This is a genomic window from Lysinibacillus sphaericus (genome assembly GCF_006864135.1).
In the GTDB taxonomy this organism is placed as follows: domain Bacteria; phylum Bacillota; class Bacilli; order Bacillales_A; family Planococcaceae; genus Lysinibacillus.
On record NZ_SADV01000001.1, the window covers coordinates 1 to 57,671 of the forward strand.

Below are 57,671 nucleotides of genomic sequence, written 5' to 3' on the forward strand. Positions count from 1 at the left end.
GCACGAAGCGAAGCGTAGGAGGAGGCTCGGCGCTCGCCCGCGGAAAGCGAGCGGAATGCTTCGGAAAACAACAGTAGAGTCACAGTGCCAAATGAAAAAAGCGAGCTATTCAACAATTTAATCGTTGAATAGCTCGCAATGTGAAAAGATATAGACTTTTTCAGTGCCCTCCACAAGCGCTGCCTCTTTTTTCACTGAAAATCCCAATTATTTATTTTGGACCGATATGGAAACGACTAAACGGATATATTGTTAATTTAGCTTCACCATAGATGGCATCTTTAGAAATTAAGCCATAGTGGCGGCTATCAGAACTTTTCAAACGGTTGTCCCCCAGCACAAAATACATACCCTCAGGAACCTTTTTTTCATTTAATAATTGCTCTAATGTGAAATTCTCTGTAATACGTAATTGATTAGGATCATCTGTTTGACGATTCACATAATCTTCTTTATAAGCTTTGCCATTTACATACAAAACATCGTCTTTCATTTCAACTGTATCACCTGGCAGGCCAATTACTCGTTTAATATAGAGTTCATCTTCTGTTGGTGATTGAAAAACAATTTGATCAAAGCGTTCAATTTTGCTCATTTTACTTACCATAATAATATCTTTATCATGATAAGTTGGGTACATAGAAGCCCCTTGCACTTTAATCGGTGCAAATAAGAATTGCTTACAGCCTAAAACAACTATAGCTGTAATCACTATAATTTTAAGATAAGATATTAATTCTTTTTTGAAACTTGATTTCTCTTCTTGCATGCTCATTCCCCGATACTGTTTTTTTATAGTATAACATTTTTCACAGTATATTGACGAATTAATCACATAAATTGTTCCAAGTTCACCAAAATGACTCATCACAAAACATGCGGTTGATTTTCTGTTCCGACTAGAGGCTTTCCAGGGGCATCGCTTCTCTTGAGAGCTCCAGGGTCTCATCTATGACGCTGCAATCTATGTAAAAAGGAAACGCTTAGGTCAAATAGAAAACTAATCAACCTAAAATCTGCATAGGTCCAAAAAAACAAATCCAGTCGGTCCTAAATACGCTCCTTTGTTTTAAAAATGCCATCCCTAAATTGATTATGAGCCACAAAAATAGACAAAGTTACTTATAACTTTGCCTAGATGCATCCTATTCTTTTGTTTTCCGAGTATGAATGGTTACTTTGTGTAGTAGAGTGATGCTGCTATTAATTAAGTTGACGACTAAACCAATACCTGCACGTACTGCAACTACTAATAAAATTGTGCCTATAATCAACACAATCACTCCCTCAACCATTTCTAAAAAAATTATACAGCAATTTCCTGATTTTTCAAACACCTAATTCAAAACACTTATGCCGCGGCATAATGCGCTCTAAATCGGCTATGTGCTTTGGCCTACATGAGGGCATACACGATGTCGATTATTTCGGTAATGCCACAGGACGTGGCGTTCTTAGACTGAGTTCCTCTATTTCAGCGTGTTTGGATACCTGCTGAAAAAAAATAAAAAAACCATTCAACTAGGCATGCACCCTACCTGAATGGTTTTTTTTATTTTTTACATAAAAATTTTCAAACACCATAGTTGTAAATGTCGCATGGCTGAACTGACTCGACTTTTTTGAACCTTACGCTTAGGCACATAGCTTTGCATGCAATTGTTTAGAGCTGTATACCTAAGCACCTGGGTCCTCCCATTCATTGATCTCCCTCCCTTCATTGTCAATAGATTTACAGCTATCATACTCAAATTGTCACACCTAAGTTTTTATTGCAAACTGGCTTTTAATTCCGATTTTATTTTTTCTAGCTCTGTCTCTTCAGGCATGAAATACCATATATTATCAATCCTTTTACCATTTCCCTCTTTAAATGATAACTGATCAATATTACCATCCATTTTTTTATAAATACTTTGTAACTGGATTAAGTCCTTCATCGTAAAATTCATACGGACATTGTCTCCTACTACATCAAGCATATCTGTAGCCTTTAATAAAATAGAAGATGTCGAAGAGGCTTTTTTCAGAACTGCTTCAATAATTTGACGTTGTCGAATTTGACGACCAAAATCACCACGGGGATCTTCATAACGAATACGTGAAAAAATCAGTGCCTTATCACCGTCTAAAGTGATCTCACCCTTCGGATAATGGTAGGCGTTATAAGTTAAATTCATGTCGTTATCAATTGTTACCCCACCAATCGTGTCGATAATTTGCAGGAAGCCTTCCATATTAATAAATACATAATAATCAATTGGTATATCTAAAAAGTGCTCCACCGTATTCACCGCCATTGGAACGCCTCCAAATGCATAGGCATGGTTAATTTTATCGACGGAATTATGTCCAATAATTTCTGTACGAGTATCTCGAGGTATACTGAGCATCTTCATCGTATGTTTTTCAGGATTCACGGTAATGACTATCATCGTGTCAGAACGGCCACTATCATTTTTACGTTCATCCACTCCAAGCATTAACACAGAAAACGGATCTTTTTTCGTAACTATTTTTTGTTCTTTATTTTCATCACCTGTCGTTTCAAGTAATGGTGTATTTATTTTATTCATCGTTTTTTGGATTGTATAATAAGCAGTACCTATAAAAATTAAAAAAATTGTTAATAAACTACCTACTATCCATAGCCAAATTTTCTTCTTGCTCTTTTTTCCCTTAGAGCGTTTCATATTTTTTTCCATACATAAGTCCTCTCTTGCAAAAAAATTTACCCCTCTTTTTGACGTTTTAAGTTGGAAAAAAGTTAATATAGTCTAATTATATGCATATTGGACGAAAAAAAGACGTACACTAGTATTTACTAAATGCACGACATCTTAATCTTTTTATTTATAAATACCCCCTCATTTATTTAGTGTCAGCTAACTTTATGACTAAAAACTTTATTTGATTCCACTATGTTTTATTTTTTCTATCTAACTGATGATCACCGAGGTTTTGCATTATATTAAGAATTGTTCCATCTAGGCTTCTTAGGAATGCCCTTTCCATCAGACTTGGGAATTGATTGGGGTATTACTTCAGTATCTACCAGCATCACTTTTCCAAATTATAGCTTTAATCATAAATAAAAGCTGAACTAATACAAAAATTAGTTCAGCTTAAAAATAGCTTTTTGTTTTCTAGTATAGCTTTTTTCATCACTAAAGTGAATTAACGAGATTTTTACTTTTATCGTCTTTGCACATGCTCATTAAGCTTACATTTCATTAGCAATCTGTTTAACAATTTCATCAATAGTTGGGATGGCTGAAGTTTTATTCGCCTGTGTCAAAATACTAAAGATATACCACTTGCCACTTTTTCCTTTTACATAACCACTCAAAGAATATGTTCCAGAAATATAGCCTGTTTTAGCAGATACACTATAGCCCTTCATACGATTTTCTAAAGTCGCACCAACAAGGCTGCCCTTTCTTCCTGCATGCGGTAATGCATCTAAATATGAGTTATACCAGGATTTACTTCGAACTTTATATAATAATAGACTTTCTTGCATACTATTAACTCGATTTTGATGGCTTAAACCTGAACCGTCTTCAAAATACCACTGATCCATAGTAAGCTCATTATCACTACCATATGTACGAATTGCTTGGATGCCAGCCGACCAGCTTCCTTCCCCCAGTAACTCTCGTCCAAGTTGTTTTGTCAACATATCACCCATGCCATTAATGCTTAACTTTAAATATTTAAAGTTAATATCAGTTAATGGCTTTGAATACGAAATACCCACTTGCTGTGCATTTTCAGGTACCTTCCCAGTTTCAAGAGGCATTGTTTGGATACCTTTTGCTACTAATTTTTCCCGAAATACATCGAGTGTATATAGAGTTGGATTAAAGACCGTTACATATGTACTTTTCTGTGAACCTGCTGGTAAGTTACCCGTTACAATAATTCGATCTGTACCATATTCTCTTGTAATTTTCACAGTACTTTTCTCGCCCTTTTTAACAATTTTCGTTATGTTAACAACCGGGATACTACTTGCAAACGGAACGAGCTGAACATTAGCTGTAGTACCAACCTTTGAGCCTGTCACTTTCACCTGCACATTTGCTATATCATATTGATCATTTGGCGAAATCGTTAATGCTGAAATACGTGAAGCATAAGGTTGATTCTCTTCTTGAGGTACAATACCCTTCGGTAAGCGATCTGCATCAAACCAAGTATCATCCCCTATTAAAGAACCCGTAATTTTAGAGATACCCATTTTTTTCAGGCCATTGGCGAATGACTCTAAATGACTAGGTAGAAGCGTTGGATCTCCCCCGCCCTGTAAATAAATATTACCGTAAAGTACACCATTTTCAATTGATCCATCGATATACGTCTTCGTCGCAAAGCGATAATCTGGTCCTAATAAATCCAATGCAGCGGCACTAACTAAAAGCTTATGCGTAGAGGCAGGACGTATCATTTTTTCACCATTATTATTGTAGAGCACATTACCTGTTTCTATATCTCGTACGGTAATGCTGTACTCGTTGTTCTTCCAACTCTTCGCAATAATACTATTCACTTTTGTTGTCATCATTTGCTCACTAGCACCTGCCTTTTCAACAAAGATGATGGTCGAGTAACAGACCAATAAAATCATTATTAAAAAATTAATTTTCTTTTTCATAGACCCTCCAATTGGCAAATTTCTACTTTTCATGCTTTTATTCTACGGAAAAAATTAGCATTATACAATAAAACACTTTTTTATTTTACAAAATGTCATCTTTTTTATTCGACAAGAATAAACTGTAATAGCTAGCTAAATCATTTCGGGAAAGGAGTTGTTTATTAAATATGGGTGCTAAATGGATAAAGATTTCAGTTTTATATTTAGTGATTGTTATGGCCTTTGGACTGTTTATGCATTATACAAATCAACTCGACTGGAAGACGACACATGCACATATTGGTGTTGTAGGTTGGCTAACAACTGGTTTAATCGGCATAATTTATTCTGTATATAAAGATGCCGCTGAGACAGGTTTAGCCAAAGCACAATTTTGGTTTTACAATATCGGATTACCGTTCCTTTTAGTCGGTATGATGATGGTTTATATAGATGTACCAAACTGGTTATTTGAACTCTTTGTATCTGGTGGCGGTATCGCAGTGGCAATTTCAGTGCTATTCTTTGTTGTCAATGTCTTTAAAAATGTAAGATCTTAAATAGAAAGCCCCACTTTATTTTTCATAGAGTGGGGCTTCATGTATTCCATAAATTATTGCAATGAATTCGCCTGCATTTGATACATTTTTTCGTAAATGCCGCCCTGCGCTAATAATTCATCATGTGTACCACGCTCAACAATCTTACCTCGATCTAAGACAAGAATACGATCTGCATTTTTAATAGTAGAAAGTCGGTGAGCGATAATGAATGTTGTACGTCCTTTTTTTAGCACATCCATCGCATGCTGAATAATCTCCTCTGTTTCCGTATCTATATTAGAAGTAGCCTCATCTAAAATTAAAATAGCTGGGTCAAAGGCAAGCGCACGCGCAAAGGATATTAACTGACGCTGTCCAGATGACAGTGTGCTCCCCTTCTCAATAACAGGCTCATCATAGCCATTTGGCAAGTTCGCTAAAACACGCTCACCACCAACAGCTTTTAATGACGTTTCTATTTTTTCACGTGAAATTTTAGGATTATTCAGGCTAACGTTCGAAGCAATAGTGCCTGTAAATAAATATGGATCCTGTAGAACAATGCCCATATGTTCACGCATTGTTTGGCGAGGAACCGAAGTGATATCAATGCCATCAATCGTAATTTTCCCTTTAGAAGGGTCATAGAAACGGAACAATAAGTTCATAATAGAACTTTTACCAGATCCTGTATGACCTACTAAGGCAATGGTTTCACCTTGGTGTGCTTCAAATGACAGGTTTTTCAATACGTATTCATCATTTTTATAAGCAAAGGAAACATCTTCGAACACCACATTCCCTTTATATCTAGGTAAACTTTTTTCAGATACTGGTTCCCCGTTAATATCCAACACCTCAAAGACACGCTTCCCTGCAACAAGTGAGCGTTCAAGCTGAGAAAATTGATTGACAATATTCGTTATCGGATTAAATAATCGCGTTAAATAATCGACAAAAGCATATAATGTCCCCGCAGAAATAACTTCCGTTGCTGTAAATGACTGTGTACCAAAGTAAAAAATAAAGATCGTAAACATAAGAAGTCTTAATGTATTAACAAGGTTGAAGGAAGTTGCAGAATCGAGGAAAAGCAGCTTACGCTCATATGCATAATGCTCATTATTCATGTCATCAAATTCCTTCGTCATTTGCTGCTCACGACGGAATGCTTGAATAATCGTCATCCCTTGAATTGACTCATTAATCATTGCGTTAATATCGGCGATTTTCGTTCTAATAACATCATTATATTTCGAAGCAACTTTACGGTATAAAATCATCCATAAATAAACGACTGGTACCATAGCCAGTGCTAGGAATGCCATTTTCCAATTTAAAATGAAGAGTGCGATATAAACACCCACAATAGAAATTAAACTTGTAACGAAGTTTGAAAGTACTTGAACGTATAAATTACGAACAGCCTCCGTATCATTCGTGACACGGGCTACAATTTTCCCTGCTGGTAAATTATCGAAGTATTGAATTGGCAATGTTTGAATATGCTCAAATACATCTTTACGTAATTTTTGTACAACACGGTTAGCACCCATTTGTAAATAGATATACATAAAATAGCGTAAAACAGCTGTAGCTATTGCTAAAAGTAAATAGACAACTAATAGCCAAGTAATTGGTTTAAATTCAATGCGGCCAATTGTCATGTAATTATCAATGATATGCTTCGCAATAAACGGCCCAACAAGCTCCGTAAAAACGGCGATTGTTAAGAAAAATAATCCAAGTAGTATCGGTTTTTTAAAATACATTGCATAGCGTGTTAAACGTTGACCCGTACTCATGAGGCACCTCCTTCTAGCTGCTGACGGTCAAATTGCTCTTTATACCATCCTTGTAGTGAAAGAAGCTGCTCATGTGTTCCCTGCTCTACAATTTGGCCTTCATCTAGCACGATGATTAAATCGGCATGCTGAATTCCTGATAAACGATGTGTTGTAATAATCGTCGTTTTGTCTTGTCGTTCTCGCTGTATATTCTCAATAATTCTTGCCTCTGTTTTGGCGTCTACAGCAGAAAGCGAGTCATCAAGCATTAAAATTTCAGGGTCTTTAATAAGAGCACGTGCAATTGAAACACGTTGCTTTTGACCACCTGAAAGAGATACACCCTTTTCACCAACAAGTGTCTCTAAGCCCATTGGTAAATTTTTTAAATCCTTTTCAAAGTATGCTGCACGAACCGCCTGCTGCAATTCAGACTGTGTAGCATCCTCTTTCCCAAATAAAATATTTTCACGAATAGTACGTGAGAATAGAACATGATCCTGTGGAACATAACCAATCCAGTCGAGTAACTGCTCCTTCGTTTGTGCAGTAATATCGACTCCATCAATCGATAGCTGTCCTTCACCGATTGGATACTCGCGTAATAATTGTCGTAGGAAGGTCGTTTTACCCGCTCCTGTTTTACCGACAATCCCAAGTGTTTGCCCCTTTTTCAACGACAGCGAAATTTGCTGGAGATTTTTCACCTGACTCATTGGATATTGGAATGTTAAATCATCAAAGCCAATCGCACTTGGTGTTGAAATCATTTGCGGATTTGCAATATTTCGAACATCCATCTCGTAGTTTAGCGTTTCCTGTACACGATCAAGTGAAGCGTTACCTTGCTGCATCACATTGATAAGTTCCCCAATTGCAAATATTGGCCAAACTGCTAGCCCCAAGTAAACATTGAACGTTACAAGCTGCCCAACTGTCATAGCCTCAATCGCTACTAAATGAGCACCATAGCCAAGCGCTACAACATAACTAATCCCAGTACCGACCTTTGTAATCGGTCCAAATAAGGCGTTAATTTTTGCAGTATGCATATTTTTTTCATACACAATCTCGCTCATCTCTGCAAAATTTGTTTCGTCCTTTTTTTCTTGTACGTATGCCCGTACAACCCTCACTCCTGCAACCGACTCTAGAACACTATCATTCAGCTCTCCAAAAACATCCTGCGCCTTCATATAGCGTTCATGCACAATCTTCCCTAAATATTGAATAAGGATGGCCATGATTGGTACTGGCAGCATTGCAAAAAAAGTAAGCTTCCACGAAATCATAAAACCCATGGCAAAAATAATAAAGCCCATGTAAATTGTGGAATCAATCAATGTCATAATCCCGAACCCAGCAGTCAGCGACACAGCGTTTAAATCATTCGTCGCACGGGCCATTAAATCCCCAGTACGATTTTTTTCATAAAAAGTTGGTGTCATACGCAAAAAATGCTGCATAAGGTTGCGGCGTAAAATTTTCTCTAAGTTAATAGCCCCTTCAAATAATCTGAATTGCCACACAAAATTAAGGGCATAACCCCCAATCATGATACATACGAAAATCAAAATATACTTCGTTAAAAGAGCTGGTGTCATTTCACCAGCAGTCAATATATCAATAATTGACCCTAGTAAATACGGTGGAACAACTTCTAAGCCACTCGCAATCATTAAGAGCGTAACGGCTATTGTATATTGCTTCCAGTATTTCTTGAAAAACCAGCTTAATTTACTTAAAACATCAAACATACGTTATAACCTTCTTTCTCAAGTGCTGTTAAAACTTTGCTACCCACTCTCCATAAATTTCTTGATGAAAATCATTTTTTGTACTTTGTTTCGCATACACATGCACTCCTTTTTTATGATCACTACAACACTTTTTTGCAACAAAAAAGACACATACTCCCCAAAAAAAGAGCATGTGTCTCTTCAAAAAAGGCAAGGAGTTACCCATGCCATTTATTTGCAACGCAAAAAAAAATGTTAGAAGACATGGACAATGTATGCAGTTGTACTTTGATATGATACTGGTAAAATTAACATCGTCATGCCCTCCTTTACTTAAGATTGTTATAGTGTTATTGAAGATTATCATACTTTAGAAATATTTGTCAACTAACTCACTGTTATTTTTTCTGTTTCCCAGGAAAAAATTAACGCTTTAAAGCGATGAATTGCTAAAATCCTAAAATTTAAAATAAAAAATCTATAACTTTTTGTATTGACTTTAACACTGCGTAAACCTTTATGGTTAGTTTGTATTAACCAAAAGGAGTAAATAGACATGAATGAATTTTATCAAATGCCCTTATTTGTAAAGCTAAAAGTAAGAGATATTGAAAAGTCAAAAGAATGGTATGGGAATGTACTAAATTTCAATTCAGTATTTGATTTTTCAGATGCTAACGGAACAACTTCAATGATACATTTAAGAGGCGCAAAGTACCAAGATTTGATGTTATTACAGGATGAAGAAGTCAACACTTGTGACTCAGTCATTATTAATTTATTTTCTAGTGATATTCATAGTATTTATCAAGCTGCACTGGAAAATGAAACGAATATCATCCAAAAACCGACAGTTCAACCATGGAATGCAAAAGAATTAACTTTAGAAGATCCAGATGGATATGTTTTTACAATAACGGAAAGTGTCGATTCCAATAAAGACTTTGATACTGTCATTGACAATGTTAAAGGTCAATTATAGTAATAATAAATTATGACATGTTTGCAACAGCAAAAACACGTTACCTGTTACACTACTTGTGTTAAGTAGCTGGCAGAGTAGTAAAAAAGAATCAAGTTCAAAAAACGGTAAGTAGTATCCTTGATTTCTCACAATTTGACAATCGATTACTGTGTTAAATACAAATTTTTCAATTCTAGTAGACCCTAAACGAACAAATCTAGTTCGAAAGGGGCTTCCAGCAATTGATCGGAACAATTTTTAGATTTATCACCCTAATTTTGAAATTTATCACCTAACTTTTTAAATTTATCACCCAACATTTTTAACTTATCTCCTAACTTTTTAAATTTATCACCTAACGTTAATTTATCGCCCATCCTCCCAATAAAATTAAAGAATAGTAAACACGGAGACTGTCCCCTGCTTTCCATTAAGGGTGTAAAATGCCATCCATCTTTGCTACGCGAGCATCCATCGGTGAAAGTTGAATAGAAGAGACACGAACGCCAAAATGAAACATCGTTTATTGTTTTGAACTTTACTGTGCGCTTTTCAAGGCATCAGCTCTATTGTTATTATTATTTTTGTATTATTATTTTTTCTGTTAGCGGGTTTTCCGTCAACGGATTAACCGTTATCGGATTTCAATTGAACGATGTAATAGTGTTTGAAATACTAAAGAGTTTCTTATTTAGAACTAAAATTTTGATATGATATATGGACAATAACTACGAAGTATTTTGGAAGGAAATATAATATATCGTAAAACAGTGGTATTTCCTATATAACTATAGAAATATATCTAAAATGGTGTTCACATGATACACTTTTTAATATAGACATTTTAGTAAGGAGTCTTTACTTTGAAATCATTTTTAGCTGTTGGAATTGGCGGATTTTTGGGTGCCATCTGTCGATATAGCCTTGGTCTAGCACTTTCAAATTACGGTGGTTTTCCATTTGCGACACTTTGTATAAACTTAATTGGCTGCTTTTGTTTAGCGTGGCTATTTACTACGTTTACAAAGCGAACGCCTGTTATTATAGGAATTGGTACAGGCTTTTTTGGTGCCTTTACAACCTTTTCGACATTTTCTTTAGAAACACTATTACTTTTGCAGAATAGTAAATGGCTCCAAGCCGTTCTTTATATTTTAGTAAGTGTTTTTGGCGGTTTAGCTTGTGCATGGCTAGGATTTAAACTAGCAAAGGGGCGCATCGTATGATAATTATTGGCATCGGTGGATTTTTAGGTGCACTAACACGATTTTATCTAGGAAAATTGATTGTCCATACATACCCATGGGCAACATTTTTTATTAATATAACGGGTTCTTTTATGCTTGGCTTTTTATTTGCGCTACATCCAAGTGATTGGATTTGGCATTTTATAGGGATTGGTTTTTTAGGTGCCTATACGACTTTTTCGACATTCGGTTTTGAATGTTTGACGCTCTTAGAGCAGCAAAAATGGAGACAAGCGATTGTTTATATAAGCACTACCGTTTTATTCGGTTTACTTTTCGCTGCTCTTGGCTTTTACCTTGTGTAGCCGCATTTTTAAAAACTAGAGGTGATTTTTTGACACAGCCATCCATTGAACAATTACAAGCACTCGAAGCTGACATTGAACTAACACTATATAGTTTAATCGACCTAGAACTAGAAGAAAACTTTCCAGAAATGAATACACGCTTTGCACAATTACTTGCAAAGGTACAGGCGGTACAATTAATTGATTATAAGCTTGACGTCCTAGTTGACCCTCAAGCATTTGCAACAGAAACATGTACTCTACTACAAAGTTTAATAGAGGCAAAGGCTAGACCACAAAAAAGACAACGCCTCCTAACACATCGTATGATTTTAAAAATATGGCTACGTAAAAATCAACGCTTTATGACGGAATTTTTACCACAAATGTTTTAGGCGCCCCTACTTCTAAGGGCGCCTTCTTTTTCCCTTTTTAGTTGTTAAATCAAATTGTGCTGCGTTAGACTATTAAAGCCTTCAATAGCGGCACCAAAAATTCACACTTTCCTATCCTCTTACTTGTTCAATCTCCTTAATTAATATAGCTTTTAATCAAGCTTGATTAAAAATATGTTGCAAATATCGACTTTTTATTATAATATTTATTATTGTGAAAAAAAATAATATATTTGCTTCTTATCAAGAGAGATGGAGGGACTGGCCCGATGAAATCTCGGCAGCGGAACTTATGATTTAAGTTACTGTGCCAAATCCAGCAGGCAAAGGCTTGATAGATAAGAGGAGTGTTTTATAGATATAAGGCCTCTTCTTGTTGATACAAGAAGAGGCCTTTTTTCGTAAAAAGAATGGACAAAAGACGTGTCCAATTTTATTTTTGGAGGTAGACATGAAGAAAGAGAATCCATGGGCGCTGATCCCATTTGTTGTTTTTTTGATTTTATTTATTGGTTCAGGGGTTATTACAGGTGATTTTTACGCCTTCCCTGTCATTGTAGCCATTTCAATTTCAGGCGCGGTCGCTTTAGCGATGAATCGAAAAGAATCGTTTGCGCAAAAGGTTGATATTTTTTGCAAAGGCGCAGGAAATTTAAATGTCATGCTGATGGTTGTTATTTTTCTTTTGGCTGGGGCCTTTTCAGAAGTAGCAAAAGGCATGGGGGCAGTGGATTCCACTGTAAACTTTGCTTTATCGGTCGTTCCGCCAAATCTGCTTGTCGTAGGCTTATTCATCATTGCCTGCTTTATTTCCCTATCAATGGGTACATCGGTGGGGACGATTGTTGCGCTAGCGCCAATTGGAGTTGGCATAAGCGAGCATATCGAACTTTCCATGGCTTTAGTAATGGCAGCGATTGTTGGCGGTTCAATGTTTGGCGATAATTTATCTTTTATTTCAGATACAACCATTACTGCCGTTCGTTCACAAGGTGCACAAATGAAGGATAAATTTAAGGTGAATTTTTGGATTGTGTTGCCGGCAGCTATTGTAACGAGCTTTATTTTAGGGTTCATTACAATGGGTGAAACTGCACAAGTGGAGCATTTAAGCTATAGTTGGGTAAAAATTGTTCCCTATGTTTTGGTCATTATTTTAGCGTTAGCTGGAATGAATGTTTTCCTTGTTTTGGCATCTGGGATTGTTCTCGCCGGAGCTGTTGGCTTAGCGGATGGCAGCTATCATTTAATGAGCCTTTTTCAAAAGATCGGCGAAGGAATGTCAGGCATGTATGAAATGGCATTCCTTGCGATATTAATAGCTGGAATGGTGGAGGTTATAAAGTTTAACGGAGGGATTGATTTTCTACTTCACCTTGCAACAAAAAGAATTAAATCGAAAAAAGGTGCTGAATTTGGTATTGCCGGTCTTGTGGGCCTAACTAATTTATCGACGGCCAATAATACGATTGCTATTTTAATTGCTGGTCCGCTTGCAAAAAATATTGCTGAACAGTATGAGATTGAGCCAAGAAAGTCCGCAAGTATATTAGATATTTTCTCCTGTACGATTCAAGGCCTTCTACCATACGGAGCCCAATTCTTGGCAGCCGCAAGTGTAGCCGGAATTTCACCAGTGAGCATGTTGCAATACTCTTTCTATCCAGCCCTTATAGGTATTTGCGGAACCATCGCTATCCTCATCGGATACCCGAAAGGAAAGAAAGCCTAAGCTTCATACTTAAAAAATATTGTTTTACCACTAAATTATTCCAATTGTTTTGCAAGAAATAATCAAAACAATTGGATTTTTTATTTTGATAAAGATAATACTTAAAAATTACAAATTACACTTTCTCATTAGTTATTTCGTAACGTCTATATTTGACCATAAATCCAATTCCAAGAATAGGTCCAATCGCTAATATTGTAAAGACCCACTCCCAACCAATGATCCTCTGTATAATCGGGATTAGGTTTATTGAAAATATAGTAAGTAAGAAACCAATACACATTTGAAAAGTAAGGGCTGTACCTACATAATCAACATCGGCTATTTCTGAAACTGCAGCAGAAAATTGGGCGGAATCAGATATGATAGACATCCCCCAAATCATGGAGATTATTAACGTTAACCAAATATACTGCCCAAATGTAAAACCTATTACTAGCGAACAGATAGCACTAATAAACATAGAAATAATCGTTAAATTGGCTCTTCCGATTTTATCCGAGATTAGTCCTCCTATCACACAACCAATTCCTCCAGCAATTCCTATTGAAATAAAGGAGGATAATGCAATAAACCAATGAGGAATTTCTGGTGAATAAGTTAAGAAACTAGCTGTCAAAAAAGCTGGAAGCCATGTCCACATCGCATACAATTCCCACATATGCCCGAAATAACCGTAGTTCGCAAGCATTACCGGTTTATTCAAAACAACTTTTTTTATTAATTTTAAAGAGAAAGGCGATTTATTGGGTACAATCGGAGCATCTTCTAAAATATAAGTAACTATTATAGCCGATAATAAAGCCATTCCTGAAGTACTAATTATCACGAGTTTCCAATTTAACGAAGAGAAAAACATAACTACAAAATGTGGTAATGATGATCCTAATGTTAATGCAGCTATTAAGACTCCGATTGCAAACCCACGTTTTTGTGGAAACCATTGTGATAAAATTTTCACTGCTATTGGATAGACACCGGCAAGAGTTATTCCAGTTAAAATTCTAAGTAGAATACCTAAAAAAGCGTAATGGACTATAATTAGTAAGACATTTAATATTGCGCCTAGAAAAACTGAAATTGCAAAAATCTTTCGGGAATTAAATCGGTCCGCTACCCCAAAATAGGAACTAAACAATGATCCTATTACAAAGCCAATAGGAATAGCAGCTGAAAGCCAAGCTTCTGAATTGGAGCTAAGGTTCCAAATTTCAATTAATTCGGGTGCAATCACTGATGCACTAAACCACAAGCTTAATGCAAATAATTCTGATAATCCAATCCATACCAATGCTCTCCAAGAACCTTGAATCATAATATCCCCCCAAAAATAAATCCGAATAGTATGCTTTTACAAATTATTTAGAATAATAATCTCCAGCGAGTTCATATAAAGTAACTGTTTCAATCAGTCACGAGCGAAGTTAAGTATCAGGGTAAGTTCTGATATACGCAAAGCGAAAATGGAAGAGTTAACCTTCTCAAAACAAAATCATTCTTTGATCTATAAGAAAAGGGTAGATTGTCATTTACACAAAATTACTATCCCTTGAATAAATAATACCAAATACAGGATAAAATTCCTTCATAAATCTTATTATCGATAAAAGAAAAATAATCTACTATTATCTCATATTGAAATAATAGTAGATTCTCATATTTTATACTATTAGTTATATGAAGCCTGCACCTCTACTGTTTTGATGTTTATAACCACCACTCACTTAATTGTCATGTTTACTTCCACCATCCATGGCATTATCAAATGGTGTATACGTCATAGTAGGTACTTTCTTTTTCACAAAAACGCGATATATTGCCCGAATCAAAATGCTTGAAAAAATCAGACTTACAATAAGTGCTATGCTATTCCCAATATTCATTCCATCATCCTATCCTTTCTCAACGAGTAGTAAGTTATGGTTTTTCTACTTTGTAAGTGTATTACCAATTAATGTAGGCAACTGTACTATTATATTGTCATCAAATATTGGACATGCCTAGTTTGTAAATATAATGATCTTAAATTTTAAAAGCAATTAGCTATCTATATTCTAATGTTCTACATATATTACTTCAACATTAAGTAAATTTCCCCTGTGATTTAGTGTTCGTAGCACTACGATCTCGCACATAAAACATCATGTTGGACCAAGCGGCTCATCGAACACCCTAGTTGCAACGGAAATCCCCCCCATTTTGTATTTCATTGACATACTAATTTTCAACAACATGAAAAAACAGCTGATAAGCTTCAGCTGTTCGTTCTTTAAATATGCTTGGATTTTAATCGTAGGTTTTTCCACATATGATAGTAAACTCCACCAGAAGTCATCACTGCTGGAACAGTAAAAACAAAGGAATATATAAATCCTTGGTCTGCAATGTGTTGAATTGTTCCAGTAGTAAATGTCATAATTACCCACAAAACCATCGTTATAGCAAGAGCAATAGATGCTGCTAGGTTTACAGGCTTTGCAAGACGTGCTAATTTATCAATAGAAGACTCAGCGTCACTATAAATGGGGGTAGTTTCTGGTGCTGCCTTAAAAATATGCATATCAGTACTAGAACAAACATGTGTCCAGCCACCATAAGCAAATAGCTCAAAATACTCCTCTTCTTCACTCTTCGGTAATTTACGATAATCAATACTAAAAATGACGTCTTGTGGTTCACCCTTCTCTAGACCATAGCCAGCACATCGAAATCTTTTTAAATGCCAACCTTTTGCCGCTTTTTCGCTTAATTTTTTCATATCGCGCTCCTCAGAAAAAGCTAAACCATATGATGCCATATATCTCTTATTTCGCATTATTTTTGCCCCCTTTGTAGTCCCTGCTCTGCCAACTGAATCATGACCTTTCTTCTTTCAATATCTTCAAGCAATATATCTCGACCTTTATCCGTTAAGACATAGACCTTTCTCCGAGAATCCGAATCATCATGTAGCTGAATAAGTCGTTCAGCTACTAGTTTTTTAATAATTGTATAAAGGGATGCAGGACCAACTACGAAAGTACCCTTTGTTGTCTCCTCTATTAAACTCATGACCGCATAGCCATGTCGAGGCTCCGTTAAGGCAGCCATAATATAAAAAACAGAATCAGTTAACTGCTCTAATGATTTCATTGTCTACACCTCCAATATATCATAAAACGATATATCACTAAACAATATATCATTTTATGATACATTGAGCAACTCTATAAAAAATCCCCTCACAAGTCGTTACTTGGAGGGGATAAATAATTCTTCGCTCTTTAATTATCACTGAATTGGGCGATTCCAACGTAGCTGATATCTGAACATTTCTTTTTTCGTGTCCTTATTTAACAACAAAAACTCATCTCCTGTTTGAATCGCATAGTAGTTCTCTAATGTACGAACACCCGGATTTTTTTGCTCAGCGTTAACAACACCTATATTTTCTTCCCAAATAATGCGATGGTTTTTCATATCATATGATAATACGATACTATCTGCACTTTCTTGCTTCGTTTGTCGATAAGATACAATGGCTGTTTGTTGTTGCAGATCAACATCTAATACAGCTGGATCTAAATTCTTGTATACTTGTATGGCAGGTTCAGCTAATACATTGCTACTAAATTTTCGAACCTCTTCATAATCCTCCAACGCTTGATTGTGCGAAGCAAAATAACCTGGAATATCGGTTTCAATGAAAAATTTTGTAGAAAGGTATTTTTCAGCTTTGTTATCTTCAATTAATTTCTTGCCATCGAAGCGATAAAATTTCCCATCGACTCCCTCTAAATAAAGATTATTCTCCAACAATACTATATTGTAAGAACCTATATCTAAAACATTTATTAACTGTTTATGCTTGTCTGTAAATTCTTTTTCAGAGAGCTTTTCTTTTCCTGTTTTCATATCTAATAATGAAAGTTTCCCGTAATCACCGTCACGATGATGAACAAGAAGTCCCCCCATAAAATAGCCAATTAATGTCTCTTTACTCGAAGAAGATTTCGTCCACTGTTTTTCACCTGTTTGCATATTAATCGCAATAATTTGATGATGTGAAATAATTTGCGAAATTCCGTTAGATGTGCCGTTATTTTCAGATCCTTCAACCATTTGGACAGCAATTTTCTGTGCATCATCGGTATATATAGGTGATTCGGAATTGATTGGGAAGCGGCGACCAGCTAAACCAAAAACAATCATCAAAAGATTACCTAAAAAAGCGTAAAGGATAAAAGTTATGACAAGCGCAAGATTAAGTCGGCGTTTGAATACAGCATACAATAATAATAAAAGACCAACTCCAATGACAATGCCTAAAAAGATATCGTGGATAAACCAGCCATTAAAACGCCATGAATTTATATACCGTTGAAAAAAATTGTCCAATTCTCCTCCTCCTTATCAGATCCGTTCCGTCTTGAGGTAATTGCTGCTGACGCTTCGCTTTCACGCAAAAAACAATATAGCTGTCGCCTTTCTTTCGCTACGGATAAATTGCCACAGGACATGGCGTTCGATTTAATTACATTATGAAAGAATAATCTTTTATGACTGTACAAATTTCCACATTGTACTGCTTGTACCATTTTTCTTTCCCGAATTGCTGTGCTACTAGATGTTTTGATTTGTCTTTCCATGCCTGAATTGCCTCTAGTGATTCCCAATAGGATACAGTAATGCCTTTCCCTTCTGCATTTCTGGCACTTTCTACACGGAGAAAACCGGGCTGTTTTTGTGCTAGTTTATCCATCATTTCTGCCATCTTGGCATAGCCTTCTCCATCCTCGTCTGTTCTTTGTGATGTGAAAATTACGGCATAATATGTTTTCATAGCTATTTACTACCACCTTTTTATGTATTATTGTAAACGATATATACTGAATCGAAATATGGAATGCAGAAAGGACTGTGACAAATGGGTATTAATCCAAACATGGCTGAAATCGCTTCGCTTCTAGGTGAAACTTCAAGAGCTACGATGCTTGCTAGTATGATGGATGGTCGTTTTCACACTGCCAGTGAATTAGCTTATATGGCAGCTATTAAGCCCCAGACTGCTAGCTTTCATCTTGCAAAGTTAGTAGATGGTAAACTTGTGAAAGTAGAGAAACAAGGTCATCATCGATATTTTCAATTAGCAAACGAAGAAATTGCTCATTTACTCGAATCTTTCTTAGCGATTTCTCCTCCACCTGAAGTACGCTCCCTAAAACAATCTAGCCAAATGAAACTATTACAGGGTGCTAGAACTTGCTATGACCATTTAGCTGGTAAACTAGGTGTTCAATTAACAGACTCTTTGCTTAACGCTGGCTATCTAAAGCTAGAAGAAAAGCAGTTTCTCATATCATCTGAAGGTGCACAATTTTTTACCGATTTCGGTCTTGATTTAGATGATTTAAAAAGAAAGCGTCGATCATTTTCCCCTGCATGTTTGGATTGGAGTGAACGCCGTTATCATCTAGCTGGTGCTCTTGGTCAAGGGATCCTTGCCCATTTATTAAATTTGGGATGGGTGACTCGTGTCCCGTCTATTCGTGCCATTAAAGTGACTGAAAAAGGACGGGCTGGCTTTAAAGAAGTTTTTCAGTTAGATGTTTAAACTAGCACAGTGCTCTGCCTTCTTTCCGCGGACAGACTATACTTGACGCTCCGCGGATACTTTTCTTGGGTAAGCCGTAAAGTTCCGATTCACTAAATAAATACCAGCAATAATAAACAGCCCTCCTACGATTAACGATGGTTTTAATGGTTCATGTAATAGTAGCCAGCCTGTTATCACACCGAAAAAAGGAGCTAAAAACAAAAAGGCACTCGTTTTTCCAGGATCACTATTTTGTAAAAGATAATACCAGCCGGCAAATTGAACAATTGACGAGAAAATGCTAAGCCATAATAAAATGAATACTGAATGAACATTCACAGTAAAAAATGGTTGTTCTAACACGAAACTTGCCATTAAAAGTAGTAAACCACCAAAAAGCATTTGATAGGCTGATAGCACCCATGTATCAAATAAAACACCCCATTTTTTAGCCAGTAATGTTGCAATTGCCCAAAAAACGGCTGAAAGAATACCAAAAAGAATGCCGATTTTCCCTTCAATCTGCATACCCATTGTAATCGTAACACCCATTAACCCCAAGAAAACACCACACCATTGATACAATCGGTAACGAGCTTCCGTAAATATTGTAGCAAATATGACGACAAGTAACGGATTCGTAAATGTTAGAATAGAAGATTCACTTGCCGTAATTGTCCGTAAGCTTAAAAAAATACAGCCCATTACACCCGCAGTTTGACATGCTCCAATCGTTAAAATTTTCATCCAGCCTTCTTTTGAAGTGGGATGAGGTCTTTTTATCGCTAATACGACGACAGCCATCAAAATCCCTGCCAGTATAAAGCGAAGTGCAGCCAATAACAGTGGAGATGCATAAGGCAATCCCAATTTAACAATGGCAAACGAAGATCCCATTAAAAATGTCGTTAAAACTAACAATACTGTAAATTTATAAATATTCATTATTTGTCCCCCTATTTCTATCTTTAAGGACATTATAGATAGGAAAAGCTACAACTCTTATCGAAGTATGAAATACATATAGTGGAGGAAGTAACTTTTTCAGTTTCATGTCATTTTTAATGCGTATACTTAGTAGGTACTAGGAGGAAGCTGCCTTGAAAATATTACTAGCAGAAGATGATGCACGATTAAGAAGGAATATCGTTCATATTCTAAAGAAAGAATTTCACAATGTGACAGAAGCTGAGAACGGTCAGGAAGCGCTAGACCATACGCTTACAGAGCAATACGATCTTGTTATTTTAGATTGGATGATGCCGAACCTTAGTGGAATTCAAGTGTGCCAGCAGCTACGAAATGCTGGATTCAATGGTAGTATTTTAATGCTAACAGCGAAGGACGACACAGAGGACATCATTAAAGGACTTGATAGTGGCGCAGATGATTACATAGTAAAGCCATTTAAAATAGAGGAATTGTTAGCAAGAATTCGTGCATTATTACGAAGAAAAGATAAAGTGATAGAACAGGTCATCCAAATAGATCAATTACAGCTGAATGTAGATTCCCGTGTGTTTTTGTACAATAATGAAAGTATAGATCTAACAAAAAACGAGTTTTTACTGTTAGAATATTTATTTATCAATAAAGGTCGTGTACTAACGAGAGAACAAATTTGTATTTATATTTGGGGCTACGATTACGATGTTTCGAATAATTCCTTAGATGCTTTAGTCAAACTTGTACGAAAAAAAATTAATGATGGCCAATCCAAATCACGGATTCAAAATGTTAGAGGAATTGGCTATAAACTGAGGGAAAACTAATGTTTCATAAAACGAAAAAAAAATTATCCTTTTTGTATGCAACGCTTTATTTTTTGCTATTTTCACTATTCGTTATTGTTCTTTACTTTTCCCTCGTAAAATTAATGGAAAATCAACAAATAAACGAATTAGAAGATTTTTATGTTCGGCAAGAGCACGATTTCTTTGAACATGTTCATGCCAATACTAAAACTTTAAGTTATGATCCAAATCGCAGTTTTTTTTACTATATTTACACAAAGGATCACAAGTTTGTCCATGGTGACGAATCTTACAAGGGTCTGAAAAATCAGATTGAAAAAGCGTTTGGCGATAGCAATCCAGATGAGGACCTCGTACAGCATTATGAATGGCAAGAAGAGCATTTTCTACTTCTAAAAAAGCCAATTTTTAAAGATGATATGGTAGCTGGTTATATAATCGTTGGTAAATCTGTGACGTCACAGCATCATTTTTTCCAAATGACAAAGTATTTACTAATCTTATTAACTTGTATTTCAACGGTCTTAATCGGTCTGCTGTCCTATTATATGGCTGGGAAAGCGATGGTACCTATTCAATGGTCGTTCGATAAACAAAAAAAATTCGTATCCGATGCATCCCATGAATTACGAACACCATTGAGTATTTTTTATAGTTCACTTGAAATTTTAGCAGTAGAGGAAGCAAAGCAATTAAGCCCTTTTGGAAAAGAATTAATTACGGATTTAAAAGATGAATCTGAAATAATGAAAGAGCTCATAGATAAACTGCTGTTCTTAGCAAGACATGATCAGCAACAGGTTGCCATTCAAAAAGAAACCATACTATTATCATCTTTACTCAAAAAAGTGGGCACGAAATTCCAAAGGATTATGCCTCCTGACATCCAGTTTTCTACTGAAATCCAAGAAAACATCGAGCTACTTGGTGATGCTTCAAAAATACAAGAGCTACTCTATATTCTTTTAGACAATGCGATAAGATATACAAATAGTGGAGCAATAACACTGACGCTTTTAAAAAATAGAGATTCTGTAAAAATTACTGTTGCTGATAGCGGCGTTGGTATGACTGAACAGGAATTACCTTTAGTGTTTGAGCGATTCTACCGAAGTGATGCTGCTCGTCAACGAAATGGCACTGGTTTGGGTCTTGCCATAGCAAAAGCAATAGTGGAGCAACATGATGGGAAAATTTACGCGACAAGTAAAGTAGGTAAAGGCACTACATTTCATATTGAATTCCCTATATAAATATTGTTCAACATAAAGGAAGCGGGGCTTTTTAAAATGGCACCGCTTCCTGTTAACTTCTTTCAGCAATCATTTTCTGCGCGAAAGCGAAGCGTCAGCTACAATTATGCCAAGGCATAATTGATTTATTGTTGTGACGTTGAAATATTTACTCTTTTCATGAGCTGGCTTATTGTTCTCGCAACCAGCACTAACATCGTAATCCCCCCAGAAACTACATAAAACATAATAATCAATGTATTTTCTGTATCCGTTCCAATTAGCACTCCATGAACGAGCGATAATACCCATGCTGGTAACACAAGAAAGTGAAGTTTTTTCCATAAGGAGCGATTCATTGTACGAATCCATAAATCCGATGTCATAATCACCATTAATAACAAATAAAATGCTATTGTTCCAAGTGCCGATGGTAGAGACTGATATTTAGCTGAGAATGGAATTAAAATTGCTATTATACTATACGGCTCATATTGATCGATTAAAAGCACTAACATATGCGCTATTACGGTGATTAATCCTAGCCATCCCGCATTTTGATGTATATGATAAATTAAATTTTTATGGGATTTGACAAATGATGATTTTCTCAACAACCCAAATATAATGGAAATTGTAAAGTAAAAATACGCTAAAAACCCTAATAATCGAATCCATTCCCACGTACTGATGATCATCTATTTCACCCCCGTCATTCTCCAATTTGCTACTTGCCCTTCTTTAACAATGAAACGGGCACTATGTTGACAATTATTTTCGAACCATTGCTGCAATTCCCTTTCATCCATAAGAAAGCACAGTTTGGCACCAACCTCTGCATCACATAAAGAGGATGTTACGACTGAAGCTTGTAATACTTCAGTATTTGCAATTTCACCTGTTTGTCCATTTAATAAATGATGCTTTTTCCATGTTCCTTGCGTCCAGCTTCGATAAACTCGATTAGATGTAGCGATGGCACCTGTTTTCATCTTAATCGAGCTAATTTCCTTGTCGATATCCCAGGCATCTGCAACACCGATTGTCCAAGTCTTGTCCCCAGAAGACCACATTTTCATATCCCCTCCCCCGTCTATTAGTCCGTAATCAGGAGATATCTCTTCTTCAAGCCAATTCGCCAATTTTTCAATGGCATACCCTTTAGCAAATCCACCTAAATCAATTTCCTGCTGCGCTACCTTCATTACTTGCTCATCGCCTAGAAATTGAAATGGTTGGTCTGCAATCAGAGGTTTGTTTTGAAATGCCTTGCTATTAGCTGCATTAAATGGAAAAGATTGATTGTAGCCATGCTGTTCTAATTGGCGTTTAAGATACGGTGAAAATAAACTATTAGAAAGTTGATAATATTGATCCGCTTGCATTAAACAATCATATAGTAACGAATTAATGCGTAACGTTTCGCCAATTGCCAAATGATTTAGTTGTGATAATTCATTATTCGATTGAAATCTTGACCATTCTTTTGCTACGTATTGAAGCCATTTCTCAGCTTTTTCTTTCCATACGAAATGAACAACTTTTGGCATAGCTATATAAAATTCAGTATTCATTATTTGCAAAGTTAGTGTATCCACACGACCAACTCCATTAAGTTCTTTTCGTTTTGCGCTCGCTTTTGACAGCAGACTGACTTGTAATTTCAAAGTTTGTCCAATCCAGCTGTACGAGTTCTTTTTCTTTCTTCGTCATATTTTTCTGATCTACTCCCTGAACATTATTTGTACGTCTAGTTTCGGCTTCTGTTGGACTGTTAATTTGGGTTAGTATCGCTGCAGATAAAAGTATCCCTGACGCCCCTAATACCCATTTTGTCTTTTTCGGATCTTTCATAGTGCTTCCCCCTAATTCGTAATTGGTTGGCAGACAAATGTTTGATTATTCTCTTGCCACTCTGCTATATAACCTAAGCCATTCGTTATTGTACTAATAGGTACATATAATTCTTCATTCATGTAAAATACTTGTGCAGGAGATGGCGTTTTCACATTGTTATCATAAACAACGTTAGTTCCAGCTCGGTAAATTAATTCATTTGCTTCATTTTTGATATCTAAAATTTTACTCTCTTTGTAAAATGTCGCTTCCGCTCCTAAAACCTGTGCTACAGCTTTTCCAGGTACAAAAAATTCTCTGTCTTTTGGTACAATAAAAAAGCTTAGCTCCTTATTTGTCCCTTCTACCTTTAACGTAACTTTTTGAGAATTTGTAAAAGGTAGCGCTTCTTTATCTACAGCAACTGTTCGTGTCCAAATATTCCAAGTACCTTTCACACTTACTGCGTCTTGAAAATAATAAGTTTCACCTTCTTCTTCATCGTCATCGTAATATTTCTCATCGTCGTCTTTATAGTCCTTATATTCTTTATACTTTTCATGTTTTTTATCTTTATGTTCATGATCATCTGCATGTACGACTACGTCATTTGTAATAAAACCTGCCAATATGAGAACTACAACAAGACTAATTTTTTTCATCTTCATCTACACTACTCCTTTCCTTTGACTTCATTGTAGGTATCAAAAATGATACAAGACTGAAATTTTCAAACAAATTTTTACATACAACAAAAAGCCATTTCTATGGACAGATTTTTCTGCTAAGAAATGGCTTATTTCAAAATTTATGTTTTTATATATATAATATTGGTGAAAACTATCCTACAATTACAGCATAACATTAAATTACGAAGAACCCATTTTGAAAGGAAAATATGTCTTACATGAAGGTTAACATTAAAATTATTGAAAAACTTACAGAAGAAACATGTACATTTAACATTCACAAAGTAACGTCTTTTATTCAAGATATCGTATCAACCCTTGAAAAAAGCTCCGACAACTATTTATTAGCGAGGTCTACATCAAAAAACGAACAAGAAAAAATTCCTTATTCCAATATATTTTATTTAGAATATCTTGAACGGAAAATATTCATTTATACAAATGATACTATTTTTGAAACAAAAAGCCCTTTATATAAATTGGAGCATGATCTTCCCAATAACTTCATCAGAATCTCAAAAACGATCATCATCAATATTCATTTTTTAAATAAATTTTCGGTTAAACCTAACGGTAATCTTGAAGCCATTCTCTCGAATGAAGAGAAAGTAATTGTGTCAAGAAAATATGTATCTTCTTTGAAAAAGACGCTAAAAACATATTCCAAAAGTCCACTTATGTATTGATTTTCACCACATATGTTTAGACGTATTTCTTTATTCCCTCTTTGATGCCATGATGAATAACATTAAAGGAGGCAATAAAGAATGTATAACATCATTAGAGAAGTAATTTTAAGAACGCCAATGCCAGTATGGCTATTACTAATTATTTTAATAAAAAGAGGTATCGCTATCTCCCAGGAAAGGCCAATCAATTTATCTAAAATGTTTTTAGTTCCTTTCATATTTATGATATGGGGATTTGAAAAAATGACCTCTCAATTTACACACTTAGAATGTTGTTTGATGAGCTATTTCTTTTTCATATTTCCCGGGACTTTAATTGGTTATTTATTGTACAAAAAATATCAAATGTTCTTTAAACAGGGATCAGTAATTATGAGAAAGAAGTGCTATCTTCCATTGATCATTATTCTAATAAACTTTTTAGTGAAGTATCTCTTAAATGTAACTTTAGGCATCTCGCCATCATTTTATAATGACCTTTCATTTAATATCATTTATTCTGCTATAAATGGACTATCTATCGGACTTTTCTTCGGGGGAATTCTTTTTACATATTATGTACAAAAAGAATTAAACAAGCCTATCTTATTTTGAGAGGAAGACATTTCGTTGCAATTAAAAAACAGACTATTTTCAGGTTTAGGCACTGGTGCATTTATTTATATGATGGTTTTACTATCGAGAAAAAATATCATTTCTTCAGAAGCTGAGATTATTAGTGTAATCATAATCTCAGCTTTCGCAGGTATTTTTACAATCATTTTTGACATTGAAAAATTGAACTATTTGTTTGCTTTAGTCATCCATTTTATCATGATGTTTCTAGTAGTCTTTTCTATATCTTTATATAACAAGTGGGTAGATCATTTTCTAAGCGTAGATTTTATTGGTGGTTTTGTATTACTCTATTTGTTTGCTTGGATCATAACACTTACTAAGACTAAAAAAGAGACGCATGAACTTAATGACTTACTAAAACAGATAAAAAATTTATAAAGGGGATGCATTGGGTCACATTTAGTCTAGTGACCCAATGCCCTATTATGCAAACGAATCTTAATTAGGTAAATCAAGCTTCATTAAAACGCAGCTCTTTTTTCTTTATTGAACTAACGGTGCAAGCTTGTTGAAGAAACATGTTCCGCTACAAAAGTGGAATTTTAAATTCCATCACTATATACGGTTGTGATAAATTGCTATTTACTTACTTTAATAATAGTACCTTGATTGATTCTTAATAAGTCTTGAACATTTATTTTAACTAATGAGTTTTCAGAACCACCACCAGTATATATGACATCCATATTTGTTACTTTGGGATCCACTAAAAACTTTGCTTGAAAACCAAAAGAAGGAACTCCACCTGGTGGGAAACCTGTATGTTCAATAATTTCATTGCCGTTAGCAAGTCTTGGTTTTTCTATGTTTAGTGATTTGGCAACACGAGTTGTACTAGCTCTATTGTTTCCTTTTACAATAGCAACGATTAATTCATTATTTGAGTCAATCATGCAAATATTTTTTACAAAATCGTCTTCTGAACCATTAACTGTTTCAGCAGCCTCTTTTACAGAGTGGCATGATTGATTAAAAACGAAGTGCTCAGCTTTTACATCATTAGCGTCTAAAAATTCCTTCACTTTAGTTTCATATGAATTCATAAAGGTCTCCTTTTAATATTCTTATTTGTGTAAATATTAGCATAATAATGCAAGTTTTAAAATCACTACTAAATAATTATGCAATTGCGCTAGAAACGAAGATCATTTTCCATGTAACTTCACTCATCAGCAATAATGGTAATGAACGTTTTGCAAATTGCTTTATCTCATAGGCACTTCCCAACAAACTCTTACTCAAAAAACGCCTGAGTCTTCAACCTCAGGCGCTTAACATTTATACATTTTTACGAATCTATTTAAACCTATTTTGTTCACCGTATACTCTAAAACATAATCCATATGGGAGCATCCTACTATTCAAATGCCCTTCACATGTTGGCTCTTAGTTTTAGCCCGTAACAAATTTAGTGAGGTAAAGCGGGTTATTCCATCACACCAATTAGAATTTGTTAATGGTAAAAAGCTGCAGCAATTTCAAGTGCTTTTAGCGGCTCTTTGATTAAGTCAAGCGTATAGACAAGTTTTTCGTCCTGCCAAACAATTATATTTCCTGATTTATAAACATCTAAGCGCGCAAAACCATTTTGTTTTGGAATAGGAAGCATATGTGTTTCTAAAAACTGGACTGCCTGTTTTGCAAGCTTCACACCTGCATTTGGATTGTCAGTTCGTGTATGTGTCGCTAATGCCCATCGTCCCTCATTCCAACCAGTCCATAGCGAACCAGCTCCAGCATCCTGATAACCTATAATGTCATAACCAAGATCAACCTTTTGACCACCATTTTGACTATAGTTCACAAATGAAATTTGCTCATTTGCTACTTTAGCATTCGGATATTGCTTTACTACTAGTCTTGCAATAATCGTAGCTGTCTGTGAATTTTTAAGCTTTCTATCATTGATTGGCAAATACTCTTTACTTTCAAAAAATAGTACTTCAACTTGGTTTGCTTCTGCCTTCGTTGCTGCAGTTAAAAATGTACCTTTTGGTATAGGAAGTCCATTTGGTAAAATTATAGGTAAATTAGTTTTAAGCTGGTCCTTCAAATTTTTTAGTGCACCAGCTTGTGTATTAGAAGCTACTATGTTTCCTTTATTTGTTTTGGACGGTTCCTGTTTATTTTCATGTGATTGACGCTCTTCTTCTTGTGGCTTGTTTGACACGTTAGTTTGTTTTTCTTCTTGCGACTTTTTCGGCACAGGTTCTTCTTGATCAGAGCATGCACTTATTATACTGAAACTTAAAAACATGACAATGAAAAGTATTTTTTTCATGGCATTGGCCCCCTTTATTTTTCCTATCCTTAATCAACTAAAACTTTGTTATTTAATTCGTTTCGTCAATTCATTAAACTTATAACCAGGCATATCGTAATTCTTTACCTTTACTTTACGGTAAGAAAACCCATTATCTTTTATTTTCAAACCCCGAAGAGCAGTTTCATCATTGATTAATCCGTAAAACCTGTAAATTGTTAGCGTTCAATACAATTCATATATCTACCTCCTAAAATTAGGATTCGGTTAGTAGACGTGAATTCATGACAATAGTTTCACCGTTTTCCAAAAAAATCTAATTTGAGGGTACTGCTAGCTACTATAAAGTTATAGAACTCTTTAGTTGCCGAAAGAAACTAAAGCTAAACCTATCCATTTGATTTCCCCTCTTAACCTTGATGTCTGAATTATAGACAAGTTTTCCTTTACAGATGAATGACTATTGTCCAACATTTATTGCTCTGTTCTTCCTTTTTCGTAGGAATAGAGATTTCTGACTTACCTCTAGAATTGGATAAATTTCCCTATTACCATTAAACAGTTGATGTCGTTAGACCAAAAAGAAAAAGTTGTAATAAACTATTCAATTGACCATTAGGATTTCACGATCCACCTGTTACGCTATTATGTGAGTTTCTCCCTCAAACAAAAGGTCGCACTGATGCAGGGAAATGTCTCCCTTCACCATGTTGCGACCTTGAAAGAAATTTATTTGTCAATGTAAATAGAAATGCGTTCACCCTTTGACAATTTTGCACTAGGTTTAATGATTTGATCATTTAATTGAATCGTTCCATCTTCAATTTTCTTTATGATCTGTGATCGACTCCAATCTTCAATTTGAATTGCAAGCACTTTATCAATTCGGTGTTTGCCAATTACATCATCTAATACAATGTATATCACCTTTATTCCTTGTTTTGCTAAGCTGATTATCGGAATCGTTGATAATATTGAAGCTTCTTCTTTCTGCTCCTCAACTTCAGCAACATGCTCTGAGAACGTTTTATAAATAGCTAACTTTTTATTCCACGTATGATTTTTTTCGCATTTATATATTGCATATTGGTATATGTTTTTTCCATTTGCGTTATGCCTTCGTACATTTGTATCCGTAAAAACAGATATTCTCCCACACATTTTGCAGTGCTTCTTGACAGTTTGTTCTGGTATTTGAGAAAGTCTCCAGCGGAATGTAATATTTAACATTAATCCTTCACCTCTTAAGATAAAGGTACGCAAGCATCTATTTGGATATCTCGCAGTACAATGTAAAATTTATTGTTTAAATAAAAAAGGAGATCCTAAACAAGGACCTCCTGACGCATTGAGACTACAGGGTTGCTTGGTTCCTTTGTAATGAGAAAAATGGGCATACTACCCCCTTGAAAAAAACATTGTTTTTTTGAGGATAATGCTATCCAATTTATTGATCATTACAAAGTAAAGTTTGGCATACGTGTTCTCCTGTATCCTTTCTATCCAAATAGGGTTATTCCAATATTACCATATACTTACACACAAATACAATTGGAGTGTTATTCAATTATTGATATTGCTAAAAATTCACAGCCCGATTTACCCGAGGAATTCAAATTGTCCGAAAGTTATGCCCTGATATATCATAAGCACCGTTTTGAAAACAACATAAAACAGTTTTATTTAAAATAAAAACCTATCCCTTTAGAGCTCACAATGTTATAGCATTGATTCTTGTTAACGCACTCAACACCAATCATCTTCCAATTTCAAATCGTCATCATTTTCTTTTCTAAAAATACTTAAAAACAACTAGATAATTATCAATATTGTTCTCGAATACTATGAATACTATAAATTAAAGAAAGGAGGGAAATAATTATGTCTTGTGGTAGTGGTAGTGGTTATGGTACAGGTTCAGCATTTGCGTTAATTGTTGTTCTGTTCATTCTTCTAATTATTGTCGGCGCTAGTTTCATGAGAGTCTATTAATACCCAACACCGCCCCCTAATGCTCATAACTATTGGAAGGTCATAATAATTTAACCTTTCACATTCAAATACTAAGGGTCATTATCCTCCGGTGACCCTTTTAAATTTTCCTCTGTCTCTATCATACTCAACCCTCAAATGCTAAAAAAACAACTATAACTTGGTTAGATACAGTAAAAAGCCGTCTTACTAAAGGGCTCAAGCCGCCATGTTGGGTCTTCTCTCCATATTTTGACTCTTCTATCCATGATTCTGATTGTTCTATCCACGATTTTGGCTCTTCTATCCACGATTCTGATTGTTCTATCCACGATTTTAGCTCTACTATCCATAACTTCGCCTGAAGCGTGAAACACTTCATCTGCTTTCAAATATTAAATAAACGGTATTAGAACTTGTAGCATGACGTAAAATGTTGAATCCACTATTCCAATACTGCCCAAGATGAAACATATCCAAAATATTGTTAATGCCCCGAAAATCTCTAATACCTGATTTCAATGAAAAATAACCCGTTACGATCTCCGCAACTGAATATTTAAACGCGATTAATTCCGATAAAAATTCCCCACGAACTAAATTCATCATACGATCTAAAATATGAACTCGGTTTGGCGATGCCATTTACTGCCACTGAGTCTGAAGGTAATAAAATAGCCATTAAAGCAAAGACAGCAGCTAAAGGAATTATCCAGTGTACAAACAGACCACCAATAATACGTTAATTACACTAAAACAATCGCGTCAAATTTTCGCAAAAATCAATTTATTGTGTTATGCTTTTCCTTAGCAAAAAAAGGAGGTACAGTCCAATGGTAAAAAAGTAAAATGAGAAAATCTTAAATTATGTTTTTTCCAACAAACATGTAGATTTTCTCTTTCATAGAATTAATATCTAATGTAAAGGAGAAATAACATGTTAAATAAATTAAGTGATACTATTTATTATTTACCAAATCAAAATGATAATGAACGACCAACGTTAGGATTGGTGTGTGGTGACCAATGTAGTCTAATTATAGATGCTGGCAATTCAACTCAACATGCTAAAGATTTTTTACTTGAAATCGACAAATTAGATGTACCACCTATCAAATATTTGGTAATTACACATGCTCATTGGGATCACTTCCTTGGTATGAATGAATTTGAAGCAACTGTTATCGTTAATAGTCGAACAAACGAATTGTTAAAAGAATGGCAAAGTTATAGGTTTGATGATAATTCGCTTCAAAAATATGTAAAAGCTAATAAGATAAGTGCTCAGGATATGGAGATTATACAAGCTAATATACCAAAAAGAGATAGTTTTAAATTGAATTCTCCGGATGTAATCTTTGAAAATACATTAACCATTGATTTAGGTAATAAAGTTTGCCTAATTGAAAAAATTAGAAGTACTCATACAGACGACTCTACGATTATTTATATTCCGGATGAAAAAGTTGTTTTTTTAGGTGATTCCGCATATTGTACAACAACAAATGGCCTATTTCATTTCAAGCAATCATTATTATTACCTATGATTCAAGACATTAAAAAATATAATGCTGAATGGTTCTTACTTGGTCATGAATCGATCTGTGATTCCAATGAAATGAATATTTATTGGGAAGAGTTAACAACAGCTAGTCAAGCTGTAAAATCAACCTCATTAGAAACTGCTATTAAGTGCTTTAAGGTAGAAAATAAAAGAGACCCCAATGATAATGAATTATTTTTCTTAAAAGCATTTGTTAATGACCGTATAAATCAATCACAATAATTGATTAATAGCCACCTCCTTTAACCTTTTGGCATACCAGTTCCCTCAGCATACTGAGTTGTGGCTAATTTCATACCTTTGTCCACATTCTTTTTATTGTTTAAAATAAAGTTTATACAACTCAAAATCCGGTATTTTACGATAAATAAAAGAATCCATTTTGAAAAAAAGATTGTTTCAAAATGGATTCTTTAATTACATATTAATTTTTCAAATTTAGCTACATAGATATAGTTTTGGTTGCAACTGTTTGTTGAAATGCTCGATCATGCTCAACAAAAACCATTGTAGGATTAAATTTTTTAATAAGCTCTTCAATCTGCATGCGCGAATAAATATCAATAAAATTCAATGGTTCATCCCAAATATAGATATGCGCTTTTTCACATAAACTTTTGGCTATAAGTAGCTTTTTCTTTTGTCCACCAGAATAATGAGAAATATCTTTCTCAAATTGAATTCGGTCAAAGTCCATCTTACGTAGGATAGATTTAAATAACGTTTCATCAATCCCATGCTCTTCAATAAAGTCCGTTAACATTCCCTTCAAATGAGAAGTATCTTGTTGGACATAGGAAATAATAAGTTCTGAACTTACATACATCGAGCCCGTATGCTGTATCGGATTTCCTAGAATTAGTTTGAGGATGCTACTTTTTCCGCTTCCATTCTTGCCATCCAGCACAATTCTGTCACCTTGTTCCAGTTTAAAGCTTATTGGCTTATTCACTATTTGGTCATCGTACTGAACAGACACATCAGCCAAAACAATCAATTCATTTGAATGAAACGCCAATGATTCTAATTTTAATGACTCCGTTTTTTCCACATTTTTCAGCAGTTTTGACTTTTCCTCAATAGCTTTTTGTTGCCTTGATTCAAGGTTTTTTGCTCTCTTCATCATCTTTGCTGCTTTATGTCCTACAAAACCTTTGTCTAACTTAGAACCTGAATTCGTTGTTCCATTTTTGGAAGCTTCCACTTGATTTGACCAACCTGATGTACGCTTTGAAGACTGTTTTAATCTCCCTATATCTTTTTGTAAACGCTCATTAGTTGACTCTTCGTGTTCCTGCTGTCTATCAAAATTTAACTTCCAAGAAGAATAGTTACCACTTTGAACTTCAATATTGGCCCTATTTATAGATAGAATATGGTCAACGCATCCATCTAAAAAGATTCTGTCATGTGAAATTAAGATAAACCCTTTTTTCTTCCTTAAATATTCAGAGACCATCTTTCGTGCTTCCGTGTCTAGATGGTTGGTTGGCTCATCAATTAATAGAAATTGACCTTCCGTCAAAAAAAGTGCAGCAAGCAACACCTTTGTTTGTTCTCCATTTGACAATGTTTTAAAAGGTCGATACATGACCTCGGCATCAACGTCTAGATAGGATATTTCACGAAGAATTTCCCAATCTTCTGCTTGGGGGCAAATTTCTTCCATGATTTCATGCGTATACTTGTTTTTATCCGAAACTGGATAAGGGAAATAATTAAATTCCACTGAAGAAATGATGTTCCCACTATACTCATAATTCCCTAATAATAAATTAAAAAATGTTGTTTTTCCTCGTCCATTTCGACCGATAAATCCAAGTTTCCAATCCGTATCTAGTTGAAAGTTTACATTTTCAAAAATATTGTCAAAGCTACTTGGATAAGAAAAAGTTAAATTTTGAACTTGTATCATTGACATGATAAATCCTCCTTTGTATATCAATTCTTTTTACTTTTTTATACAAAGTCGGCATATCCATCCATTGTAAATTTCTCCGTATAAGTTGATGGATATTAACGACTTGTACGGAGTAATACATGCGTAACAATAGTGTCTGAATCGCTCATTTTTTTCTCTCCTTTGTTTTTGATTTATGTTACAGACTAAAAAAAATTGTCTTAACTATGAGAGCATAAAAAATCCTCCCAATTTGAAATTGGAAGGATTAGTCTTTCACTTATACTAAATAAGTGCTCTTTTTTGCCATTGGAACCATGACAAATAAAACGTAAACTGATTTATAAAAATGGACAGACTAATCCTATATTTTGTAATTTGAAGTTTGAAGTTGTTCATTTCAAATAAAAATATAGTTTAGTTAATCATCGTCCATTCATCAGTCCTCTCATAATTTGTATTTTCATTTTACCAAATTTTTTTATGAAATACAATTCAACATTCTTCTTCATTTCAAATTACTGCTTGTTGCTCCTTTGGTAATTGCCATACAATTGACCACAAGCTGCATCGATATCAATGCCAAATTGACTTCTAATGGTCACATTAATATCTGATGATTTTAATTTTTTGTAAAAATTCACAACATGACTTTCATTAATTTCGCCGTATCTTAAAGGAGAACTAACAGTTGGGTTATACCTGATTAAATTTACATGATATAAACGTCCTTCTTTATATCGACCTTTTAATAAACTTACTACTTCTTTAGCATGGTCAATAGAATCATTTACACCAGGTAACATTACATAAGCTATATATACTTTTCTTGATGTTGTTCGAATATGCTCATCTAATGTGTCCATCACATCTAATAATGGATACCTATCATTAATCGGCATCAACTTACTTCGTTGTTCATTAAATGGGGAATGTAACGAAAACGTCAAATTGACTTGCGGATAATTCAGAGTCATTTTTTTTATACTTGGAATAATACCAATAGTTGAAATAGATATTCTACGAGGGCTGAAAGCAAACAACATAGGATCAGTAAGTACATCCAAGGCATCAAAAACTTGTACATTGGCTAATGCTTCTCCCATCCCCATAAAAGAAATACTATCGATGGAGTGACCTTGTAGGTAAAAATAGAGGATTTGGTCAGTTATTTCATCTGACGTTAAATTTCTTTTTAATCCAATATCACCTGTTGCACAAAATTTACACCCAAAATTACATCCGCATTGAGAAGATATACAAAATGACTCCCACCCAGCTTTATACTTCATATTTACCGTTTCTATTTTTTCATTTCCTGAAATCTCAAATAAAACTTTAGTGACTTGCTCAGATTGTTGTTCCTTTAAAGGAGAAGCATCTAAAATAGACTCTCCAAATTCCTTAATTAAAATTTCTCTTAACGACTTTGGAAGTACATTAATTTCGTAGAATTTATTTATTCTTTCTTTAAAAATGGCATTCAATATTTGTTTCATTCTAAAGTTAGGATAATTATGTTCCTTTAATAATTCTTCTATTCTTTTATACTTATTGTTTAGTTTTACTTGCATCATTCTCATTCCTTCCATAAGCTCTCTATTTTTATAGGAGTAAATTGAAAGGAGTTGTCTATGCCTTAAACACAAAAAAACACCGATAAAATTATCGGTGCTGAACTTTAAATAAAAAAATAATGCACAAATAAATAAAAGACTCTAAATCATTGTATTGTCATTTATTTGCCATTGAGGTAAAGCTCCGATAACTGTTTTTGTATGGTTGTATAGCTTAAAAAAGGACAGACTACTCCCTTTAACAGCTAAAACATTTCCAATTTTTACATTTTTACCGAACAGAATTCTAAAAACAGTTAACATTGCTTCCACCTCCTTTTGTCAAATTTATTATAGAGTAATCTAACATGAAAGTAAGTTTATGTAAAGTGTAATTCTAAAATTGTTGTAATACTAGCCAATCTACAATGAAACTTAGTTGTTAAATCTTGGGACAACTATACATTTTGTCTCTTTTTATTACCAACTTCAAATTTTCTATTACGGAACATAAACGCGACTAAGCTACATAGCAAAATAATTGGTACACTCACTTTATATAAATCTGTAAAACTTTTTGCCATCTCTTTTTCAGCGTAATGACTAATATCATCCGAGTATGCATCCATTTCTTTCTTTATACCCTCTAGTTTTTCTTCAACCCCTTTCGTTACTTGATTAGTAATTGCTGACCTTTTCATTTCTCTGTATTGTACCGGGACTTCATTTAGTGCATTATTTACTTTCTCTTCAATGATGCTTTCCTTTTGTTGTTGACTTATGCCAATACTATCAGTTCCCTGTTTCTTTTCTATACTCGACTCTAATTCTTTGTTTTGTATTTTTTCTTTTGTTACTGTTAATATTTTCTCTTGCTCAGCTTTATCAACATGAAGACCATGCACTTTTTCTTCCGCATAATGAAAAACATTACCTTTATTTGTTGACAAATTATGAGTCAAGCCTGATACAAAAATAGCCACTGCCAATACAATTCCTATCTGTCTAAGCATGGACACAACACTTTGAGAAGCGGTTAATAATTCTCCCTCAAATGTGGAGGCTGTCAATATAGTAATTGGCCCAACAACTAAACCATATCCAACACCTAAAATCATACACGGGATGATAATTTCTTTACTTGTTGAATTTGTTCCTATCATTTGTAAACAATAATAAGCCAAACTCATAACTATAAATCCTACTAATATTACCCGAACCTTACCGAGCTTCTTCATAATCAGTGAAGCAAATGGAGAAACTAGAAATATCATGGCAGAAATAGGTGTCACTAAGAAAGCTGCTTCAATTTCTGTTCGATGTTGTATCTTAGTGAGAAACGTCGGCAGTAAAACAGTTACCCCAATTAAAAACAAATTACTAAGTATAACTACAATAGAGGCCCCAACAAAAGTTCGATCTTTAAATAACAGTAAATTTATCATCGGTGACGTAACTTTTCTTTCGACTAATATAAATAAAACAAAAGAAATAGTACTGATGATATAGCATATCCATGCAAAGTTACTCAGCCACCCCCAGGTATTCCCTTTCACTAAAACAAGTGTGAAAAAGAAAATAGCCAAACTAGAAAGTACTAATCCAGTCCAATCAATTTTAGCAACTACTCGTTCCTCATTCTTAATAATTAACATAATGAAACATAAAACAATACCAATGGCACAAATCGGTAGATTAACGAGGAACACCCATCTCCAACCTAGATTTTGTGTAATAACTCCTCCTAGTACAGGACCTATGGCTGCAGATAATCCTTGTGTCACCCCTAAAATACCAAGCGCAACATGCCTTTTTGCCACTGGAACCGCCGAAACTCCAATCACCATACTTGTTGGAAACAAAATAGCAGCTCCTATACTTTGAATAAAACGAGAAAAAATAAGAAAATCACCCGTATTTGCAAGCGCACATAATGTTGAACCCATGCCAAAAATTATTAAACCTATAATATATAATTTTGCTTTTCCAAAGATATCAGCGACTCGACCTAGTGGTATTGCTAATACCGCAATAGACATCGTATATACATTCAATATCCAGGACATTTTCTCCAACGATGCGCTCACATCAGCCTGTATTGCTGGTAAAGCAATATTCATAATTGTCGTATCAATCATACACAAGAAAATTCCTAGACACATTAAAAATACGATTTTGATTCCTTTAGATTGTTCCATAACATTCCCCACTCACTTGTTTTACTTTCCTTCTCTTTTTTCTTGTATTGTTAATTGCGCCAATTTATTTTTTAATGTTTCAACTTGTGCAGTATAACTTGCAATCCCAACATCAAAAGAAATCTCCTCCGCAAATGTAATAGCTTCTTTCCATTTTTCGTATTTTAAACGGAGATCTGTAACATACGCCTCTTTTCTCTCAATTTCCTCTTCAATCCACTTTCTAATAGTATTCGTATCGCTATAATCCCCAAAATACATGCGCATTAAAAAGTCAGAACGCAGAACCTCCTTCTCTACATCTGACTTCATGTATTGATAAAACTCTTCTCTTCCTTCATCTGTTATGAAATACATTTTTTTATTTGGCTTACCTTCTTGCATCACAACCTCTTTTTTTATTTTCCCCTCTTTTTCTAGCTGTCTTAATGTCGGATAAATCATTCCAAAACTGCCATCAAAAAAATGCGAAAATACATCTTCAAAAACTATTTTTATATCATAACCAGATAATTCTTTTTCCATGAGTAACCCTAAAACAACATCTCTTCCTTTCAAGAAAAGCACCTCACATATTTTTATATAACCAACAACCATATAAACATTGTTAATATGATTATTGATTATATATTTTGTTTATTCGTTTGTAAAGTTTAACCATTAAAGTTTTTATAAGCTTTTATTCGTTAAAATGTCAGCCACCCCTGCTATTGTGATTTCCCTCATACTTTATCTGTACTGTGCCTTTTCTCGTCCACTTGACTTAGCCGACTTTGACTACTATCATAAAATAAAATCCGTACAGTATTCTGATGAAATGTATAAAATTGTATAAAAGAGATGTTAATATTAGATTAAACAAATCAATTTAGCTATGCTTCATTTGCAAGTTTATAAAACTGAATAGAATTAAAGAATTTGAAATTTCGTGGGTGATCATTTGAAAATTTCAATTGAAGAAATAAGCCAAGAATTAGAAGAAGAGATTCTTATTAGGTGTTATGAGGTTGATGACGAAGTAGACGAAATCATTAACAAGCTGACAACGAAAGACATCATTTTACTTGGACATCAAAATGATAGTATTCACCGCATTAAGCTTCATGATATCTATTATTTCGAGGCAGTTGAGGGAAAAGTGTTTATTTACTGCAGGGACAACGTTTTTGAGGTAAAACAAAAACTATACGAGTTAGAAGAATTATGTAAAGGAAAAAACTGTTTTCGCGCATCGAAATCAACCATTTTGAATATCACCAAAATTTCATCTGTTTATCCGACTATAAGTGGTCGATTCGAAGCGGTACTGGATAACGGAGAACGAGCTGTTATATCAAGGCAGTATGTGCCTGTCCTTAAAAATATGCTTGGTTTGTAAAGAGGGATACATATGAATTTTTTGGAATTTGTGCAAAAGATAATTAAGAATTTCTTTATCATCTTCGCATCCATAATCATGATTATTACTTTGTTGCGACAAATGTATCATCCTGACATGGACTTTGATTTGAAGTCGATTTATATCCTTATGGCATTTTCATTTTTAGGTGCACTAACGGAATTTATTTTTTATTCTCCAAATGATCTAAGTGAGAAGAAAATGCGTATAAGAATTATTATTCATTTCTTCACTTTGGAGATTTTATTGATTGTTCTTGCTAGCGCTTTGAATCTTGTAACTGGTCAGGGTGTCATCATTCTTGCACTGCAAATTGCGGTAATCTATATCATTGTTCATCTACTGTCATGGCAAAATGATAAAAAAGATGCAAAAAAAATCAATGAAAAACTAAAGACTTTTAAGAAAGACGTCGATGAGTAAACAGAAAATCAATAAGCAGTACAGTAATCGGCTGCAACAGATTATTTTACGGTAAGTATTTTGAGCTTACCGTTTTTTTGCATCTTATTGCCTTATAAATACAACTTACTGTTTTTCCATATACATCCTTCCAGCTGTTTATTATGATAATTTCATAAAAATTTTTCTAATGAGGTGGAGGAACGACTATGGGAATATTACTATTAGTAATTGCTTTAATTTTCGAAATTGCTTTTGCAATCTACTGCATAGCAACTAAGCAAAACCATAAAAAATTAAAGAATTGGATTAGAATTGCTATATTTATTGTTTTTGCAATACTTACTGTTTCATCGGTTATTGTCTGGGGTTTTAGCTGGGTAATGCTTGCTATCCTTCTTTTCTTATTGGCCGTTAAAGGGACAGTATCTCTTATTCTTAAGAAAACGAATATCAAACAATACAAAACTTCTAACATTGTGTGGAAGTCCATTATGATGATATTGATATTTGTCTTTGTACTCTCACCTGTCATTATTTTTCCACAGTATCAATTACCAAAAGTGACAGGAGAATATGAAGTCGCAACCGCTACTGACACATATATTGACAGGAATCGTATGGAGGCATTTTCTAATAAGGGGGACAACAGAAGTGTTAATGTGGAATTTTGGTATCCAAAAAACGCAGATGGAACATACCCTCTATTAGTATTCTCACATGGAGCATATGGTATTAAGACAAGCAACGGATCTACTTTTACTGAGCTAGCAAGCCACGGGTATGTCGTCGTTTCCATCGATCATCCTTATCATTCCTTCTATACTCAATCAGAGGATGGAAAAGTAACGATGATCAATTCAGATTTTAAAAATGAAGTTGAAAATGCAAATAAAGGTGTTTACTCGAATGAAGAACGCTATAATATTATCCAAAAATGGATGAAACTGCGAACAGACGATATGAATTTTGTCATTGATACAGTACTAGCAAAAGCCAAAAGTGACAATAACCCTATTTATCAACATATCAATACAGAGAAGATTGGTGTGTTTGGGCACTCAATGGGAGGTGCTGCAAGTGTGTGGCTAGGTAGAGCACGCAATGATGTAAGTGCAGTAGTAAATATCGATGCCACTTTCTTTAGTGAACTTGTTTATAACAAAGCGGATGATAAATTTATGGCAAGCAGCAAAGTCTACACAACCCCTCTTTTTAACATTTATTCAGACGATGTTTGGCGTCAACTGGAAAGTACTCCTGTTTATGTAGCGAACAAACTCGATAATAAACAGTTCGAAGGAGCATATACTACTCATCTTAAAGGGGCAAAACATTTAAGCTTGACCGATTTGTCGCTTTTCTCTCCTATTTTGACATATATTATACAAGGCGGAAAAGCCGAGATTGATAAATATTACTGTATTGAAACTGAAAATGCATTAATTCTTAAATTTTTTGACTTTGAATTAAAAGGAATCGGCCATTTCACTCCCGAAGAGACATATTGAACAGAGTTTCTGCCGCACTTTGTCAAATACTTGTAAGTGTTGTTTTTTGTCATCAAAATAGAAAATTATATCTTCCGCTGTCTCTTACCTGGTGAGTTACGTATAGTCCGCCAGCACTCGGTGTAGCGAACGCCTACAAAAGAATATTCACTTTTCTGTCATTGAAAACCGCCAAAAAGGCTTAGGGAATATCTCCTAAGCCTTTTTCAATCTTTCCATAAGTAGCTGTCAAATGTTGCCGAGCTTTATAACGCATATGTTATTCTGCTGGAATAAAGGATTCGACAATGGCAGCTAAAGCTTGAATAGTATCGTAGCTATCACCTGGAAATTCCGCTTGGGCAAAGTCAACTTGAAGTTCTTCACAAATTCTCTGACAGCCACTTCCGATTTCAAAATAGGACTCAATATCCGCTGAAAGCGAAAGTAGTTCACATGTGACGAAACCCTGAGCACCCTCTGCATTTAATGTATAAATCATATCTTTTACATCTGGACCAAGCCAGTCAACTTTACCATGACCACTTCGATATGTAATATGCCAGTTGTCTATTTGAGTAGCTTTTGAAATGGCCTCTGATAATTCAGAAAACTGTCGTACGTATATTTCGTTTCGCTCTGGATCAATTGGCTGACTATGTACAGTATATAAGACATGAGTCTGAGCCCGTTTTCCAGCAGGAATCCATTCGTAAGCACGTTGAATGCGATCTTTATACACAGCAAGTAAGTCAGAATGTAAATGCCAACCTTTCGCATGAATGACCGTAACGTCATGTGAGGCTAATGACGCACTTACTTCATCATAAAACGCGCCAGCACCTGACAAAGACATTATCGGATTCACAGGTAGCGTAATGAAAGTTGTAATTCCATCTTCAAGCATTGTGTCAACAACCTGTGAAATGTAAGGTTCGGTATGTTTGTATGCGTTATATACTTTTACAGTCTGTGTTAAGCGCTGCTGTAAAGCATGTTCTAGCCCTTTAGCGATACGGCTCGTATTTGCTGCTAATGGATCAACAACACCTAATTTTTTAAATTGTGCTGTAATTTTTTCAAGCATTTGAGGTGGTGGCGTTTTACCATTCAAAATATGTGAAAAATACGGTGTAACATCGTCTAAAGATTTCGGTGCGCCATAAGCGTAATAAATTATACCAATCATTTAAAAGCTCCTTTTTTACAGTGTAATTAGTAAATTTTTAAGATTTTTGCGATTCCATCTTTATAAACTAAACATATTATAAAGTGCGAAATAAAAAGGCAGCAAAACGTTTATATTCGTAGATATGAATCTATCTAAAAATAGCATTTACTTTTAATCAGGTGTGTTTGTTACAGTTGCTCATAAATTTTAGAATTCTATTTTTATAGTTAAACTTCTTGTGTTTGTAGGAAGCTAACATCATTTACAAGGACTTGCACACAATTTTACCGGGGTAAATATTGGTTTTCCACCTTGTATATAAATTTCAGCATCAATATCAAAAATTGATTGGAACATTTCTTTACATAATACACAATGTGGTGAACCATCATAATGTATTTTCCCTTTTTTTAGTACAATCAGACGATCGCTATTTTGTGCAGCTTGGTTAATATCATGTAACACCATGATAACTGTCATATTGTATTTATGATTTAACTCTTTTACGAGCTCCATCACTTCTAATTGATGTGCAATATCTAGATATGTTGTTGGTTCATCAAGTAGCAACACTTTGGGATGCTGTGCTACAGTCATTGCAATCCAAGCACGTTGGCGTTCTCCCCCAGACATCGATGGTAATACTCGATTTTGCAAATGTTTTAATCCAGTTACTTCAATTGCCCAATTGACAATTTCTATATCCTCTTTTGATAGGACTGTTTTCCGTCCGCTATGCGGATGACGCCCAAACTCTACTAACTCACGCACAGTTAAATCTAATTGATGACTATTCATTTGTGGGAGCATCGTTAGTGTTTTAGCCACTTCTTTAGACTTCATTTCATGAATGTTTCGCTCATCTAAATATACTGTACCAGTATTCGGTTTTAAAAGACGTGAAATCACTCGTAATAATGTTGATTTACCCGAGCCATTCGGTCCTATTAAACTAACAACTTCTCCTTCATTAATTTTCAAATTAATATCATCTAACCGGAAATTGGTGAACTCATGTTGGTAATTAATGTGCTCAATTCGTAGCAATGGAATTCCCCTTTCTATGGATTAAATATAAGAAATACGGTCCTCCGATGAATGCTAATAAAATTCCAACAGGAACCTCAATAGGATCAAATACTGATCTCGCAATTGTATCAGCGAAAACAACAAGTAAGCCACCAGCCAAAGCTGAAGCAGGTATTAAATACTTATGATCTCCACCGATAATAAGCCGTAAAATATGTGGTACAACTAAACCAACAAATCCAATTAAACCGGCCACACTTACCGCAATCCCTGCTAATAACGTACTCAATACAATTAAAAAGAATCTACTTCGTTCAACATTGTGTCCTAAAAGGCTTGCCATTTCGTCTCCTAGACGCATTATACGAATATGTTTGATTGCATAAACTGATACTATAATTGCTACAATGACATAGTAAATAATCATCTTAAATTGCACCCAACCAACACCTGTTAAACCACCAGACAACCACGGCAGTACAGATTGTACACGATCGCTATAAAGAATCATTAGTGCATTTGTTCCTGCACCACATAATGCATTAATGGCTACCCCTACTAAAATAATTCGCATTGGGGATGTACCACCTTTTTTTACCGATAATGCATACACAATCATTGCAGCAACAAAAGCACCTAAAAAAGCTGCAATAGGTAAATATATAATGTAGCCAGGAAACACGACCATAACTGCTACAGCCATAATTCCAGCGCCAGAAGTAATCCCAATAACCCCTGGATCAGCTAATGGATTTTGCATTACACCTTGTAAAATTGAACCTGCAATAGCCAAACAAACACCAACAATGATACCCGTTAATATTCGGGGCAAACGGATTTCCCATACGATTCGGCGTGCCATTGTATCTTCTGAACTAAAAATCCCACTAAACACTTCACTTACTGAAAATGAAACTTGCCCTATCATAAGGCTAGCGACACTCACTATGACTAAAAGTATCGGTAACACAATAAGCGCCATTCTTCGTTTTTTAGCAAGAGGGTGGGCATATTTTTCCTCTTCTGTTATCATCGTTATTTCCTCACAATCAATTTCGCCTTGGCGTAATTGTAGCTGTCGCTTTGCTTGCGCTACAGATAAACAATGCGTCCGGATTATGAATTGTGCCCGCACAATTCATTCCTTTGTAAATCCGTGACATCCGCCGGAGGCTTTATCTTCATTCAGTAGGTGTTTGGGCACTCACTGAAAAAGTAATCATAATCGCATTCATTTGGTGAATGAAGATAAAAAATTATTTAACTGCTTCTTCAGCTGTCTTCAAAACTCCACGCATATAGTCAATCGCTTCTACGACTTGCGTACCAGGATTGTCAAACAATTCTGCTGGTAAAATGATGATTTGATCATTTTTTACTGCATCTAAATTTTTCCACGCTGCATTTTCTTTCAATTGTTTTTCAAAACCTTCTTTTACTGCCGCTGGTTTCGCGTGCGTAATCAGCATGATTACTTTTGGGTTACGCTCAACAATTTTCTCTACACTTAAATTTGCGTAAGTTGGATATTTATCTGTTGCTGGTAGATCAGCTGCGATATTTTTACCACCTGCTTTTTTTAAAATATCTCCGTATAACGAATTATCAAGCGCAGCTAAATATGTACCTGGTGCTCCATAAACGATAAGAGCGTCTAACGTTGAACCTGTAGTGCCTTCTGCAATTTTCTCATCAATTTGTGCAACTAACTTTTCTGCTGTTGCTGTGTTATTAAATAACGCTCCATACTTTTTAATCGTTTTTTTAATATCATCTACTGAATTCATGTTTGAGTAGACAATTTTCGTACCTGTTGCTTCTACCGTTGGCGCGAACTGCTGGAAGCTTGGTGGCACAATAAGTATTTCCGCATTCAATGCAGCTATTTGCTCAAATGATGGTTCATGCGGGTTACCTATCTCTTGAATAGCTTCTACTTCTGCCCCCCTATCGGATGTAATCGTTGGTCGACCAGTAACGTTTGCACCTAACTCGAGTAAAATATCCATCATTCCTAGATTTAACGTTGCAACTGACCCCGGCGTTGCTTCAAACTCATGCTTATTCCCAAGGTCATCTATAAATGTTAAAGCTCCCACTGTTTCAAGTGTTTGTTGTTCCATATCTACTTGGTCTACTGAAGCATTAACATCCGCTGTTTTGCTTTCCACTCCACATGCTGCTAATGATAATGCCAACGCACCTACTAATAAAAATTTAAAATTTTTCATGTTACTACCAACCTTTTCTTTTTATTAAAAACCCAAATTGAGAATCATTCTCATACGATTGTTTATGATTCTATTTTAAATAATAATGATTGTCAACAAACGTTTTTTTTTGGTTTTTTTTAATATTTTTTATTGCATTATACAATTAATGTATGTTTTAATTGATAATGATAATCACTATCAATTAAACTTATTAAAAAAGGGGTCAATATAAATGATTACAGTTACTAACCGTATTTTAGTAAAAAAAGGCTTCGCTCATAAAATGGCACCACTATTTATATCCGGTAAATATTTATTGAACTGGGAAGGATTTAATAAAGTTGAAGTGAACGTTTGCTCAGAACCAGAAGATCATGATGAAATGAACGTTATGATGTTTTGGGATACAGTCGAGCAATTTAAAGCTTGGCGCGAATCTGAAGACTTTAAAAATGTACACCGCCGTGAAGAGATTAATAACAAAGAAAACAGCGCACCGTCTCCAATAATAGGTAACCGAGTTGTTATTTCTGAAATTGCTGCTACTTTAGTAAAGTAATTTAAGTATATGGATCTCTTAAAAGGTGAAAGTGCTCCAATCCCTAAATCACTCTTTGGGATTAACAGTAAAAATTCCTATACGTTCTTAGATGTTATTTTCATCGAGTTTACGGCAATTCGTCTAAGAACGCTTTACGGACTGTTTAAGATTTTAAAAAGGCGTTTTTCTATTTTTGCGAGATCTTATTAGCCAAATTTTATCTTTAGAACACTTCCTCTTTACTGGTGCAAATAAAAAATTTAATTATTCATATGCATTTCCTTATGCCTAGAAAAGTACACTCTTGAATATAAGTGTGCTTTTTTAGTTTTTTTCCAAATCGGTGATTTCTGAACTGTCGCTACGCTTTCGTTACATAAAACAATTGCTGAAAAACATTAATACGTATAAAAAATGCAATTCGATGTCAGCTTGAATTGCATTTTTTTATTGGATAAGGCACCCGGTGCAAGACTCCTGTGGGAATAGCTTGAGCTGAATACTTCACAGGAGCACAAGAAAGCATAGTCACCTTATCCGATCTTTACTATGAAGTAAATAATAAAGACAGAGCTTATGGGATAGTAATAGTGCTTTACTTAAATTATTAATCCATTAAATTTACTAATTGTAGTGATCGTTTTAAAATTTTCGCCATTTCTGCCCGTGTTAAATTATTTTCTGGGTTAAAATAGCCATTAGACCCCGTCATGATATCTTTTACTTGTAATTCTGATACTGCATGCTTTGCGTAGTCAAATACTTTACTAGCATCTTTGTATGATAAAGTATTTTTATCAACTGTTGCTTTATAGCCTTTGTATTCAAGCATACGTAATATCATTGCTGCTGCTTGCTGACGTGTTATATTTGCCGTTGGGTTAAATGTTTTTGAATTTATACCTGTCACAATACCGGCCTCTGCAAGTGCTTGTACTTCTTTTTCATACCAATTACCTTTAACATCCGTAAATGTAGTTTCTTTAGCTGATTGAATATTTAGAGCTCGAGCCATCATCACTGCAAATTGTGCACGAGTTATATTTTTATTTGGACTAAATGTCGTTGGTGTTGTACCTGTTGTAATCCCAGCCGCGAATAAAGCTAAAATTTCGTCCTTACTGAATATATTCTCGATATCTGTAAAAGGATTTTCGAGTTTATTATTAGAATTATTAGAGTTATTATTTGTTTCTCCCTCTAAAACTGGTACATCAAACGTAAAGAATAATGTGTACGCCCCATAACCTAAATCTCCTGAATCTACGAATATTTTAGTTACGCCATTGCTATCTTGAACTAATGGCAAACGAACAACTCGTACTTGATCCATTTTTTCACCTGTAGAACTTATAACTTCAATATTTTGTTGCTTACCATTTCCATCAATATAAGCAAGAGTCGCAAAGCCATAAGCTTTACCAATTAGTGTCATTTCGATGTAACGTTTACCGTCAATCGTAACTAATTCTGATTTCGTGAAATATGGCGCTAAGTAGTTCGAAATAAATTCAGCCATTTTACCATTTGGATCAGCCTGCATTTTGTACTTAATTGGCTGACGAGTAATCTTTTCATTTGCCGTAATTGCTGTGACATTTGTCGTAGTTGCTGTTACATTTGTGGAAATTGTCTTTTCAGTCGTTACTGCTTCGAAAACAAGGTTATCTAGTGTATCAGCTTCAAATGAAAATGTTGCTGTTTTTGCATTTGCAACAGGTACTAATGAAGCTACTTTATTAGACCAGTTTGCAATTTCTTTACTATTTTGTTTCACAATAAATTTCTGTAAGTTATTTTCAATATTTAATGAAAGCGTAACTTTATATTTGTTATCTTCAAATACTGTTTTTGCTTTTTGTAGGAATACAGCTATTTCTTTTGCATTCTTTGCAAATTCAAATCTAGCTACTCCCTCTTGATTTAAGTTCCCTGTAGTTCCTTCTATTTTTGCTCCGTTATTAGTTGAATTGTTATTAGTTGAATGGCTATTAGTTAAATTGCTATTAGTTGAACCACCTGTACTTGGGAATGTTGTACTATTATTTATCTTTGAAAGTGAGGCTTCATCAAATTTTAATAGAATATTATAATTATGATGATAGTTAAGATCTGCAATATCTACTTTTACCCACGCATTTTGAAGCTTAGATAAACTCGATACTGTAAATTGAACTACTCGTACATCATTTGTGTCGCTAATCGTACTTGGAGTTGACCCATTCACTGTAAATCCAGTAATCCATGAACTATTTTTTAGTGTTAATTGAACTTGATATGAAGAACCATTTTTCACTACATATGCCTGACTATCTACATATGTGTTCATAATTGAACTACCAGTACCTGATTCATTTAAGAACGTAAAGTTCACTGTATACAGCCCATTAGTTGATTGTTCAGTGTTTACAGTGTTAGAATTGTTATTGCCATCGGTATTTGAATTATTATTGTTCTCCCCAGAACCAGATTCACTGCCGTTGGTATTTCCTTCTGAACTACTCTCCTCTTGCTTAGCAATTTCGCCAGTTAATAGTACTTTTTCAACTGTCGCACTCATTGTTGAAGCAGTCCCATTTCGCTCAGTTGTTAACGTAAAAGCTAAATTTTCTAATGAATCTACTGTAAATTTAATTACATTTTTAGCTGTACCTTCACTTTTCGTGCTGCCTGCTGTCCATTCTGCAACTGTTTTATTTCCTTGTTGTACAGAAAGGCCCTTCATCGTATCATTTACAACTAAATTCATTGTTACAGCAATCTTATTATCTGCTGTTTTTGTTGCATATGCTTGTCCTAAAAGTAATCCGATTATTGTATGAGCAGGTGCACCAGAGTTGACTGGAGTCAGTCCAAACTCAATTATTTGATTGTTCTTGTTAAAATGTTCAGGTAAATATACAACTGTTTCTTTTACCGGTGTAAAATCAAATGTAAACGAAGTTGCTGGATAATTTTCACCTGACATAATTACTGTAGCCTTTAAATTAGCGTCTAACTTTACTTTTATGACGCGTACTAATGATTTTCCTTCTCCTTCAGAGCTTACGATTTTTACGTCTTCTCCGTTTTCATTGCCTACTTTTAGTGTAGTAAATGCATATGTGTGACCTGTTAGTTTAATATATGCATATTTTTCTTCACCAACAGTGGCTAAATCAGCATAGTTAATATAGCTTTTAAAATACGAATCATATGACTTATTATCTGTTAAAAATGTGAAAGGAACATTTTCTGTGATAACTTCATCTGTATTTTGCCCTGGTTGATCTGGTTGATCTGGTTGATCTGGTTGTTTTGGCTGTTCTGGCTGTTCTGATTGATCCGGTTGATCTGGTGCTTCTTCACAAACCCGGTCAATCTCCGCAACATTTGAAATAGCTAGATACACAATATAATCATGGTCGTAAGATAGAGCTGGAATGTAAACATCAACCCATGCTTTTATTGTTTCCTCATATTGGTCGACTACGAATGTGTAAATATCGTTATCACTCATGTCTGTTATTTTTCCAATAGCTGCTTTTAATTCGCCACCTGATTCAACTTTAAAATCCTGGTACCACGTTTTATATTCTTTTGGCACCGTAATGTCTACCGTATATTGACCATCTTTGTGTTTAACAGTAGCTTTCTTATCAACATAGCTATTCATCATTGAATCTGCTGTTTGTTGTTCATTGAGAATTTTGATATTTGATGAATAGTCAATTGTGCAGTTAGCTTCGGTATTTTTCTCCGCCTTTACTTCCATTCCAAAGCTCGGTAATATTGTACCTAAAATTAGCATTACCATTGCTACATATTGTAAAAGTTTCTTCACTACTTTGACCTCCTGAATTTTTCATAATTTCAACCTTTCCTGTGCGTTTCTACCTCCTTTATGTATTAAAAGATTTTACTATTACTACCCCTAAGCTCAAATGATTATCATTCTCAATTAAAGTTAAAAGAAAAACAGCTATTCATTACTTGGATGTTATAAAGTATGCAACTCTCTTTAATTGATTATGATTCTCATTATCATTTATTATAACCCACCCACTATTATTGTCAAGAAAGTTAAAATTTGTAACGCGATGTTTTTTTGTGTCAATTATCTACTAATAATTTAACTTGATTAAAGCTAAAGAAATTTTCAAATATGCCTCAAATTCCCTAAACCCTTACAGGAATCATATACGTACCAACACTTTCATGCGTTTGAATAGTGACTTCCACTCCATATACTTCTTTCATACGTTCCTTTGTTACTGTTTCTGTAGGTGTCCCCTCACATATTATTTTACCGTCTTTCATCAAAATGATATGATCACTATATTTAATTGCTTGATTAATATCGTGTAACACCATAACAATTGTTAAAGCATTTTCTTTGTTTAATTTCTTCACTAACTCCAATAATTCGATTTGATAAAAAATATCTAAATATGTTGTTGGCTCATCTAAACAAAGAATGGACGATTTTTGAGCAAGTGCCATGGCAATCCAAACACGCTGACGTTCGCCATCCGATAATGCATCCAATTTACACGTGCGTTTCTGTATTAAATTTGTAGCTGTAAGTGCCCAATTTACTGCCGCCTCATCTTCTTCAACATTTTTTCATCAATTGTTGATGTGGTACCCGTCCATAAGCAACTAGTTTTTCAATCGTGATATCTTGCGGCACTGAATTTTGTTGATAAACAATTGCTAGTTTTTTCGCAAATTCCTTTGCCTTGTATGCCATTATATCTTTCTGTTCTAACATTACTGCCCCCTGTTGTGGCGTATTATTACGTGAAATGACACTTAATAATGTGGATTTACCACAACCATTTGGACCAATAATCGTCGTGATTTTCCCCTTTTCAATACTTGTCGTAACCCCATCTAAATGATTTTGCTGCTGATCATAAGATAGTTTTATTTGAGAAACGTTCAAAGCACTCACCTCTCTTTACTTATCTTTTCGAATTAAGAAAATTAAGAACGGTCCACCAATTATAGCCATTATTGTTGATGCTGGAATTTCTAAAGGCGAAACTAATATTCTACCTAACGTATCCGCAGTCAAAATCAGCAAGGCGCCAGCTAATGCTGAAAATGGAATCAACCATTTATGGTCTGAACCGACTAACCTTCTTGAAATATGCGGAATTAATAACCCGACAAATGCAATAACTCCTGCTGTAGCAGTTGAAATAGCCGCAAGTAATACCGCTATTGCTGCAATAATCAGTCGTGCACGTGTTACATTAAAGCCTAAACTCTTTGCCGTTTTGTCTTGCAAGGTCAATAAATTGCACCAAGAAGCTAGTAGTAGGGAAGCTAGTAAACCAATCACACCATAAAATGATATTAAACTAACATCACTCCAAGTACGCATTGACAAATTAGAGCCCCCTACACCACCAACCATAACATTCATATAACTACATATCGTAACAAATGCTTCTGTTAGACCAGTAAACATCGCATTAATAGCAATACCTACTAAAATAATTTTCAAAGGATTTAAGCCTGACTTCCATGACAACATAAATACTAAAAAACAAGCAAATGCTCCTCCAAAAAAAGCCAATAGTGGCGTATAGAAAAACATCATTGGAAATAATGTAATGACAAGTAATTGTACAAATGATGCCCCTGCTGAAATTCCAATTACACCTGCATCGGCTAATGGATTACGCATTACTGCCTGCAATAATACGCCGGCAACTGATAAAGCTGCCCCTGCAAATAAAGCGACTATGATCCGTGGGAAACGTAAATCTTTAATAACGGTGTAATTTTGATTTTCTTCACCAAAAAAAGCTCTCATAAATTCCGTCATATCCATTTTAACCGAGCCTGTAATTGCAGAATATATAATAACTACTAAAAGTAATATACTTACAACTATAAAACTACTTATTTTTTTATTCATCTGGGCCCTCTACATTTCTCATTATGGATACATAATGTTAATAAGTTCTTCTAGTGCTTGAGGTACTGCAAGCGTTGCTGTTGTTCCAAATAGCGGCTCCTTTAAGTCATACACACGTCCATTTTTCACTGCGTCAAAATGCTTCCAAATATCATTCGTAACAAATTCCTCATTAAACATTTCCAAAACCTGTTCAGGCATCCCATGTGACAGTCGAATAATAATATCTGGATTGCTTTGTTGTAAAAATTCGGTATTAGACGGTAAATACTCAGGCTCTTGCCCGTTCATCACGTTTTGACCTCCAGCCATTCTCACTAAGTCCCCAATATACGAATTTTCTGTTGCTACCAAATAGCTACCTGGAATACCTAGTAAAATTAAAACTTTAGGTGATTCATTTAATTCCGCTTTCATTCGAACGGCTGTAATTTTTCCTTCAAGCTCCGACACTAGCTTAGTAGCCTCAGCAGTACGATCATATTTTTTACCAATTTCTACAATGGCAGCTTTCATATTATCAATACTCTGCAAATTGATAAACGATGCATGGATACCTACTTCCTGGAATATCTTTTTTAAATCTGCCTCCAATGTTGTCACTGAAAAAACTTCTGTTGGATTCAAGGATTTTACAATTTCCATATCTGGTGACATCGGATTACCGATTTCGGGTAAACCCTCAAATCGTTTTGGCAAATCATATGAAGTCGTAGGAATAGCAATAGCATCTAAATTCAGCGCATCTATAATTTGAGTAGCTGCAACTGTCGTTGGAATAATTCGATTTTCATCTTGTATGGCTGTATGGCTTTCATTATTTTTTTCTTCTACATTATTTTCATCTTCTCTAATTGAATTACTGCATGCCAAAAGAATGATAACAATACTACATAGCCCTATAATATGTAGCATTCTATTATATATTTTCATATCTTTTATCTTCTTTATGTCCATCCACTCCTTAAAAAAAACACCCTGCCTCTACCTAGGTGTAGTGGATGAGGGTGCTTTCAAAATATTTTAAATGATTTCTTCTTCCTTCATGCGTTTTTTGAAATTAGTAATATAAATCCACTAACACCGAACAATAAAAGCATACCGAGTGGAAAATTATCATTTGTTTGAGGATTTGCTACTTTTTCATTAACTGACGAAGGATTTGTTACTTTTTCTTTAACTGTTGAAGAACTTGTTTCACCAGTTTTTATAGCCGTGTTATTATTACTTTGTACTGTTGTGGCTACCACTGCACTACCATTTTCATTTTTCAATGACGCCGCATCCCATACAAAATCTACAGTGTATTCATGATGATAATTTAAGTCATCAATATCCACCTTCATAGTAACAGCAGTCGGTGATTTATAAGAAGGAAGTGCAAATTGGACAATACGTGTATCCTCAGCCTTATTTTCGCTAATAACTTTATTACCACCTGTACTAGATTCAAATTTCGTCATCCACGAACTATTTTTCATCTTCAGCTGTATTACCGAAGTGCCATTTTTAACGATAATTGTCCCGGGCTTCAAAAAATAATCATTTGCCATTGAAGCAGATGAAGAATTTGGTTTATTTACTTGATAATTGATTGTGTACTTCCCATCTGCAAGTGCAGCAGATGCATATAAATTTGGTGTAACTAAAATTGTTAATAATGCTACTAGCATTGAAACTAAAAATAACTTTTTGATAGTAGAACCCCCTTTTTAATTGATAATCATTATCAACACTTTATAAATAAAAAGGGATATTAAAAAATACCCCTTTTTATTCTGCGTGTTCGAGATAATATATATTGATAATGATAATCATTATCAATATATTAAATAATAGTATGTATACATTAATTTGTCAATACTAATATAAAATACATAATTTTTCCTAAACAAATTTATAAGTAGTATTTCAAGAAAGAAATAACTGCTTCATTACGAACAGGGCTACCACTAGGTTATGTATGATGGCTAATAGATCCCTTTGCCTTATCTCATTTTTCCTTTAACCTCTTAATCCCCTCTTGTGATTAGAATTATTTAATTTTAATCACAAAGGTAAAAGCCTAACGACAAATTATAATAGTGACCCTGTAGCCATATTTTTTTGACTAATGCAATTGGATCTATGAATTTTTCACAAAAGCCTTCTTCTTCGGATGCACATAGGTCAATTGCCACCATACCTTTTCTAAGGAGCTTTTTCAACCACCACAAATGTACTTTCTACAGACATCGTCCTCATGAAAGACAGGATTATATTTCCCTTTATTTCGTAACTGCTTTCAGCGCCCCTCTAAAAAGTTCATTTTTAACTTCCTGAAATAAATGCTTCGATTAAAATACAAAAAAATTCCTGATTACAAAGAAAGTTTTGTACTTTCTTCGTAATTAGGAATTTCGGTTCCTGATAGAGACCCCAAACCCTATTATTGCGGTTATACGAAAAAATAGGGTTTCGTTATCGTTTTTAAAATAATCATAAAAACTATTAGATTGTAAAGATGATCCTTCATAAATCATCTAGTATATTGTAAAAGCATATTCTACAATTCAATTAATTAGATTCTTCATTCGCATCTTTGGAATAATTATACTTAGAACGATCCACTGGCGTATAATCTTTTGGCGTATAGAATCTCAATAAGTCACCATTCACGACTTTATCAGATAAATGCAACTTAAGTTCTACTTTATCTTTGATCGTTTTCGCAAACTCTAGTTGACTATCATCTAGTAGTAAGCCTGTTTTATTATCATAAAATTTCCCATTAATTGAGTAAAACGTAGGACTAACAAAATCGCTATTTCTAAATGGTACAATCTCATCATGCTCTTTTGATAATAAGTCTGAACCAAATTGAACAAATTTTTGCGTATCAATTCCTAGTAAATGTAATAGCGTTGGAAGAAGGTCTGTTTGGCCACCATAAGTATGGTTAGTTCCACCTTGCATTCCTGGAACATGTATAAATAATGGTACACGTTGTAAATTAGCACTTTCGTATGGTGTAATCTCTTTTCCAATGACTTGTTCCATCGCATCGTTATGATTATCTGAAATACCGTAATGGTCACCATAAAGGACAATCATCGAATTATCATATAAGCCTGATTCTTTTAATTGATCGAATGCTTGTTTAATTCCTTCATCTGCATAACGCGCTGTTTGGAAATAATTATCTACACTTGAATCTCCAGTACTAGCTTTTTCAATTGTTACTAAGCTTTGATCCATTTTATATGGGAAGTGGTTCCCAACTGTAATTAATTTCGTATAAAAAGGTTGTGGTAACTTACTTAACATACTTTTAGATTGTTCAAAGAATGGTTTATCTAACAATCCGTATTCAGCCATGTTCTCTGAAGAACCAATGTCATAATAACTAGCATCAAAGAAGTGATCGAATCCAAATGATTTATAAATCTCATTTCGATTCCAGAAGCTTCCGTTGTTACCATGGAAGACAGCTGATGTATAACCATAATCTTTTAAAATACTAGGCGCTGCTTGATACGTATTTTGTGCTTTTGTAATATAAGCAGATCCTTGTGGTAACCCAAATAAAGAATTTTCCAACATAAATTCTGCATCGGACGTTTTACCTTGACCTGTTTGATGGAAGAAATTATCAAAATACATTGTATTTTTATCTTTTGTTAATGAATTTAAAAATGGTGTAACTTCTTCACCGTTTAATTTATAGTTGATCAGGAAATTTTGGAATGATTCTAAATGTAAATAGATGACGTTCATCCCTTTTGCTTTACCAAAATATTCTGCATTAGGTTTGGCGTAGTTAGATTTTGTATAGTTCAGCACTTCTGTAATATCACTACTATCCGCCAAAGCTCTCTGTGAAGATGCTTTCATCGTTTCTACTGAATCATAAATCGTATAGTTATACATTCCAAGATATTTTACAATATAGTTTCTATCAAAACCTCGAGATAATAATTGCGGACGATCAGCTTCAGCAAGTCCTAAATTTAGGATTGATATTGCTAATGCAAAAGTAATGATTGCCGTTGCTTTTTTATATCCAAAGCGATTGCTATCTTTTTGTATTTTTCTTGAGAATCGTAGGTAAAACATTACAAATACATCTACAAAGAACAAGAAATCATAAGGTTTTAGTAAAGTAAGAACACTACCACCTAAATCTCCGAAGTTCTGTGTTTGGGTAACTGTAGGCAATGTAATGAAATCACTAAAAAATCTGTAATAAACAATATTAGCATATAAAAGAATAGACATCAGCGTGTAAACTACAACTAGTGATGTATATTTTCTCTTTCCTCTAAATAAAAATGAAATTCCTAGAAATAGCATTGCTGAACCTAGTGGATTTATAAATAAAAGGAATTGTTGAAGGAATCCTTCTACTCCTAGTTTAAATTGTGCTGTTTGAGCGATGTATGTTTTCATCCATAACATTAAAACAGCTAATAAATATATCCCTAAAAATTTATTTAATAGGTCATTTTTTTTACTTAATAAATTCTTCATTTTTGCACCTACCTTTTACTTACTTAAACTTAAATCTAGTTATATATAAACTTAGAATATAAGTATTGCATTTAAAAAAATGTTACTTCACAATAGCTTTTTTCACAGCTATTGTATACTACTCCCCATATTGACTTCTGTCAAGCTGTTAAATAGTAACACGCTTCTTTCTATTATTGTAAACCCTTTTCATAAAAACCCCCGCTAACATTTACCGGATATTTTAAACCATAGGAATACCTCAGTATTTATTGAAATGTTTATTTTAGTTACGAGTCACTTTTAGGACGAACGACCTTTTTAGCTTTTTTTTCAACAATAGCAATTCTAAAACATAATTTTAGTTTTAACAATTAATTTTGGTGACATAAAACTTATATTTTTGTAAGCTTTCGTTTCAAGTAAATTTAAACAAGCGTTATTGAACATTTAAGGTTAAATAATTCCTGCGTAAATCTTTTGATAATAAATCGAGTATTAAACTCATATTCAGTTCATAGAAAAAGGGGATTACCATTATGGTGGATGCACTTGGTGGGGTTTTTGGTGTTCATAAATCATGCTAGTTGTTTGAGAAAATAAAAACGGCGGAAGTTCTTGTGTAACAAGAGCCTCAGCCGTTTGTTTTTCTGGAGTGGGGGTTTATACCTAATTAATAGTACCTGTTGGGTATAATGTAGTTCCTCCAATTGAAACTTTTATTTCATTAGATAATGGAACATTGTATTCATCAATAACTGTTCTCCACCAATCCCATGCAAGACCTGTACATTCTCTTGCATATATTCTTATATTTTTTGAATTAGGCGGAAGGGGTATTACTGTAGAGAAATGTGCTGTCTTGTCTTTCCAGTTTCCATCCCAAGTTTTATGGGATAGTACTTCTTGTCCATTTTCATCAAATGAAACTTCATCCCAGGCTACTTCAAATTGAGCAACATATGCACCATAATGATCAAGGATGATTTTGCCTTTAGAATATTCTGTAGCTGTCGTCTCAATATAATCTGTATTGTTATGAACAGCAGCAATTGAATTATCCTTTAAGAAAACACTTGTATATGATATTGGGTATGCTGGATTTTTAAGACTAAATTCTGCATTATCTTGAATTATTTTTCTAATATCATTAAAGTCTTTTGAGACAACCTGGTTATGCTTTTGTGAATCTCCACCTAATACTACAGCAGTAAAGGAACTTTCTTCAAAAATATCTTTATACTGCCCACTAGTTTCTACATTCGTATTGACATCCTTCAGTAAGGCTTTAAAAGCAGCTTGTACATCCTTACTCTTAGAGTTTGTTTCTAATTTCACATAAATTGTTCTGCCATAAGCTACATTTGATACCATAACGGGAGGGGCATCATTACTTACCCCTTTACGCGTTAACTCTTCAAAAGGAACGCTATCATCAAAAATATCTGATGGATTATTAGGTAGTTCTGCACTTACCGTATAAAATATTTGTTTATATGCCGCAACCATCACTTTTTTCTCTCCACTCGCAATTGCATTAAAGTCAATTCCTAGTGAATTATCAAGAACTTGAGCGTTAACATTCAGAGCGCTTGCAATTTGAGATTTGCTATAAACCATAGATTCTGAATATTGTAGTCTTGCAGGTAAAGTATGGGTTGTTGAATATTTTTCACTCCAAGTAGATACTAAATCATCTACTGCTCCAGATACATTACCATATGTTGGATTGTCCACAGTCATTGTATTTTCCCTTTTCATGCCAGGTAAATCTATGCTAATATTTAGCGGTTTTCTTTTGGCAACCAATAAACTAGGTTGATTGTCTACAAAAGCTTTGTTGGCAAGTT

54 protein-coding genes, 1 pseudogene and 2 riboswitches (1 of these 57 running past the window's edge) are annotated in these 57,671 nt (G+C 34.5%); of the genes and pseudogenes, 18 read left to right on the forward strand and 37 right to left on the reverse strand.

The genetic code is table 11. From position 1 onward, the window contains the following. Nucleotides 1-211: 211 nt before the first annotated feature. The 4 genes from lepB to dacB all read right to left on the reverse strand — a co-directional run bounded on the left by lepB (nucleotide 212) and on the right by dacB (nucleotide 4,657). Nucleotides 212-769, reverse strand: coding sequence for a signal peptidase I (gene lepB / locus C7Y47_RS00005; protein WP_142506899.1), 558 nt, complete (start codon nucleotides 767-769; stop codon nucleotides 212-214). A 376-nt stretch (nucleotides 770-1,145) separates the two neighbouring features. Beyond that, complete coding sequence (locus C7Y47_RS25295) at nucleotides 1,146-1,274, reverse strand: hypothetical protein (RefSeq protein WP_255504943.1); 129 nt, start codon at nucleotides 1,272-1,274, stop codon at nucleotides 1,146-1,148. A 495-nt stretch (nucleotides 1,275-1,769) separates the two neighbouring features. Next, on the reverse strand, nucleotides 1,770-2,705 hold the full coding sequence (locus tag C7Y47_RS00010) for an LCP family glycopolymer transferase (protein WP_142506900.1): 936 nt from the start codon (nucleotides 2,703-2,705) through the stop codon (nucleotides 1,770-1,772). A gap of 518 nt (nucleotides 2,706-3,223) precedes the next feature. Then, nucleotides 3,224-4,657: a D-alanyl-D-alanine carboxypeptidase/D-alanyl-D-alanine endopeptidase gene (gene dacB / locus C7Y47_RS00015; protein ID WP_185903349.1), complete on the reverse strand. Its 1,434-nt coding sequence runs from the start codon at nucleotides 4,655-4,657 to the stop codon at nucleotides 3,224-3,226. A 170-nt stretch (nucleotides 4,658-4,827) separates the two neighbouring features. On the opposite strand from dacB, the gene C7Y47_RS00020 reads away from it, so the two are divergent. After that, a complete protein-coding gene (locus C7Y47_RS00020) occupies nucleotides 4,828-5,199 on the forward strand; it encodes a hypothetical protein (protein ID WP_132361056.1) in 372 nt (123 codons plus the stop codon). A gap of 53 nt (nucleotides 5,200-5,252) precedes the next feature. Here C7Y47_RS00020 and C7Y47_RS00025 read toward each other — a convergent pair whose 3' ends face one another. Both C7Y47_RS00025 and C7Y47_RS00030 read right to left on the reverse strand, forming a co-directional pair. Beyond that, on the reverse strand, nucleotides 5,253-6,986 hold the full coding sequence (locus C7Y47_RS00025; protein ID WP_142506902.1) for an ABC transporter ATP-binding protein: 1,734 nt from the start codon (nucleotides 6,984-6,986) through the stop codon (nucleotides 5,253-5,255). Next, complete coding sequence (locus C7Y47_RS00030; protein ID WP_142506903.1) at nucleotides 6,983-8,725, reverse strand: ABC transporter ATP-binding protein; 1,743 nt, start codon at nucleotides 8,723-8,725, stop codon at nucleotides 6,983-6,985. Before C7Y47_RS00030 ends, C7Y47_RS00025 begins: the two co-directional genes overlap by 4 nt. Nucleotides 8,726-9,263: 538 nt before the next feature. Here C7Y47_RS00030 and C7Y47_RS00035 point away from each other — a divergent pair. The 5 genes from C7Y47_RS00035 (at nucleotide 9,264) to C7Y47_RS00055 (ending at nucleotide 13,332) form a co-directional block, all read left to right on the forward strand. After that, on the forward strand, nucleotides 9,264-9,689 hold the full coding sequence (locus C7Y47_RS00035; protein ID WP_142506904.1) for a VOC family protein: 426 nt from the start codon (nucleotides 9,264-9,266) through the stop codon (nucleotides 9,687-9,689). An 845-nt stretch (nucleotides 9,690-10,534) separates the two neighbouring features. Further along, nucleotides 10,535-10,897 carry a fluoride efflux transporter CrcB gene (crcB, locus tag C7Y47_RS00040; RefSeq protein ID WP_142506905.1) on the forward strand — a complete coding sequence of 121 codons (363 nt, stop codon included), beginning with the start codon at nucleotides 10,535-10,537 and terminating at the stop codon, nucleotides 10,895-10,897. Then, complete coding sequence (gene crcB, locus C7Y47_RS00045; protein ID WP_142506906.1) at nucleotides 10,894-11,223, forward strand: fluoride efflux transporter CrcB; 330 nt, start codon at nucleotides 10,894-10,896, stop codon at nucleotides 11,221-11,223. The genes crcB (C7Y47_RS00040) and crcB (C7Y47_RS00045) overlap by 4 nt, the downstream gene beginning before the upstream one ends. Before the next feature lie 29 nt (nucleotides 11,224-11,252). Further along, nucleotides 11,253-11,600 (forward strand): hypothetical protein, encoded by a 348-nt coding sequence (locus C7Y47_RS00050; RefSeq protein WP_142506907.1) that lies wholly within the window; start codon nucleotides 11,253-11,255, stop codon nucleotides 11,598-11,600. Nucleotides 11,601-11,837: 237 nt separating this feature from the next. After that, nucleotides 11,838-11,945, forward strand: a riboswitch (SAM riboswitch). A 106-nt stretch (nucleotides 11,946-12,051) separates the two neighbouring features. Continuing rightward, entirely contained in the window at nucleotides 12,052-13,332 is a 1,281-nt protein-coding gene (locus tag C7Y47_RS00055) for a Na+/H+ antiporter NhaC family protein (protein ID WP_142506908.1), read from the forward strand. Between the two features lie 115 nt (nucleotides 13,333-13,447). On the opposite strand, the gene C7Y47_RS00060 is transcribed toward C7Y47_RS00055, so the two are convergent. The 6 genes from C7Y47_RS00060 to C7Y47_RS00085 form a co-directional block, all read right to left on the reverse strand. Beyond that, a complete protein-coding gene (locus tag C7Y47_RS00060; protein ID WP_142506909.1) occupies nucleotides 13,448-14,647 on the reverse strand; it encodes an MFS transporter in 1,200 nt (399 codons plus the stop codon). A 409-nt stretch (nucleotides 14,648-15,056) separates the two neighbouring features. Further along, on the reverse strand, nucleotides 15,057-15,215 hold the full coding sequence (locus tag C7Y47_RS26015) for a DUF3951 domain-containing protein (RefSeq protein ID WP_142506910.1): 159 nt from the start codon (nucleotides 15,213-15,215) through the stop codon (nucleotides 15,057-15,059). Between the two features lie 386 nt (nucleotides 15,216-15,601). Continuing rightward, nucleotides 15,602-16,147: a DUF2812 domain-containing protein gene (locus tag C7Y47_RS00070; RefSeq protein ID WP_255504944.1), complete on the reverse strand. Its 546-nt coding sequence runs from the start codon at nucleotides 16,145-16,147 to the stop codon at nucleotides 15,602-15,604. Then, on the reverse strand, nucleotides 16,147-16,464 hold the full coding sequence (locus C7Y47_RS00075; RefSeq protein ID WP_142506911.1) for a PadR family transcriptional regulator: 318 nt from the start codon (nucleotides 16,462-16,464) through the stop codon (nucleotides 16,147-16,149). The genes C7Y47_RS00070 and C7Y47_RS00075 overlap by 1 nt, the downstream gene beginning before the upstream one ends. A 138-nt stretch (nucleotides 16,465-16,602) precedes the next feature. Next, entirely contained in the window at nucleotides 16,603-17,709 is a 1,107-nt protein-coding gene (locus C7Y47_RS00080) for a PA2928 family protein (protein WP_142506912.1), read from the reverse strand. A 136-nt stretch (nucleotides 17,710-17,845) separates the two neighbouring features. Next, on the reverse strand, nucleotides 17,846-18,154 hold the full coding sequence (locus C7Y47_RS00085) for an antibiotic biosynthesis monooxygenase family protein (protein WP_142506913.1): 309 nt from the start codon (nucleotides 18,152-18,154) through the stop codon (nucleotides 17,846-17,848). An 84-nt stretch (nucleotides 18,155-18,238) separates the two neighbouring features. Between C7Y47_RS00085 and C7Y47_RS00090 the strand changes: the two genes are divergently transcribed. Beyond that, nucleotides 18,239-18,925 carry an ArsR/SmtB family transcription factor gene (locus C7Y47_RS00090; RefSeq protein WP_142506914.1) on the forward strand — a complete coding sequence of 229 codons (687 nt, stop codon included), beginning with the start codon at nucleotides 18,239-18,241 and terminating at the stop codon, nucleotides 18,923-18,925. A 36-nt stretch (nucleotides 18,926-18,961) separates the two neighbouring features. Here C7Y47_RS00090 and C7Y47_RS00095 read toward each other — a convergent pair whose 3' ends face one another. After that, entirely contained in the window at nucleotides 18,962-19,852 is an 891-nt protein-coding gene (locus tag C7Y47_RS00095) for a DMT family transporter (RefSeq protein WP_142506915.1), read from the reverse strand. Nucleotides 19,853-20,007: 155 nt separating this feature from the next. On the opposite strand from C7Y47_RS00095, the gene C7Y47_RS00100 reads away from it, so the two are divergent. Continuing rightward, complete coding sequence (locus C7Y47_RS00100; protein WP_142506916.1) at nucleotides 20,008-20,679, forward strand: response regulator transcription factor; 672 nt, start codon at nucleotides 20,008-20,010, stop codon at nucleotides 20,677-20,679. Continuing rightward, nucleotides 20,679-21,914, forward strand: a complete 1,236-nt coding sequence (locus tag C7Y47_RS00105) for a sensor histidine kinase (RefSeq protein ID WP_142506917.1) — start codon at nucleotides 20,679-20,681, stop codon at nucleotides 21,912-21,914. The genes C7Y47_RS00100 and C7Y47_RS00105 overlap by 1 nt, the downstream gene beginning before the upstream one ends. Before the next feature lie 125 nt (nucleotides 21,915-22,039). Here C7Y47_RS00105 and C7Y47_RS00110 read toward each other — a convergent pair whose 3' ends face one another. Genes C7Y47_RS00110 through C7Y47_RS00125 form a run of 4 tightly spaced genes read right to left on the reverse strand, consistent with a single transcriptional unit; the run spans nucleotide 22,040 to nucleotide 24,397 of the window. Continuing rightward, nucleotides 22,040-22,591, reverse strand: a complete 552-nt coding sequence (locus tag C7Y47_RS00110) for a ferric reductase-like transmembrane domain-containing protein (RefSeq protein ID WP_142506918.1) — start codon at nucleotides 22,589-22,591, stop codon at nucleotides 22,040-22,042. After that, a complete protein-coding gene (locus C7Y47_RS00115; protein ID WP_255504945.1) occupies nucleotides 22,592-23,491 on the reverse strand; it encodes an FAD:protein FMN transferase in 900 nt (299 codons plus the stop codon). It abuts the gene before it with no gap. A gap of 13 nt (nucleotides 23,492-23,504) precedes the next feature. Continuing rightward, nucleotides 23,505-23,747, reverse strand: a complete 243-nt coding sequence (locus C7Y47_RS00120) for a hypothetical protein (RefSeq protein ID WP_142506919.1) — start codon at nucleotides 23,745-23,747, stop codon at nucleotides 23,505-23,507. Between the two features lie 11 nt (nucleotides 23,748-23,758). After that, a complete protein-coding gene (locus C7Y47_RS00125) occupies nucleotides 23,759-24,397 on the reverse strand; it encodes a copper amine oxidase N-terminal domain-containing protein (protein WP_142506920.1) in 639 nt (212 codons plus the stop codon). 239 nt (nucleotides 24,398-24,636) lie between these two features. Between C7Y47_RS00125 and C7Y47_RS00130 the strand changes: the two genes are divergently transcribed. From C7Y47_RS00130 to C7Y47_RS00140, 3 genes are all read left to right on the forward strand, one after another. After that, nucleotides 24,637-25,104, forward strand: coding sequence for a LytTR family DNA-binding domain-containing protein (locus C7Y47_RS00130; protein ID WP_142506921.1), 468 nt, complete (start codon nucleotides 24,637-24,639; stop codon nucleotides 25,102-25,104). 81 nt (nucleotides 25,105-25,185) lie between these two features. Beyond that, nucleotides 25,186-25,701 carry a hypothetical protein gene (locus tag C7Y47_RS00135; RefSeq protein WP_142506922.1) on the forward strand — a complete coding sequence of 172 codons (516 nt, stop codon included), beginning with the start codon at nucleotides 25,186-25,188 and terminating at the stop codon, nucleotides 25,699-25,701. Between the two features lie 15 nt (nucleotides 25,702-25,716). Continuing rightward, complete coding sequence (locus C7Y47_RS00140) at nucleotides 25,717-26,103, forward strand: DUF3021 family protein (RefSeq protein WP_142506923.1); 387 nt, start codon at nucleotides 25,717-25,719, stop codon at nucleotides 26,101-26,103. A gap of 200 nt (nucleotides 26,104-26,303) precedes the next feature. On the opposite strand, the gene C7Y47_RS00145 is transcribed toward C7Y47_RS00140, so the two are convergent. From C7Y47_RS00145 to C7Y47_RS00155, 3 genes are all read right to left on the reverse strand, one after another. After that, the gene (locus C7Y47_RS00145) at nucleotides 26,304-26,768 is read right to left on the reverse strand and encodes an aminoacyl-tRNA deacylase (RefSeq protein ID WP_142506924.1); all 465 of its coding nucleotides are present in this window, start codon (nucleotides 26,766-26,768) and stop codon (nucleotides 26,304-26,306) included. 410 nt (nucleotides 26,769-27,178) lie between these two features. Then, a complete protein-coding gene (locus C7Y47_RS00150; protein WP_142506925.1) occupies nucleotides 27,179-28,006 on the reverse strand; it encodes a hypothetical protein in 828 nt (275 codons plus the stop codon). Between the two features lie 711 nt (nucleotides 28,007-28,717). After that, on the reverse strand, nucleotides 28,718-29,218 hold the full coding sequence (locus C7Y47_RS00155; RefSeq protein WP_142506926.1) for a S4 domain-containing protein: 501 nt from the start codon (nucleotides 29,216-29,218) through the stop codon (nucleotides 28,718-28,720). Between the two features lie 651 nt (nucleotides 29,219-29,869). Between C7Y47_RS00155 and C7Y47_RS00160 the strand changes: the two genes are divergently transcribed. Beyond that, nucleotides 29,870-29,980: a YjcZ family sporulation protein gene (locus C7Y47_RS00160; protein WP_142506927.1), complete on the forward strand. Its 111-nt coding sequence runs from the start codon at nucleotides 29,870-29,872 to the stop codon at nucleotides 29,978-29,980. Nucleotides 29,981-30,337: 357 nt separating this feature from the next. Here the strand turns inward: C7Y47_RS00160 and C7Y47_RS00165 are convergent, their stop codons facing one another. After that, nucleotides 30,338-30,604 carry a hypothetical protein gene (locus C7Y47_RS00165; RefSeq protein WP_142506928.1) on the reverse strand — a complete coding sequence of 89 codons (267 nt, stop codon included), beginning with the start codon at nucleotides 30,602-30,604 and terminating at the stop codon, nucleotides 30,338-30,340. Nucleotides 30,605-30,896: 292 nt separating this feature from the next. On the opposite strand from C7Y47_RS00165, the gene C7Y47_RS00170 reads away from it, so the two are divergent. Further along, nucleotides 30,897-31,745 carry an MBL fold metallo-hydrolase gene (locus tag C7Y47_RS00170; RefSeq protein WP_142506929.1) on the forward strand — a complete coding sequence of 283 codons (849 nt, stop codon included), beginning with the start codon at nucleotides 30,897-30,899 and terminating at the stop codon, nucleotides 31,743-31,745. A gap of 220 nt (nucleotides 31,746-31,965) precedes the next feature. Here C7Y47_RS00170 and C7Y47_RS00175 read toward each other — a convergent pair whose 3' ends face one another. From C7Y47_RS00175 to C7Y47_RS00190, 5 genes are all read right to left on the reverse strand, one after another. After that, nucleotides 31,966-33,444, reverse strand: a complete 1,479-nt coding sequence (locus C7Y47_RS00175; RefSeq protein WP_142506930.1) for an Lsa family ABC-F type ribosomal protection protein — start codon at nucleotides 33,442-33,444, stop codon at nucleotides 31,966-31,968. Nucleotides 33,445-33,941: 497 nt separating this feature from the next. Continuing rightward, nucleotides 33,942-34,997, reverse strand: coding sequence for a Cfr family 23S rRNA (adenine(2503)-C(8))-methyltransferase (locus tag C7Y47_RS00180; RefSeq protein ID WP_142507274.1), 1,056 nt, complete (start codon nucleotides 34,995-34,997; stop codon nucleotides 33,942-33,944). Between the two features lie 144 nt (nucleotides 34,998-35,141). Next, nucleotides 35,142-35,303: a hypothetical protein gene (locus C7Y47_RS24750; protein ID WP_185903350.1), complete on the reverse strand. Its 162-nt coding sequence runs from the start codon at nucleotides 35,301-35,303 to the stop codon at nucleotides 35,142-35,144. 134 nt (nucleotides 35,304-35,437) lie between these two features. Continuing rightward, complete coding sequence (locus tag C7Y47_RS00185; protein ID WP_142506931.1) at nucleotides 35,438-37,177, reverse strand: MFS transporter; 1,740 nt, start codon at nucleotides 37,175-37,177, stop codon at nucleotides 35,438-35,440. Between the two features lie 21 nt (nucleotides 37,178-37,198). Next, nucleotides 37,199-37,735, reverse strand: coding sequence for a PadR family transcriptional regulator (locus tag C7Y47_RS00190; RefSeq protein WP_132359494.1), 537 nt, complete (start codon nucleotides 37,733-37,735; stop codon nucleotides 37,199-37,201). A gap of 382 nt (nucleotides 37,736-38,117) precedes the next feature. On the opposite strand from C7Y47_RS00190, the gene C7Y47_RS00195 reads away from it, so the two are divergent. The 3 genes from C7Y47_RS00195 (at nucleotide 38,118) to C7Y47_RS00205 (ending at nucleotide 40,489) form a co-directional block, all read left to right on the forward strand. Further along, the gene (locus C7Y47_RS00195; RefSeq protein WP_142506932.1) at nucleotides 38,118-38,555 is read left to right on the forward strand and encodes a LytTR family DNA-binding domain-containing protein; all 438 of its coding nucleotides are present in this window, start codon (nucleotides 38,118-38,120) and stop codon (nucleotides 38,553-38,555) included. A 12-nt stretch (nucleotides 38,556-38,567) separates the two neighbouring features. After that, complete coding sequence (locus C7Y47_RS00200; RefSeq protein ID WP_142506933.1) at nucleotides 38,568-38,999, forward strand: DUF3021 family protein; 432 nt, start codon at nucleotides 38,568-38,570, stop codon at nucleotides 38,997-38,999. Between the two features lie 188 nt (nucleotides 39,000-39,187). Further along, nucleotides 39,188-40,489, forward strand: coding sequence for an alpha/beta hydrolase family protein (locus tag C7Y47_RS00205; RefSeq protein WP_142506934.1), 1,302 nt, complete (start codon nucleotides 39,188-39,190; stop codon nucleotides 40,487-40,489). A gap of 259 nt (nucleotides 40,490-40,748) precedes the next feature. Here the strand turns inward: C7Y47_RS00205 and C7Y47_RS00210 are convergent, their stop codons facing one another. The 4 genes from C7Y47_RS00210 to C7Y47_RS00225 form a co-directional block, all read right to left on the reverse strand. Further along, complete coding sequence (locus tag C7Y47_RS00210) at nucleotides 40,749-41,657, reverse strand: ferrochelatase (RefSeq protein ID WP_142506935.1); 909 nt, start codon at nucleotides 41,655-41,657, stop codon at nucleotides 40,749-40,751. 240 nt (nucleotides 41,658-41,897) lie between these two features. After that, a complete protein-coding gene (locus C7Y47_RS00215; RefSeq protein ID WP_142506936.1) occupies nucleotides 41,898-42,686 on the reverse strand; it encodes an ABC transporter ATP-binding protein in 789 nt (262 codons plus the stop codon). After that, entirely contained in the window at nucleotides 42,673-43,701 is a 1,029-nt protein-coding gene (locus tag C7Y47_RS00220) for a FecCD family ABC transporter permease (protein WP_142507275.1), read from the reverse strand. Before C7Y47_RS00220 ends, C7Y47_RS00215 begins: the two co-directional genes overlap by 14 nt. A gap of 223 nt (nucleotides 43,702-43,924) precedes the next feature. After that, the gene (locus C7Y47_RS00225; protein WP_142506937.1) at nucleotides 43,925-44,899 is read right to left on the reverse strand and encodes an ABC transporter substrate-binding protein; all 975 of its coding nucleotides are present in this window, start codon (nucleotides 44,897-44,899) and stop codon (nucleotides 43,925-43,927) included. A gap of 214 nt (nucleotides 44,900-45,113) precedes the next feature. On the opposite strand from C7Y47_RS00225, the gene C7Y47_RS00230 reads away from it, so the two are divergent. After that, a complete protein-coding gene (locus tag C7Y47_RS00230; RefSeq protein WP_142506938.1) occupies nucleotides 45,114-45,440 on the forward strand; it encodes a heme oxygenase in 327 nt (108 codons plus the stop codon). Between the two features lie 589 nt (nucleotides 45,441-46,029). Here C7Y47_RS00230 and C7Y47_RS00235 read toward each other — a convergent pair. The 7 genes and pseudogenes from C7Y47_RS00235 to C7Y47_RS00270 form a co-directional block, all read right to left on the reverse strand. Next, complete coding sequence (locus tag C7Y47_RS00235; protein ID WP_142506939.1) at nucleotides 46,030-49,245, reverse strand: NEAT domain-containing protein; 3,216 nt, start codon at nucleotides 49,243-49,245, stop codon at nucleotides 46,030-46,032. Between the two features lie 335 nt (nucleotides 49,246-49,580). Continuing rightward, nucleotides 49,581-50,349: pseudogene (locus C7Y47_RS00240) on the reverse strand (ABC transporter ATP-binding protein). 15 nt (nucleotides 50,350-50,364) lie between these two features. Then, entirely contained in the window at nucleotides 50,365-51,333 is a 969-nt protein-coding gene (locus C7Y47_RS00245) for a FecCD family ABC transporter permease (RefSeq protein ID WP_142506940.1), read from the reverse strand. A 21-nt stretch (nucleotides 51,334-51,354) separates the two neighbouring features. Beyond that, a complete protein-coding gene (isdE, locus tag C7Y47_RS00250) occupies nucleotides 51,355-52,266 on the reverse strand; it encodes a heme ABC transporter substrate-binding protein IsdE (protein ID WP_142506941.1) in 912 nt (303 codons plus the stop codon). 110 nt (nucleotides 52,267-52,376) lie between these two features. Continuing rightward, nucleotides 52,377-53,030, reverse strand: a complete 654-nt coding sequence (gene isdC / locus C7Y47_RS00255) for a heme uptake protein IsdC (RefSeq protein ID WP_255504977.1) — start codon at nucleotides 53,028-53,030, stop codon at nucleotides 52,377-52,379. Between the two features lie 670 nt (nucleotides 53,031-53,700). After that, a riboswitch (purine riboswitch) is annotated at nucleotides 53,701-53,798 on the reverse strand. Between the two features lie 91 nt (nucleotides 53,799-53,889). Further along, complete coding sequence (locus C7Y47_RS00265; RefSeq protein ID WP_142506943.1) at nucleotides 53,890-55,842, reverse strand: LTA synthase family protein; 1,953 nt, start codon at nucleotides 55,840-55,842, stop codon at nucleotides 53,890-53,892. 648 nt (nucleotides 55,843-56,490) lie between these two features. Then, nucleotides 56,491-57,671, reverse strand: partial view of a thiol-activated cytolysin family protein gene (locus C7Y47_RS00270; protein WP_142506944.1) — the 3' portion only. 358 nt of this gene lie beyond the right edge of the window; 1,181 of the gene's 1,539 nt are visible here — the last part of the coding sequence; its start codon lies beyond the right edge, outside the window; it ends in the stop codon at nucleotides 56,491-56,493.

Excerpts from the sequence above, each read along its gene's own strand:
- lepB (WP_142506899.1), bottom strand. The coding sequence starts at position 769 with ATGCAAGAAGAGAAATCAAGTTTCAAAAAAGAATTAATATCTTATCTT.
- C7Y47_RS00010 (WP_142506900.1), bottom strand. The coding sequence starts at position 2,705 with ATGGAAAAAAATATGAAACGCTCTAAGGGAAAAAAGAGCAAGAAGAAA.
- dacB (WP_185903349.1), bottom strand. The coding sequence starts at position 4,657 with ATGAAAAAGAAAATTAATTTTTTAATAATGATTTTATTGGTCTGTTAC.
- C7Y47_RS00020 (WP_132361056.1), top strand. The coding sequence starts at position 4,828 with ATGGGTGCTAAATGGATAAAGATTTCAGTTTTATATTTAGTGATTGTT.
- C7Y47_RS00025 (WP_142506902.1), bottom strand. The coding sequence starts at position 6,986 with ATGAGTACGGGTCAACGTTTAACACGCTATGCAATGTATTTTAAAAAA.
- C7Y47_RS00030 (WP_142506903.1), bottom strand. The coding sequence starts at position 8,725 with ATGTTTGATGTTTTAAGTAAATTAAGCTGGTTTTTCAAGAAATACTGG.
- C7Y47_RS00035 (WP_142506904.1), top strand. The coding sequence starts at position 9,264 with ATGAATGAATTTTATCAAATGCCCTTATTTGTAAAGCTAAAAGTAAGA.
- crcB (WP_142506906.1), top strand. The coding sequence starts at position 10,894 with ATGATAATTATTGGCATCGGTGGATTTTTAGGTGCACTAACACGATTT.
- C7Y47_RS00055 (WP_142506908.1), top strand. The coding sequence starts at position 12,052 with ATGAAGAAAGAGAATCCATGGGCGCTGATCCCATTTGTTGTTTTTTTG.
- C7Y47_RS00060 (WP_142506909.1), bottom strand. The coding sequence starts at position 14,647 with ATGATTCAAGGTTCTTGGAGAGCATTGGTATGGATTGGATTATCAGAA.
- C7Y47_RS26015 (WP_142506910.1), bottom strand. The coding sequence starts at position 15,215 with ATGAATATTGGGAATAGCATAGCACTTATTGTAAGTCTGATTTTTTCA.
- C7Y47_RS00070 (WP_255504944.1), bottom strand. The coding sequence starts at position 16,147 with ATGCGAAATAAGAGATATATGGCATCATATGGTTTAGCTTTTTCTGAG.
- C7Y47_RS00075 (WP_142506911.1), bottom strand. The coding sequence starts at position 16,464 with ATGAAATCATTAGAGCAGTTAACTGATTCTGTTTTTTATATTATGGCT.
- C7Y47_RS00085 (WP_142506913.1), bottom strand. The coding sequence starts at position 18,154 with ATGAAAACATATTATGCCGTAATTTTCACATCACAAAGAACAGACGAG.
- C7Y47_RS00090 (WP_142506914.1), top strand. The coding sequence starts at position 18,239 with ATGGGTATTAATCCAAACATGGCTGAAATCGCTTCGCTTCTAGGTGAA.
- C7Y47_RS00095 (WP_142506915.1), bottom strand. The coding sequence starts at position 19,852 with ATGAATATTTATAAATTTACAGTATTGTTAGTTTTAACGACATTTTTA.
- C7Y47_RS00105 (WP_142506917.1), top strand. The coding sequence starts at position 20,679 with ATGTTTCATAAAACGAAAAAAAAATTATCCTTTTTGTATGCAACGCTT.
- C7Y47_RS00110 (WP_142506918.1), bottom strand. The coding sequence starts at position 22,591 with ATGATCATCAGTACGTGGGAATGGATTCGATTATTAGGGTTTTTAGCG.
- C7Y47_RS00120 (WP_142506919.1), bottom strand. The coding sequence starts at position 23,747 with ATGAAAGATCCGAAAAAGACAAAATGGGTATTAGGGGCGTCAGGGATA.
- C7Y47_RS00125 (WP_142506920.1), bottom strand. The coding sequence starts at position 24,397 with ATGAAGATGAAAAAAATTAGTCTTGTTGTAGTTCTCATATTGGCAGGT.
- C7Y47_RS00130 (WP_142506921.1), top strand. The coding sequence starts at position 24,637 with ATGAAGGTTAACATTAAAATTATTGAAAAACTTACAGAAGAAACATGT.
- C7Y47_RS00135 (WP_142506922.1), top strand. The coding sequence starts at position 25,186 with ATGTATAACATCATTAGAGAAGTAATTTTAAGAACGCCAATGCCAGTA.
- C7Y47_RS00145 (WP_142506924.1), bottom strand. The coding sequence starts at position 26,768 with ATGAATTCATATGAAACTAAAGTGAAGGAATTTTTAGACGCTAATGAT.
- C7Y47_RS00150 (WP_142506925.1), bottom strand. The coding sequence starts at position 28,006 with ATGAAAAAAATACTTTTCATTGTCATGTTTTTAAGTTTCAGTATAATA.
- C7Y47_RS00155 (WP_142506926.1), bottom strand. The coding sequence starts at position 29,218 with ATGTTAAATATTACATTCCGCTGGAGACTTTCTCAAATACCAGAACAA.
- C7Y47_RS00160 (WP_142506927.1), top strand. The coding sequence starts at position 29,870 with ATGTCTTGTGGTAGTGGTAGTGGTTATGGTACAGGTTCAGCATTTGCG.
- C7Y47_RS00165 (WP_142506928.1), bottom strand. The coding sequence starts at position 30,604 with ATGGCATCGCCAAACCGAGTTCATATTTTAGATCGTATGATGAATTTA.
- C7Y47_RS00170 (WP_142506929.1), top strand. The coding sequence starts at position 30,897 with ATGTTAAATAAATTAAGTGATACTATTTATTATTTACCAAATCAAAAT.
- C7Y47_RS00175 (WP_142506930.1), bottom strand. The coding sequence starts at position 33,444 with ATGTCAATGATACAAGTTCAAAATTTAACTTTTTCTTATCCAAGTAGC.
- C7Y47_RS00180 (WP_142507274.1), bottom strand. The coding sequence starts at position 34,997 with ATGCAAGTAAAACTAAACAATAAGTATAAAAGAATAGAAGAATTATTA.
- C7Y47_RS24750 (WP_185903350.1), bottom strand. The coding sequence starts at position 35,303 with ATGTTAACTGTTTTTAGAATTCTGTTCGGTAAAAATGTAAAAATTGGA.
- C7Y47_RS00185 (WP_142506931.1), bottom strand. The coding sequence starts at position 37,177 with ATGGAACAATCTAAAGGAATCAAAATCGTATTTTTAATGTGTCTAGGA.
- C7Y47_RS00200 (WP_142506933.1), top strand. The coding sequence starts at position 38,568 with ATGAATTTTTTGGAATTTGTGCAAAAGATAATTAAGAATTTCTTTATC.
- C7Y47_RS00205 (WP_142506934.1), top strand. The coding sequence starts at position 39,188 with ATGGGAATATTACTATTAGTAATTGCTTTAATTTTCGAAATTGCTTTT.
- C7Y47_RS00210 (WP_142506935.1), bottom strand. The coding sequence starts at position 41,657 with ATGATTGGTATAATTTATTACGCTTATGGCGCACCGAAATCTTTAGAC.
- C7Y47_RS00220 (WP_142507275.1), bottom strand. The coding sequence starts at position 43,701 with ATGATAACAGAAGAGGAAAAATATGCCCACCCTCTTGCTAAAAAACGA.
- C7Y47_RS00225 (WP_142506937.1), bottom strand. The coding sequence starts at position 44,899 with ATGAAAAATTTTAAATTTTTATTAGTAGGTGCGTTGGCATTATCATTA.
- C7Y47_RS00230 (WP_142506938.1), top strand. The coding sequence starts at position 45,114 with ATGATTACAGTTACTAACCGTATTTTAGTAAAAAAAGGCTTCGCTCAT.
- C7Y47_RS00245 (WP_142506940.1), bottom strand. The coding sequence starts at position 51,333 with ATGAATAAAAAAATAAGTAGTTTTATAGTTGTAAGTATATTACTTTTA.
- isdE (WP_142506941.1), bottom strand. The coding sequence starts at position 52,266 with ATGAAAATATATAATAGAATGCTACATATTATAGGGCTATGTAGTATT.
- C7Y47_RS00265 (WP_142506943.1), bottom strand. The coding sequence starts at position 55,842 with ATGAAGAATTTATTAAGTAAAAAAAATGACCTATTAAATAAATTTTTA.